Here is a 41,742-nt window from a genome sequence, read left to right on the forward strand (position 1 = left end):
AAAGTAAGAAGTAAACTACCTCGGGGCAAGCCTTCAAGGAAATGGTTAGAAACAAAATTTCAAATTCACAACAAGCCTCAGGACATTTCACCCTACGGCGGCGCCAATAAAAACGTCCTGAAATTTCAGGACGTTTTTAAAATGTATTGCAAACGGTTATTACTCCCAGTCTGGCATAGATGCGTTTGTGAATAATAATTGTACAGGGTTTGTACTTGAGGAGGCAAATTCCACCCTATGTACTTCGGGAATAGCTGTTGTATTATTTGAAACTCTTGTAAAAATAACACTACCTTCAGAAGGCGAAAAACTAGGATCCAGGTCATTCTTACCGGCAGGCGTATTAGTAACTACCTGAGTGGTGCCTTTGGTGTTTAAATCGTAAACATATATCCTGCTACTAAAAATCCTATAACTATCGTTTTCTGATCCTGATGTATCTCTGGTAAAAATCACCCTGCTCGCATTAGCATCAATATCAAGTCCTCCCGCAGCACCAGATTGATTTTGCAGGATAATATCTCCCACGGTTTGCGAACTAAGATTCACTGTAAATATTTTAGCATCATAACCCCGGTTATCATTTGTTTTCAAAACAATCAGGTTGTCATCGAAGTCTGTAGCCGCTACCTCACTAATAAAGGAACCATCTTCGGTTTTATATATCTGCGTTCTTCCGGAACCATCAAAATTGATACTGTACAATTTGTCAAAATGAGGATAATATAGTTTACTGCCGTTCTGGGCCCAGGTAAAATCAAGGTCACTTATTCTAAATCCATTTACAGGTACATCCTGAGTTAATTGCCGTTGGCCTGAACCATCTAGATTCATTGTAAAAAGATGCGTGTTCCCTCCTACTGTTCTTAGAAATGCAATTTTCCCAATTTCTGAATTCTTTCTGGGTCTAAAACTATTTTGACTGGATGCCGTAAGTGGTATTTGCTCTGAACCATTTTCATTAGAAGAAATGATTTGTGCATTCGAATTAACAATACGCGTAAAATGAAAATCTTTTGAACTATACCCAAGAGTTGAAAATTGAAAGTTCTCACTTCTCACCGGTTGGTTAATCGCATCAGAAACGGTGATCTGCCAAACATATGAGGTTCCTCTAGAAAGGTCTGAAATGGTAAAGGTTGTATCTGTTATATTCTCGTAGCGCTCCAGGGTATTCTCATTAACGTTACGCAATTCTAAAATGTAATTAAGATCATCGTCATCATTGGCCCCGGAGGTCCACAGAAAAGTAACCTCAGTCGCCACGTCTTTACTAGTATCTGCCGGACTTATCAATTCTGGAGCCAGAGGGGATTGATTATTAACAGTACTTACTTCAAGCTCAAATACAATATTATTAACCCTGCCCTCTTCGACCTGAGATGCCTCAAATGCAGTTATATAACCGTCTAATTCTGCCTGAACTGAATATTGACCTTCTTCAACATCAGTAATAGTAAAATTACCATCGCTATCTGTAAAAACCGTATTGGAAACCGGGTTTGAACTAATCTTTACATTTTCAAGTGGCAGATTTTCTCCTTCAGTTACCACCTTACCCGTGATCGTACCCGTGCCAAACTCACTAATTGGATCTTCATTACAGGAGATAACCAAAAGCAACATACAATAAAAAACAGCGTATTTAATTTTCATCCCCATTATTTTCTAAAGGTTTATCTGTGGTTTTTGATTTCGAACTAAAATTGAAATGGTACTGCAAGCCCAGTCCAAAATTGTAATAAAAATCGGTGTATTTACCGCTTTCCACACCATCTATCAGGTCTGTAAAAGGAATATTGTGCTCACCCCATAATCTTAAACTTATTTTTGGACTAACATTATAATTTATCCCGAAACCGTATTGAAATTTTCCATCTGTTTGTTCTTCATCCAAACCTAAATTAGCGCCATCACCGAAGCCTATAATTATACCGCCTCCTGCATATACAAATGGTGCAAAACGGTCATTCTTCAGTAAGTTGAATTCCAGATTTAAATCCAAATGCCCAAAAGTATCTTCAAAAGAAGATTCACTTTCAAGTTTAAAGAGTCCGCCTTTTAAGCCTAAAGACATAAAATCAGTCAGTGAGGTATTATACCCTAAGCGTATGAGCGGGGCAAAATTTCCGGCACCATAGTCTCCCTTATAAAGAGCCCCTCCTAAATCAATACTCATTGCATTTTTAAAGGTTTGATCGAAAAATTCGCGCTCATAAAGACGGGTTGATTCTTCTTGTTTTTTTTCCTCTAAATACTCCTGTACCAATTTATCGTTAAGGTCGTTACCCGATTTTGTCGACCATAATCTATCTTTTATTCCTTCTATGATTAGGGCGTGTACCGCCTTCTCAATTGCCTCTTTCATTGCCAGTTGAACCGGTTCATTTTTAGTGTACCCGGTTTCAACTTCCAGTAATCGCTGAAAGTTTACGTATCTAAATAAACTGGCATCAATTGCCTGAGATAGTATGGTTTTAGAAATATATACGGTTTTAAGAATCTTCCCGCTTGAGGTAGATACTGCCCTTAAATAAACCGTGATCCTGTCTTGACGGTATTGCGTAGAACCACCAACTCCAAAATATCTGGCTCCCAAACCGCCTGTTATAATATTAGAATCATAACTTATGATACCCCCTTCCAGTAATACTCCGGCATACAATAAGGGTGGAAGGTTGGGTTGGTTAGGGTTACTGTTTTTTCTATACTCATCCCGGGTAGATCTAATGATATTTCGCTCGTTTAGAAGATTCCCAAGATTTTCGCGCTCAATAGGCGTAAACCATTTTGAATCTTCCAAAGCCTTGATAAGCATTGTAGTTGCACCCTGAGAAACTGCTGTGCTAAATGTGCTACCATTCTCTACATTTTTGTACTGCCCGGTCTGATCTTTAAAGTTGTAAACACCCGCAACTATAGGCTCTGCCGGCTCTGGAAATTCAACAAGTTTTGTGCTAAAACCCGATGTTTCTCCTATGCGCGCTTGCTCATTTACTACCGGCTGGTTAAAGTAAGCTCCGCAGGAAGCAAACAAAAGCCCACATGCAATATGTGTAACGACTCTTTTTAAATTCATCATATTATTGATTTGGTACAATGATTTGGGTTTGCTCCCCGGTATTGGTATCTAAAATATTAATCACCAGTCCTTCCTGAGACTCATATACCTCAAGAGCAAGAGAACCAAAATTGTAGGTGCCCGCTTCGAGCCCTTCTCCTATTTGAGAGGCAAATAAACCGCGGGAAATTTGACTTAAAAGCTGTCTGTTGAGGTTGCTTGCAAATTGTTCAAGTTCTGATTGTCTGCCAAAGCGATCGCTATCGTCATTGGGATCGGTAAACGAATTTTGGGCATTAGCAGAGCTTAAAAGCCATTGGTAGTTGAAGGTTTCACCACCAAAATTAGGGTTCTTTGGTTGATAGGTAAGTTGCTGACTATAACCCAAAGTACCGGCTAATAGAATAAAGGCTAAAAGTATTAGTTGTTTCATAGGATCAATAACGTTGTACTGTATTTTGGTTTTTGTTGTTAAACTCGAGTTGTCTCATAACCTGCAGGATTGAATACTGAGCCATTTGTTTCAGGTATTCTGCAGCAGGTCTTATAAAAAATTCGAAAACCTTTTTTTCTGCGACAAATACTTCCATTTTTGTATTACGTCCTAAAGCAAGGACTTCTTTAATGGTAACTATTTCTTCTCCATTTATATTCTTGGAGAGGTAATTAGAATAAAACTCTTTATAAAAATCACTTCCGGGTTTTGTTTTGGTATCCTCAACAACAATACCCCGCAAAACAAGACCGTCTTCCTTTGATTTGGCAACATCTGCATTAGCATTGGGCTGAATTACAGTAACAGTTGTATCATCTTCGGCAATCACCCCATTTTTAATAACCTTACGATCTTTCCCAACCAGATTACCGTCTGTATCATAAATTAAAAAAAGTATGATTGTATTTAGGTCTTCCCCGCCCTGTATTGTTTCTGAAAGGACTTCTAATCGTTCGTTGGGGTCTAAAACCAGCCGACCTTCTGTTTCTTCTTTTTCCAATTCATCATTTCCGCTTTGCGGATAGATAATTGAAAATTTGTACTGTATGCTTGTATTGATTGGTGTTTTATTTGAAATTAAGCCCTTAAAAATAAACATTCCGTTTTCCTCAGTTATATCAATTTCAGCAGAAATCTCTTTATTATAAAACTGCCCGTTGACAACGGCTGTGGTAAAAAAAAGGAAAAGCAATATTAGCTGCCTGGGACTCATCTGGTCGAAAATAATTAATTGAAATTTCGAACTATTATACTTTGCCCATCTCCGGTCATAGTGATTTTCATAGCTTCTGAAATGGAATTTCCTCCAAAAATATTGATGTCCTGATTATTACCATTTTGTATAAAAGTGCTGTTAACCACAGTATTATTGAAGAAGTTGTATTTGGCAAATGTATTTTGATTGCCGTTTTGAATAACGGAAATATTTATTTCGTTTGCCCTATCGATCATCGATATGGTATTGTTTAAACCATTCTGATTAAATGCGAGATCAACATTAGAAGACTCTACAGATGTTTCTATAAGATTAGAAAGTCCCACCTGTACTATAAAAATGTTTGAATTTTCAGTTTGTTCAGCAGGCAGTGGAAGTTGTTTTGCTGAAGGAGTGTTGAGTTGGTAAATAACAGCCTGATCCAGTTCTTGTCCAAAACTAAAAAAGGATATTAAAAAAAGGGATAGTGCTACTATACTTTTAAAGGCTGTTTTCATAATTGCTAGTTTTTCGTTTCAATATAAAATCAACATTCACGGGAATATTGAAAAATGATTAGGGTGTCAAAGATTTAATTCTACTCTAAATTTAAAGAATTAAAGCAGTACGAATTTCGATCTGATAATTAAGACGTCATTCGTACTGCCTTTAAAAATTTATACTATAAAATTAATTACTTTGTGTAACTGTTGCTGAATTCATATCACCTGCCTGAGTAATAGTGCTCATTTGCATATTTCCTGACTGAAATACATCTGTCATATTACCGTCACCTAATTGATTAATTGTGCTTAAGGAGCCGTAACTTCTAACATTCAACGGGCTTTGATTACCCTGAGCTACTGTATTTATATTACCGTCACCGGTGCTCACAATAGTTGACTCATTATCACTACCAAACTGATCTACACTTGAATTATTAGAATTTCCTGTTTGATCAACATCAGACGTATTTACGTTTCCTCCAAATTGTCTTACGTCTGCACGGTTTAAATCTCCGATTTGAGTAATTAAACTTTCGTTAAGATCGCTTAGTTGTCTTGTTCTTGCTGAGTTGTTATCACCTTCTTGGTCTGTTTCAGCAAGGTTATCATCACCTCTTTGTATTAAAGTAGATGCGTTATCTGAACCCATTTGATATGCATCGGCTATATTGTTGTTGGCTCCACTAGCTAACGAACTGGTTTGATCAATAACTGAACCGTTACCATTACCATTTTGAGAGGTAATGGCAGTATTCTCATCACCTTCCTGATTTACATCAGAAGTATTATAATCCCCAATTTGACTAACATTACTATTGTTGAGATCACCTACCTGCTCAACACTAGATTCATTATACTCACTAGGGTCTGAAGAAAAAGCTTGCTGAGCAACTATAGATCTATTTCTAAAACCATCCTGAGAAACCTCACTGCTATTGAAATTACCAACACGAGATACAGTACCTCCACTATTTACAAAACCCTGTAACACTCTGGAATTATTCTGAGATCCCATTTGAATAACTTCACTGTCATTGCCATCGTATACCTGCTGAACCTGAGAGGCGTTAAGTCTACCTGTAGAACTTACGGCACTAGTATTACCATCTCCTAGCTGATTTACAGATGATCGGTTAATTGTACCATCTTGCATAACATCTGAGTCGTTCCCATCGCCAGTTTGGGTTACACCAGAAAGATTGTCTGCGCCCACCTGTGAGACCGCAGAAAGATTTGAATTTCCGGATTGAGATACATCACTTTCGTTTGATTGTGCGAATGCAACTGCTCCTAACATTAGAGCACTAGCGCATAAAATAACTTTCTTCATAGTTGAAAAGTTTAATTAATAATATATAGAATGGTTAATAAATTCTTTTAGACATACCTCGAAATAGATTTTCGCAGGTATCAATTTAAGGGGAGAAAATGTCAGCATTTCCTATTTATAGGAGTGAAATAACCAACAGAATAAAAATAAGTAAAAACTTATAAGGCCAGGCCATTCAAAGGCTCTTATTCGTTTAAATACAAATATCTTCGAAGTAAGTTTAATTGATTTTAAAAAAATCTTTTTCATTTATTTGACTGCAAAATTTATTCAGTAGAAATCGCTTTCAAAATTGTTTTAAAGTCCTCAAAAAGGGACTATTGAGACTTATAGATTTTCCAAAATTTAAGATATTCTCAATCAAATCGAAATAAAAAAGGCTTACGTTACCGCAAGCCTTTTTTACTCTTAGTTTAGAGAAAGCTTAATTAGTTTGTGTAACTGTTGCTGAATTCATATTACCCATTTGAGTTACGGTACTCATTTGCATATTACCAGATTGCATAACCGAGCTGTCATTTGAATTACCACTTTGAATCACATAAGACTCAGAGGCACCACCAGTTTGATTAACAGTACTAAAGTTAGAAATACCGGTTTGTGTTACTTCTGAAATATGACCAAAACCGTTTTGTACTGTATAACTTTCGTTACTATCACCTACCTGCATAACTGTTGAAGTCTGAGAAGCACCTTTTTGCAGATCATCAGCAATATTAGAATCACCTAGCTGTGTTTGTGTCGCGGTATGGTTGCTGTTTGCCTGCGTGATTGTTGCAGTGTTAAAGTCACCTTGCTGCATTTGTGTAGCAATAGAATTTAGCGTTCCTTGACCAGCTCCGTTAGCGAATGGTGAATCTTGTAATATGTCAGCAGTATTGTTATTCCCTATTTGCGTCTGATAAGCTTGATTAGTGGCAACTACATCACCGCTTCGGTTTTGCAAAATACTGGCAGTGTTAAGATTTCCGTTTTGGGTAATTTCAGCAATATTTGTCGCAGCAAATTGATCTACGTCTGCATCGTTATCGCTACCAGTTTGTGATACAATAGAAAGATGGTTAACACCTGCTTGATCAACATCAGAGACATTATAATCTCCAATTTGGTCAACAGTACTATTATTAAGGTCACCAATTTGATCCACGCTAGATACATTGTATTCACCTGGATCTGATGATAACGCTTGTTGTCTAACTAAAGATGAGTTTCTAAAACCATCCTGAGATACAGTACTTGTATTAAAATTTCCTACACGCGATACAGTACCTCCACTGTTTACAAATCCCTGTAAAACTCTAGACCCGTTTTGAGATCCGTTTTGAGTTACCTCACTCTCGTTGCCGTTATACACTTGTTGAACTTGAGAAGAATTAAGTCTTCCTGTTGAACTTACAACACTTGTATTGGCATCTCCTAATTGATTGACCGAAGATCTGTTAATTGTACCGTCCTGCCTAACGTCAGAGTCGTTGTCGTCACCAGTTTGAGTTACACCGGAAAGGTTGTCTGCTCCAACCTGAGAGACAGCTGATAAGTTAGCATTACCAGTTTGCATCACATCACTTTCGTTTGACTGTGCGAATGCTATTGCTCCAAACATAAGAGCACCAGCACATAAAATAACTTTTTTCATAATAGAAAAGTTTTAGAATTAATAATATATAGAATGGTTAATAAATACATAATGAGAAAGTTAAAATATAAAATACCTAAAGTTTATATCTCAGATCAGTTTGGCGAAGTTGGGATAAGCTCAATGTGATCTTAAAACTTACACTCGTTAAGAGGAGTCGCTAAATTAAAACAAAAGAAACCCTGCTGTTGTAGCATAATTGTATTATTCGACGAAATCGATTTTTAATTGGCTATGATAAACTCTTTCATTTACTACCATCATAGAACCGGTAAAGGCAGAGGCTTAAATACTTGTTTTAAAATCAAAATCAATAATGAAGCTTTTTTCCTACAAAATTATACTGAATATACTCATTATCAATAAATTCCATATACAAAAAACACCCATTTGGCGGTACTTTAAATAAAAAAACCATTCTATTTAGAATGGTTTTCAGAATTAGTTTTGCTTACATTTAGTTACTCTGGGTAACACTTGAAACATTCATACTGCCCATTTGCATTACAGTACTTGTATGTGCATTTCCAGATTGCATTACAGTACTGGTATTGTTACTGCCTGATTGCATAACAGAGCTCCAATGATCCATTCCGTTTTGCATAACTGTTGAGGTATTAGCTGTTCCAGCTTGCGTTGACATAGACATATTCATACTTCCTATTTGATCAACATCTGCCACGTTGGCTGCGCCATCCTGAGAGATTTCTGAAGTATTATTTGCTCCCCTCTGGTTGGTATCACCTACATTACCCGTTCCTATTTGCATTATTGTGGCATCATTTTCTGATCCCCACTGATAATTGAGAGCAAAATTACCGTCACCATCCTGATCGATATCAGACATGTTGAAATTGCCCCCTCCCTGAGTCACTGTTGCTCTATTACCGTTACCTTCAGTGTCAATGTCGCTTTCGTTATCACTACTTAATTGCGTAACAAAAGCACGGTTGTCATTACCTAATTGTGTGGTAGTGGCAAGGTTTCTGTTTCGTCTTTGTCGAATTGTGGAGTTGTTGTTAACTCCGGTTTGTTCTACAACTGCTTCATTATCTACAGCACCGGGAGAAACGCTACCGGACTGATCTACATCAGATTTGTTAATAGAACCCATTTGTGTCACCATCGCATCGTTACCGTTACCGGCTTGATTTACGATACTTTCGTTAGATTGAGCAAATGAAATTGCCCCAATGAATAACGCTGCTGCGCTTAAAACAATTTTTTTCATAATAGAAAAGTTTTAAATTAATAATATATAGAATGGTTAATAAATACATTTTAACATATTTGCGTAGTAAACAATTTACTTTTTGGAACCTCATACAATTCCAGCGCAAACATTTTCACCTAAGGGGTAAAACCGAAAGCATTTACAAGGGGAAGAATATATCTTTCGGTTAGCTAATGTAAGAAAAACAATACTGCTCAAAACTGGAAAATAGAATTTTTCGACAAAAATCAACCTTACGAAATCCTTGTAGTTCTACAACATCGATCTTCATTGACCTTAGTGTAGATAAGGGGAAAACACCCTTTTTAAGATCGACAGACCAATTGTAAGAATTAGACTACCCGCTTTGTAAGCATTAAAAACATCTCCATAATGTTTCAATAACCTAAAGTTAACTTACGGCTCTTTTTAATGGAGGTTTAAAAGCTCTCTGTTCTTGGTAAGCGGCCAGAGCTTATCTTCAACCAGTAATTCCAACTTATCAGAAGCGTAACGAATCTTATCAAAAAAGGGCAGCACGTTTTGGGTATAGGACACAGCGCGTTTGGCAACTTCTTCCTGATTGGCCACTTTACGAGCTTCTATCATTTCAAAAGTTAAGGTATTAATGGTTTTAATATATTCTGAGATTTTCTCAATAAGTACCAGCTGCTCCTGACCCAGCTTTTTGTGATCTGCTCCAAAAATCTCTTTGAGCCCTTTTACATTCTTGATGAGTAAATTTTGATAGCGTATGGCGGTTGGAATGATATGGTTTTGCGCAATATTGCCAAGCACTCTGCTCTCAATTTGAATGCGCTTTACATATTCTTCTAACTCAATTTCGTAGCGCGCTTTTAACTCGATCTCATTCATCACGCCGGTTTGTTCAAAAAGTTCAATAACCGGCCTGGTGATTTGTATATTTAATGCTTCAGGGGTGGTCTTGTTGTTACTCAATTTTCGCTTTTTGGCTTCAGCCTCCCAACTCGCGCTGTAGCCATCTCCTTCAAAACGTATTTTTTTCGAAGCTTTTATGTATTCCCGCAACACATTGAAAATGGCATCATCCTTTTTCATGTTTTTGGAATCGATAAGCGCATCAACCTCATTCTTGAAGTCTGAAAGCTGTCGTGCAACGATCGTGTTTAAAACTACCATAGGCCGCGAACAATTGGTCGTGGACCCCACAGCCCTGAACTCAAATTTATTTCCTGTAAACGCAAAAGGAGAGGTACGGTTGCGGTCTGTATTATCCAATAAAATTTCCGGGATTTTACCTACTACATTGAGTTTAAGATCGGTTTTTTCCTGAGGTGAAAGCTTACCGTCTGTCACCTTTTCCAGTTCGTCTAATACTTTGGTCAGTTGTTTTCCTATAAAAACCGACATAATTGCCGGCGGGGCTTCACTCGAACCTAAACGATGATCATTAGCCGCTGAAGCTACTGATGCTCTTAGTAATTCTTCGTTATCCTGAACCGCCTTTATGGTATTGACAAAAAAGGTTAGAAACTGAAGGTTTTTTGTTGGCGTGGTTCCGGGACTTAACAAATTGATCCCGTTATCGGTCATCAACGACCAGTTGTTATGCTTTCCGCTTCCGTTTACTCCCGCAAATGGTTTCTCGTGAAAAAGTACTTTAAGATGATGCCGCTCTGCGATACGATCCATCAAATCCATGATTAAGGAGTTGTGATCTACCGCGAGATTGGCTTCCTCAAAAACCGGAGCCAACTCAAACTGATTTGGGGCCACCTCATTATGCCGGGTCTTAACCGGAATACCGAGTAACATACACTGCTGCTCCAGATCTTTCATAAAATTAAGCGCACGAGTGGGGATCGAACCAAAATAGTGGTCATCTAATTGCTGACCTTTTGCAGGAGCGTGACCCAGCATTGCGCGACCGGTTTGCATAATATCGGGTCTTGACGCCGCCAAAGCCGCATCAATTAAAAAATACTCCTGCTCCCAGCCCAAAGTGGCCGTTACTTTATTTACACTTTTATTGAAATATTGTGCAACGGCAGTAGCCGAACTGTCAATTGCACCCAATGCACGCAATAGCGGAGTTTTATTGTCAAGGGCCTCTCCCGTGTAGGAAACAAAAACGGTTGGAATACACAGTGTAGTGTCTAATATGAAGGCCGGTGAAGAAGGATCCCAGGCCGTGTAACCCCGCGCCTCAAAGGTGTTTCGAATTCCCCCATGAGGAAATGATGAAGCATCTGGTTCCTGCTGAACGAGTTGGGCACCATCAAATTTCTCCATGGCGTTACCGTCCATATCGGTTTCAAAAAAGGCATCGTGCTTTTCAGCAGTTGCGCCTGTAAGCGGCTGAAACCAGTGCGTATAATGGGTTGCTCCAAGCTCTAATGCCCACTGTTTCATACCTGCCGCAATGCTATCGGCCATAGCGCGCTCTATTTTTGAACCGGTGTTGATCGCATCTTCAACAGCTTTAAAAGCTTCGGCAGAAAGCACCTGTCGCATAGCCTTTTTGCCAAACACGTGATTCCCAAAAACAGCAGATCTACGCTGATTTTCAGTTATTTGCATGCTTTTACGATTGTAACTTTCCTTTAGAGCAAAAAAACGTAATGAGTTCATAACAGGCTTATTTTTATGAATTACTAAATTCAACCCTGCAAAAATATATGATTTCGCAATATACCCCCAAACTTAAGGGGGGTTATTAAATTTTTTCCGTTAATAAGACGACCCCACCCCCCTTTTGAAAAATACCAGGTATTAAAGAAATGTTATATTTGCATTCGTTTAATTCAAAAAATTTTAAAAACCAATTTATTATGGGCAAATCAAAATTAGAGTATATCTGGCTTGACGGCTATACGCCAACTGCCAACTTACGAAGTAAAACCAAGATGGAGGAAGACTTCAGCGGTAAGCTGGAAGACTGCTCTACCTGGTCTTTTGACGGTTCTTCTACCCAACAGGCTGAAGGTGGTTCTTCAGATTGCTTACTTAAGCCCGTTGCTATATATCCAGATCCTGCTCGTAGAGATGGGTATCTTGTAATGTGTGAAGTTCTTAATCCTGACGGAACTCCTCACCCGTCTAATGCTCGCGCACAGATTGATGATGAAGATGATGATTTCTGGTTCGGTTTTGAGCAGGAATATTTCATTATGGACAAAGCTACCCAATTGCCTCTTGGTTTCCCTGTAGGCGGATATCCTGGTCCTCAAGGTATGTACTACTGCTCTGTAGGTGGAAAAAACACCCACGGGAGACAATTTGTTGAAGAACATGCAGATCTTTGTATCGATGCAGGTCTTAACTTCGAAGGTATTAACCAGGAAGTTGCAAGCGGCCAGTGGGAATTCCAACTTTTCGCGAAAGGAGCTAAAAAAGCAGGTGATGAAATCTGGATAGCTCGTTATCTGTTACAACGTCTTACTGAAGATTATGGATGGTATATTGAGTATCACCCTAAACCAATCAAAGGAGACTGGAACGGTTCTGGTATGCACGCAAACTTCTCAAACACCACATTGAGAACTGCCGGTTCTAAAGATGTATACGACACGATTTGTGAGGCTTTCCGTCCTGTAACTGCAGAGCATATCGCAGTTTACGGTGAGTTTAACGATCAGCGTCTAACCGGTAAGCACGAGACAGCATCTATTCACGATTTCTCTTACGGAATTTCTGACCGTGGTGCTTCTATACGTATCCCAATTATTACTGTAGAGCGCGGATGGAAAGGATGGTTAGAAGATCGTCGTCCTGCTTCAAACGCTGACCCATACAAAGTTGCAGGTCGTATCGTTAAGACCGTTAAAAATGCAGAGAAAAAAATCTAAGGATTTTTAAGACTGATAAAATTAAAGCCCGCAACTTGCGGGCTTTTTTATTTTTGAGCTTCATCACTGTAGAAAATGAAAATCAGCGCCAAAGCTTCAAGCCAACTCTTTCTATGCAAATGTGTTGATGTTAGCTGAACGCCAAACCTATAAAAACACAATACGCGGCAAAAAGAATGAGCCCCTTCCAACGGTTGAGTTCCATTCTAAGCGGTAAAAAGCCTAATGGAAGCAATACAATAGCAAATCCTAAGAGCCAAAACATATTGGTATCCAGAATACGATCATCTACGACCTGAATAGGTGTAATAAGCGCTGTAAGTCCCAAAACTGAAGCAATATTAAAAATATTTGAACCTATAAGATTACCCAAGGATATAGCTTTTTCCTTCTTAAGCGCAGCTATCAAGGAAGCTGCTAGTTCAGGAACACTGGTTCCTATGGCTATTACGGTTACTGAAATTGCATAATCACTTACCCCAAGAGAAGTGGCCAGATCAGTTGCTCCCAGAACCAGCCATTCAGAACCAAAATAAAGAGCAGTCGCCCCTATTAGTAACCAAACAACGATTTTAAAATAGGAGGTTTTAGACAAGCCCGCATCAATCTCATCATTCTGCCCTTCTTCGGTAGGACGGGATTTCCTGGCGCGGCGAATTAATAGAATAAGATAAACTACCAGCGAAAACAGCATTATAAAACCTTCGAGCTTTGATAGCACTCCGTCGTTGACCAAAGCTAAATACAATCCCAGCGAAAACAGCACCATCACCGGCCAGTTAAACCGGAAAAAGTCAGAATCGATACCCAGAGTTGAAATGATGGCTGTTAACCCGAGGACTAAAGCAATATTAGCAATATTGCTGCCTATTACATTCCCCAGGGCAATGTCTGAAAAGCCATTAAGCGCAGCCTGCAAACTCACCAAAAGTTCAGGCGCCGAAGTCGCAAAAGACACCACGGTAAGACCTATTACCATTTTGGAAAGATTCAGCTTAAACGATAATCCTACAGAAGATCGTACTAAAAACTCCCCTCCCACAACCAGCAAGGTCAAACCAATTAATATGTAAAAAACACTCATTTAAAAAGTCAATTAGGGTGATTCGCCAAAACCTTTAATAATTTAGCTTGCGCGAAGATACTAACTGCGCTTAGATTGTAGCCGTTCCATTTTCGCTTTGCGAAAGCGCCTGCAGTAATCTTACCGCTTCAACAGCCGGCTTTACATCGTGCACCCGAAGAATAGAAGCGCCTTTTTGTAAAGCCACGACATTCAAAACCGTAGTCCCATTTAAAGCTTCGGCAGCCGAAACATCGAGCGTTTTGTAAATCATGGATTTACGGGAAACTCCCATTAAGACCGGCACATCGAGCATCTGTAACTGTTCAGACTTATTTAAAAGTTCAAAATTATGAGCTATAGTTTTCGCGAAGCCAAAACCGGGATCAACAATAACGTCATTTATCCCCAGAGCACGGGCAGCAGCAATGCGTTCACTCAAATAATAAATCACTTCTTTAACAAGGTCATTATACTGCGCCAGATTATTCATCGTCTGCGGGTTGCCTTTCATATGCATCATAATATAGGGAACCTGAAGCGCTGCAATGGTGGTAAGCATATTTTCGTCAAGATGTCCTGCTGAAATATCGTTGATCAGTGCCGCCCCTGCCTGCACGGCCTGTTTTGCCACTTTACTGCGAAAGGTATCTACAGAAATCAAAAGATTGGGGAAATTCTTTATTAAAACCTCAACCACCGGAAGCAACCGTGATAGTTCTTCATCTACCGAAATATCAGCTGCTCCGGGCCGCGAACTATAGGCTCCCACATCAATAAAATCGGCACCTTCAGTCAGCATTTTCTCCGTCTGAGCTAAAACCGCATCCGCATGTGTAAACCGACTGCCTTCATAAAAAGAGTCGGGCGTCAGGTTAAGAATTCCCATAACCCGGGGCGTAGATAAATCAATTAAATTTCCTTTGCAGTTAATGCTTGCCATATAATGCCTTTCGGTTTTTACAGATTGCGTATTTTTAGGCGAAATTTACAGAAATTCGCCCAGCCTGACTGTAAAATCAGTCTTTAAGAGCGAAAAGAGCAGCAACAACCCATTCATGAAGCAGACTTCAGCACAATACGACGCAGTGATTACCACCTGCCGCGATTTGTTTTCCAAAAAAATGAGCGACTACGGCAGTGCCTGGCGTATATTGAGATTACCCTCATTAACCGATCAGATTTTTATTAAAGCACAGCGCATACGCGGGCTGCAGGAAAATGCGGTTCACAAGATTGATGAGGACGAAAGCTCAGAGTTTATAGGTATTATTAATTATTCGGTAATGGCGCTTATTCAACTGGAAAAAGGCGTGGCAGAACAACCCGACCTCAATCTGGACGAAGCCCTTGAAGCCTATGACAGGCACGTAAAGATCACCAAAGAACTCATGCTAAATAAAAATCATGACTACGGTGAGGCCTGGCGTGATATGCGCATCAGCTCCCTAACCGACTTAATTCTGCAAAAACTGCTGCGCGTAAAACAGATTGAAAACAACAAAGGCAAAACGCTGGTTTCTGAAGGTATCGACGCGAATTATCAGGATATGATTAATTATGCGGTGTTTGCCTTAATTCATATTGAAGAATCTAAAACGGAATAAATTTGAAAGCATTAATAGGTTTTATTCGTGTATTTGTAGGTATCCTGTTTATCATTTCGGGTTTTATAAAGCTCAACGATCCCGTTGGTTTTTCATTTAAACTGCAGGAATATTTTGGGCCCGATGTACTCAATCTTGAATTTTTGAGTCCGTTTGCCCTGGGTCTCGCGATCATTTCGGTGATTGTAGAACTGGTGCTTGGGGTTGCACTCATCATTGGGTATTACAAAAGACTCACCTTATGGCTGCTGTTGCTGATGATTCTCTTTTTCACCTTCCTTACCTTCTACTCGGCCTATTTCAATAAAGTGACCGATTGTGGTTGCTTTGGAGATGCCCTGCCACTTACGCCCTGGCAATCCTTTACCAAAGATGTGATCCTGCTTATTTTGATTGTCTTTCTATTCATCAATATCAAATACATTCAGCCGTTTTTCACCAATTTCGGCCGGTCTATCATCATCTTCGCGACCTTTATTGCGTGCCTGAGCTTTGGATATTACGTCTTAATGCATCTTCCGCTTATTGATTTCAGAGCTTATAAAGTGGGCTCCAACATCGCCGAGGGAATGGAAATCCCGGAAGGCGCTCCCGTTGATATTTTTGACTACAACTGGAAATTTAAGGTAAATGGTGAAGAAAAAGTGTTCACCACCCAGGGTGAATATCCCACTGTTGAAGGTGAATTCATCGGCGTTGATACCGAACTGGTAACCAAAGGCTACGTTCCGCCTGTACACGATTTTACCATTGAAAAAGACGGCGAGGATTATGCGGAAGAGTTTTTAAATACACCCAACCTCATCGTCATCGTTGCTTATGACCTGAGCAAAACCGAATGGAACGGCTGGCCCGCCATTAAATCCCTTACCAATGATGCGATACGAAGAGGTTATCAGGTAATAGGTCTTACGGCTTCAGGCGTTGATGAAGTCAATTCGTTAAAGCTAAAACAGGAAATCAATTTTGACTTCTATTTTACCGATGCCACAACCTTAAAAACCATTGTACGCAGCAATCCGGGGATTTTGAAGCTGAATAATGGAACCATCATTCAGAAAAAACACTGGAATGATGCAGAAGAAATCGAACTCGAAAAATTGCCTACTGCAAATCTCGACCTGGATTTCAACCTTAAATTTCAGCTGGATAGTATCACCAGGCTCGATAAGCTCTACAGACCCCTTATTCAGGAAAGTGATCCCGCAAAGCGGAAAGCCCTCGCCGAAGAATTAGGCATCCCTGAAGAAGACTATACCGGTGACCTGTGGAAAAAGCAGCGCCTGATAGACACGACAAATCTTAAACGTATAAAGAGACTCATAGAGCGCTATGGTTACCCCGGTAAATCACTGGTGGGAGAACCCACCAATCTGGTAGCTTTAGAAGTCATTGCCCATAATCCCGGTGAGATTGAAGCATATCTGGATATTCTCAAAAAAGCTGCTGAAAAGGGTGAAATCCCAATGACTCAGGTAGCCACTCTTGAAGATAAGCATCTGATGATGCAGGATAAGGAACAGATTTATGGCACCCAGGCGCAGATTACTGCCGAAAATGGCTTTTTTATATGGCCGGTTACAGAACCTGAAACCCTAAACGAGCGCCGTAAAGCCGCCGGTTTTAAACGCACCATCGAAGAATATGTAGCCGATTTAATGGGTAAAGATGTTCAATTTAAAGCCCTTAAACTTTCTGAAATCAAACGACTCTGATCTATTACATCTTAAATAAACTTTTTTATGCCCTGCTCACCCTTTTTGGGGTCGTGACAGTGGTATTCCTGCTATTTACTGTTTTACCGGGAGACCCGGCGCGTATGATGCTTGATCAAAATGAAGATCCCGAGCAGTTGGCGATAATCAAACACAAATACGGATTTGACAAGCCTGTTTTCACACAATACGCCTATTACCTGAATGACCTTTCGCCCTTATCCCTACACAAAAGCGAAGGTGAAAATTATACCAGTTTATCATCAGGAAAATACCGGTATACGCGACTTTTTGATATGGGCAGCTATAGCCTGGTTTTGAAAAAACCGTATCTCCGAGAATCTTTTCAAAAAACAGGAAAAACCGTTGCTGAAGTCATTGGCGAAACGCTTCCCAACACTATTGTGCTCGCAGTAAGCGCCATTAGCCTGGCGATGCTTTTAGGAATTTTTCTCGGGGTCGTTTCTGCAAATGCCCGGGATACCTGGGTTGATAAAGCAATACAGGTTGTGAGTACTCTGGGTATGAGTGTGCCCAGCTTTTTTAGCGCCATTCTGTTTGCCTGGTTTTTTGGGTATGTATTGCACAACTACACAAAGCTAAACATGACCGGCAGCCTGTATGCGATGGATGATTTTGGCGAAGCCATCACCATTCAATGGAAAAACATCATGTTGCCTGCAATTGTGCTCGGAATACGGCCGCTGGCTGTGGTGATTCAGCTGATGCGCAATTCCATTCTCGAAGTGTATAATCAGGAATACATTCGTACCGCTCAGGCAAAAGGCCTCAACAAAACACAAATAGTCTGGAGACACGCGCTTAAAAACGCGCTCAATCCGGTTATTACCGCAGTTTCAGGCTGGTTTGCCTCTATGCTTGCAGGAGCTGTTTTCGTAGAATATATTTTTGGCTGGAATGGCCTTGGAAAAGAAATCGTAGACGCCCTGAATACCCTCGATTTACCCATCATAATGGGTTCGGTTTTAATCATAGCCACGATGTTTATTTTGATCAATATACTGGTGGACATTATTTATGGCTTTTTGGACCCCAAAGTGCGTATTAGATAAGCATATTGTTGTGTAATCAGTTTGATGTCGCTATTTTTAGAAATTATCATTTTTATGCAGAAAATATTCCTCCCATTTTGCTTAATTAGCAGTCCTGTACTTTTTTCGCCAGAGATAAATTTTACAGCGGAAGCTCTTCAGAATAAATTTATAAGGAGATAAAAACTAAAATCAGTTTTACACAAGCTCTTGAAATCACTGATTTTCGAGAGCTAAAATGAAAGCTCAGCATTCAAAAAAAAATCAACAACCACTACAGATAATCAACTAAAAAACAATAACAATGAGAAAACATATTGTAGCCGGAAACTGGAAAATGAATACCGATCTTGCCGAAACGCAGGAATTGATTGACGGCTTAAAAAAAATAAACAAGACATCTGACGCAGAGGTAATTATCGCCCCTCCTTTTACCAACCTATATACTGCCTTTGAAAGTTTAAAAGGTTCTGATATAGAGGTTGCTGCCCAAAATATGCATCAATCAAGCTCAGGAGCATTTACCGGTGAGATCAGTGCAGCTATGCTTAAAGGAGTAGGTATTAAAACCGTGATTCTGGGACATAGTGAGCGTCGTGCTTATTTTGGCGAAAAGGAAGATCTTTTAGCTGAAAAAGTAAATACGGCACTTGAAAATTCCATGAAAGTAATTTATTGCTTTGGTGAAGAATTAAAAGACCGAAACTTTGGTGAGCATTTTGAAGTCGTAAACAAGCAAATCAGTCAGGCTTTATTCCATCTGGATGCAGATGCCTGGAAACATATTGTACTGGCATACGAACCGGTTTGGGCCATTGGTACGGGCGAAACGGCAAGCCCCGATCAGGCTCAGGAAATGCATGCATTTATACGTAAGACCATCGCCGAAGAATATTCTAAAGAACTTGCAGACAGCATTACAATTCTTTATGGAGGAAGTGTAAAACCCAATAACGCCGAAGAAATATTTTCAAAACCCGATGTTGACGGTGGTCTTATTGGTGGCGCTTCACTTAAAGCCGAAGACTTTATGGCTATCGTAAACGCCTTTTAAAGAATGGCTGAAGCATATACCGAATACCATTTTAAAATCGCGCCGGTAAACCCCGGCGCAGAAATTTTAATCGCGCAACTGGCGGAACTCGATTTTGAAAGTTTTGACGAGACTGAAGATGGCGTAAAAGCCTACATTCAGTCTGCATTAAATCACGATGAGATTCTTGAATCGGTTTCCATTCTCAACAATCCCGATTTTGAGACGTCCTATACGATTAGTCTCATAGAACCGGTAAACTGGAACGAAGAATGGGAAAAAAACTTTGAACCTATAGAGGTTGATGGCTTGTGTACGGTACGCGCGCCCTTTCACCCAAAACCATATACTGCGTTTGATATTGTGATTGAACCCAAAATGTCATTTGGCACCGGGCATCACGAGACCACGCATTTAATGATCAAGCATTTGCTAAAGCTGGATGTAAAGGGTCTAAAAACCCTTGATATGGGTTGCGGTACGGGAATACTGGCAATTCTTGCTGCCATGAAAGGTGCTGTTCCGGTTGATGCGATAGATATTGATCCCTGGTGTTATGAAAACACCGTAGAAAACGCAGAACGCAACGAGGTAAGCCACATAAAGACTTATGAGGGCGATGTGGCGCTTTTAGAAGAAAAGCACTACGAACTCATCATCGCAAATATCAACAGAAACATCCTGATGGCAGATATACCGGCCTACGCCAAATGTTTGAATCACGAGGGTATTTTACTGTTGAGCGGCTTTTACACACAGGATATTCCGGCAATTACAGAGGTTTGTAATCAACACGGACTAAATTTTATCATGAATTTTGAAAAAAATAATTGGGTAGCTTGTAAATTTGTAAAAAACTGATACTGATGCATCCACGATTTTTCAATATGAGCACCAAGGAGAAAATTCAGGAAGAATTAGATGTCCTGGTTGCAGAAGACCGCAACAATGAAATTGTAGTTTACAATGACGATGTAAACACTTTTGATCACGTTATCGAAACCCTGATTCAGGTTTGCGATCATACCCCCATTCAGGCAGAGCAATGTTCCTTGATTGTTCACTACAAAGGAAAGTGCACTGTTAAAACGGGAAGCTACGAAGATTTATTGCCGCGTTGTTCAGCCCTGTTAGATGCAGGTTTAAGTGCTGAAATCATTTAAATAATACTTTTTCGACATACCATAAACTAAGAGCCCTTGTTATAAGGGCTTTTTTTTGCTCTCAACTTTTAAAGTGTACTCATCCTCAGAAATCGATATGAAAACACACTATAATTTTCTGAAATCTCATTTTGTAAGTAAAATCCTTTATTTGCTGTAAATATTAGATTAAATGCAAACATTTAACGTTTAAACTATTTGGTAATTAAAATATTTCAATAAATTGCTTTATCACTAATCATTAATTATTATTTTATGATATCAAATTCAGTTAAACGATTTTCGTTTTTAGCTCTTACCTGCTCATTAGTACTGGCGTCCTGTTCTAATGACGAAGAAGAAGTAATGAGTTCAGAAACTTTAGAAGAGACCGCTAATCTCGAAGTTTCACAAGAAATCTTAGATCAGGTAGAAGCCCTGGGCATGAATACCGGCTATGTAAAATGGGATACCTTCCATTTTCCTGACGGAACTTCAGAACCCCGACTCTATTTAGAAGAAGATGTTGTGATAACACCAGATCAGTTAAATGCGCTTACTGCTTTAAATGCTCAGGAAAAAGGAGACAAAACCAGTAAGCAGTATCGCACTTCTGCTTTGGTAAGTCAGGGTCGCGTTATTTCTATTATAGGATTTACCGGAGGCAATCAGGCGCTTACTTCAAAGGAACGCACTGCATTACAGTGGGCAGTTGATAATTACAATCGCCTAAGCGGGGTTTCCATAAGCTTTAACCTCACTTTTGGTACCGATTATCAAAACAAGGATATGGTTGTTTACAACAACACCGTAAACAATCCTTCAGGTGCAGGTGGTAGTGCAGGTTTCCCCAGTAATGGATTTCCCTACAAATTTGTTCAGATTTATGGCTTATCAAATTATGACACCAATGTTATTGAACACGTAATTACCCACGAGATTGGGCACTCGGTTGGTTTTAGACATACAGACTGGTTCAGCAGACAGAGCTGTGGTCAAAACGTAAATGAAGGTGGTGATGTAAACTACATCCCGGGTACACCAAGTGGTTTTGATCCTACTTCGGTTATGCTTGCCTGCTTCAGCTCAAGTGAAGACGGAGAGTTTAACACAAATGATATCACAGCATTACGCAATATGTACTAAACGATTAACCTATTCAGGAAAAAGGTCATTTAACACTAAATGACCTTTTTTTATTTTAAAGCTTGTACTTTTTAAAAAAAGACCTATATTTGCACCCGCAAAAACAGATAAGTTCTAGTTCTGTTCAAGCAAGAATAAAGGCCTCGTGGCGCAACTGAATAGCGCATCTGATTACGGCTCAGAAGGTTCCAGGTTTGAATCCTGGCGAGGTCACAGCTAGTCTTAATAAAGACACACAAAAACCACGTATTTTTATTAAATACGTGGTTTTCAAGTTTTTAGGGCATCATTAAATTTGAAGTGATTTCAGCTTAAATGGTAGCTATTTGGTAGCTCAAAACGAAAATGGTAGCGATTGCTACCACGCATAGAACCGGTACTCTACCCCGTTTTGATAAAATTGGATTTGACTTTCGTAACAATCAAGTTTAATTTAAATCAAATGTTATGCGAACCACAAAAACATTCTCTATTCAGTTTTGGGCTGATACCCGAAAGGCTTCACAAGGTGAGGCACTCGTGTATGCCCGAATCACCATGGATCAAAAGAGACTCAGTGTTAGTCTGAAACGAAAAGTGCCCATTGAACTCTGGGATAGCCAAAATAAACGGGTCTTGGGGAACTCACTTATGGCTAAACAACTGAATCAATACCTCGATCTGGCCAAATCTCAATTGTACCAAAGTTATCTGGAGTTGAAAGCAGCAGATAAGATGCTTACCACTCAAATGATCAAGGATTATTTTATGGGAGAAGACACCAGCAGTAAAACACTTATTTACCTGCTGGATTATCACAACCAAAAAATCAACGGTACACTTGCCCGGGGAACGATCAAAAATTTCAAAATCACTGAGGGCTATGTTCGAAAATTCTTAAAAGCGAACAAGCATAAGGATATTTACCTTTCCCGATTGAATTACAAATTTATTTGTGATTTTGAGAGCTTCCTATTCCAGTACTATCCAGAAGGTCATCCCAGAGCGATGAGCCATAATACGGTGATGAAACACATTCAACGCCTGCGAAAAATAATACGCCTGGCGTATCAGTTAGAGTGGCTTGATAAAGATCCCTTTAGACGCTGGAAGACTACTTTTGAAAAAACCGAGCGCGAATTTCTTTCTGAAAATGAATTAGCCAATGTAGCCAGTTATGAGTTTACCAATGAGCGCCTGGAACGCGTGCGCGATCTGTTCCTGTTTAGTTGCTATACCGGAATCAGTTATGCTGATCTGGTCAATTTAACGCCCAAAAACATTTGGTTGGGTGACGACTCCAAAAAGTGGATTGTAACCAACAGACAAAAAACAAACACCCGCGTAAAGGTTCCCTTAATGCCTGCTGCATCAGATCTTCTTGAAAAGTATGAAGATCATCCCATGTCTCAGGTTTCAGGAACCTTGTTTCCTCCTATTACCAATGAGCGGGCTAACCTATATCTAAAGGATATTGCAGAGGCCTGTGGGCTAACCAAAAACCTGACCTTTCATATGGCCCGGCATACCTTTGCCACTACAGTGACACTAAGTAATGGGATGCCCATAGAGACCGTATCTAAACTACTGGGTCATACCAAAATTGCAACGACACAGATTTACGCACGGATTTTAGACAAAAAAGTAGAAGAAGATATGTACAAACTTCAGGAAGTTTTGCAATCTAAAAATACAGTACCAAAACGACCTAGCCCTAATTTGAAAATCATAAGATAATTAGCGGTGCAATCGTATCACTCCAAAAGAAGACAGATACTTTTTTAGATATTTATCCCATATATGAATTGTAAAACTTAAAAGAGGCCGCCTGATTACTCAGGACAGCCTCTTTATTTTTCAGGATACTTATCCAGGCGCTGTCCGAGGCAGCCGTTACAGCCACTTCCTAAAGAATGGCTCTTCCTTACCGTCTGGAGAAGCATTGATCGCAGGCTAATATCAAATAGCGCCGTCCTTATCAGCCGAAAGCCAACCCCATCACCTGCCAGGGTTGGCTGCTCCTTAACCGCTATCTTCAACTTATTGCAAATTTAATGAAGGTTGACTATCTAAACGTGGATTATTTTACTTTGTAATCTTAATTTTAGGGATGATTCGCAGGGTTGTCATACTGCATCCGATGTAGCCTGAGGTTGTGAATTGCTTTAGCTGCGCTGAACCTCAGAGTTTGGCCGCAGTATATTTTTGGGGTAGATTGCGAGCAATGTGTTTTTTAAAACTGAAGGCTGTTATTTAAGGTTGCAGAATCCTATTTTAGAGGATGATTTACAGGGTTGTGACAACAAAAAAACCACGCTTCCGGTTTGTGAATTGCTTTCAGAATCCTATTTTAGAGGATGATTCACAGGTCAATCTCATTAAAACCTTACTCTAATGGCGTTGTGAATTGCTTTCAGAATACTAATTTTAGTGAGGATTCACAGGATGCATTATGTGTTGTGGAAGGTCTCCCGGGTTGTGAATTGCTTTCAGAATCCTAATTTTAGGGATGATTCACAGGGGTAGTTTTTTAAAGGCCCGGACCAGTTTAGTTGTGAATTGCTTTCAGAATCCTAATTTTAGGGATGATTCACAGGATCTTTAGTTGAAGGGGATTTGGTCACTTTGTTGTGAATTGCTTTCAGAATCCTAATTTTAGGGATGATTCACAGGTTGTCCTGATCTTTTTTAATCTCAATATGCGTTGTGAATTGCTTTCAGAATCCTAATTTTAGGGATGATTCACAGGCAGAAATGCTCTACCCCTTTTTGCTCATCAGTTGTGAATTGCTTTCAGAATCCTAATTTTAGGGATGATTCACAGGGAGTGACACAGATGGATGAAGAGGAGTATGGTTGTGAATTGCTTTCAGAATCCTAATTTTAGGGATGATTCACAGGACTTAGACAGTCGGTCATATAGGGTACAAAGTTGTGAATTGCTTTCAGAATCCTAATTTTAGGGATGATTCACAGGGCGATGATCGTGCAAAAGCCATCATCAAAGGTTGTGAATTGCTTTCAGAATCCTAATTTTAGGGATGATTCACAGGATTGCATTGTCAATATGGTAGCTATAATCAGTTGTGAATTGCTTTCAGAATCCTAATTTTAGGGATGATTCACAGGAAGAAAACGCCGCCGGTCTTAAGGCTGCCGGTTGTGAATTGCTTTCAGAATCCTAATTTTAGGGATGATTCACAGGAAAGCTGCGCGGTAGATGACTACAACGCGGTTGTGAATTGCTTTCAGAATCCTAATTTTAGGGATGATTCACAGGATTCGGTTATATCGCCGCCGTGACGGTCTGTTGTGAATTGCTTTCAGAATCCTAATTTTAGGGATGATTCACAGGAAACGATTGTATGCAATGTGTGGCAGTGATGTTGTGAATTGCTTTCAGAATCCTAATTTTAGGGATGATTCACAGGAAATAGCTATTACAGGGCGTATTGATTATAGTTGTGAATTGCTTTCAGAATCCTAATTTTAGGGATGATTCACAGGACAAAGTTCAATCACTACTATAAACGTAGGGTTGTGAATTGCTTTCAGAATCCTAATTTTAGGGATGATTCACAGGGGCAATCAGTTTATTTACAAATTGCTTTCTGTTGTGAATTGCTTTCAGAATCCTAATTTTAGGGATGATTCACAGGCTGTGTGCTGCACGTATGCCGTAAACTATAGTTGTGAATTGCTTTCAGAATCCTAATTTTAGGGATGATTCACAGGCTATTTAAAAATGTGGGCCTTTTGCCCTAAGTTGTGAATTGCTTTCAGAATCCTAATTTTAGGGATGATTCAAAGGGTATGTATCTTTTTTCTACCGGAACCTGCTGTTGTGAATTGCTTTCAGAATCCTAATTTTAGGGATGATTCACAGGGTACCAGTAACAGTTACCTGTTAGTTTAAAGTTGTGAATTGCTTTCAGAATCCTAATTTTAGGGATGATTCACAGGGCTGTACTCATTTTTAATAGTTTTGGTTAGTTGTGAATTGCTTTCAGAATCCTAATTTTAGGGATGATTCACAGGATACCCGGCGTAAAAACCTGGTATCCTGTTTTTTATGGTATTTTTTAGAAATAAAAAAATAGTCTTTATCAAAAGGTCTCGACTGCGCTCGACCTGACATTTTCATTTTTAAAAAAGTTCGAGTTGTTGACTAGGAGCTTCCGGTTCCACTTCTTTTTGACCGTGAAAAAGCTCCATCATACCAAATTGCTTATCGGTAATTTGCATAATACAGATTTTTCCTTTTTTAGGGAGGCTGTTTTTAGTACGCCTGATGTGTACATTGGCATTTTCACGGCTGGCACAAAAGCGCATATAAATACTGAACTGAAACATGGCAAAGCCGTCATCGAGCAGATTTTTACGAAAACGCGATGCCGTTTTTCGCTCGGTCCGGGTTTCGGTTGGCAAATCAAAAAATACGAGTACCCACATACTTCGGTATTGATTAAGTCGTGATAAATGCGCATGTTCCAAAATAGTTTGGATTTTAGAGTTTATTTATCGACCACCTGATTATATGCTACAGCCATCAGCTAAAATCAGGATATAAAATCTTTCGGCTATTGCCAAGAAAACAGTCATATAAGCTGCTGGTGGTACGGCTCATCGCCACCATTAGCGGACTTTGCTTACCATCAATAACAACATCCATGGCCGGTATGGTGAGCAATACGGCTTTTAAATCCATCGTCAATTCTTCCAGGTCTTCACCGGCTCGAACCATTTCATAAACCAGGCTATCTACATAAGGCCTGTAGGGTTCCATCACATCATCGGCCAGGCAAAAGGCATTGTATTTGTTTTTATGAAAAATACCTACCGAAGGAAGCATCCCGCTACTCACCAAAGCCCGGGCGGTTACAGCCCGTAAAATGGCATACCCGTAATTCAACAGATTATTTGGAGGGACCCCTTTTTGATTCCGGCTAAAACCGGGGACTTCTTCAAACAGGTTTTGGAAATAATAAGCAGCAGCTATAGCCTCATGATTTATTGTATCCCCACTTTTGACCTCCGTGGCCCATCGCTCCAGTTTTAGGCTATTTTTGCGGTGCAAACGCAAATGAGCGGCCTGGTTGCCGATTTTGGTCTGTACCGTCTGTTGCCATAGGTTTTTCTTAAGCGGTACACTGGCATTGAGCTGATGCTTGATACGTTCGGTCTGTTCGCTATGGCCCACCAGCGGTTGTAAAAAAGAGCAGGGTAGGTGCTGTTTGTCGCAGGTAATTACGGCAGTTTTATTTTGAACCAGCTTCATCAAGAGTCCGTTTGTGATGGTGATCTGGGAATCCTCAAGCACGATATAGCCTAAATCTTCGATGGGGATGGTCGCCTCCTTCTTGTCTTCCTGCGGAAAGTTTACCACCAATTGTTCATTGCGGGTACTTAAATAGGCCGGGTTGCCGAAAAAGAGGGTGCGTTTAATCATTCTTTAAATTTATTTTGCCTAAAATAGAAACCTCAAAGTCTATCCCTTCATAAAGAAAATTCCAGCTTTCTGAGGTATTCAATTTGAGTAAAGGGGTTTCGCCTTCTACTTCTATAGTTGATGCGACTTTTTTGAATTTGTCCATTTCAGTTTTTATTTCTACAGCTTTTTCTTTACCTACAGTTCTGACAAGTCTTTCCATTCTGAAATCATCCCAGCTATTCATTTTGAATTTCCGTCTTTGAAAATCTTCATTTCGACTTTTGATATCATCGATAGACAAATCCTCAACGACTTTAGGTAAACCTAAATCCTTTTCATAGCTCCAAAGTAATTCGTCCTTTTTCTCCTTAACCAAATCATCTAAATCGTTGTCAGCAGTAGCTGTCAAATGATATTTGAGCCAAAGGCTCCCATTATCAATTTTAGAGATTTTATATAGTCTGTTTTTTTGAAATTTTAAGTCGTGTCGTTTTTCGTATTCTGAATCATTATTTAGCACGATAAGATTTTGTCCTACTTTCAATAAGAGTTTTTTGTATTCCGATTTTTCAGGATAATATTTAGAAACAAAGAAATCGATATCAAACTTCCTTTTTTCCCTAAAAACTTCCGCAATTTGGTAGGCGTGAACTTGAAGTAATTGTCTTTGATTACTATTTGGTTCAAACAGCATTATACCATAAGGAATAGAGCCACTTTCTGCATAATAAAAGTTCTTGTAGTCTTTATCGCTTCGAAAGTCTATTCTTTCTTTTACCTGCTTGCCTGCTTTTTTCTTTATACGAACGTGCCTTATGGCATTTCCCTGCCAATCCTTGATAGTTTTGCTGCCAAGTTGCTTTTCAATTAGTTTAGCCAGTGCAGGATCGACGATATCGTTTAGATTGGATTTATTGATCTTTTCGATGGGCTCGCGCTTTACATAAATAAATTCTTCATCTCCCTCTTTGTAAAGCCAGTCGGAATTATCCTCGTTTCGCTTTGGCCCGCCATCTTCATAACGCTCTACATCCCTGATTTTCCCCAAGAAAGAATCTTTAAATAGGGTAGCCCGGATGGTATCGCCTTGTGCTATTTTGGCATCATACACAATATTTTGACCATTACGCTTCAAAATCTTCTTATTGCCATCTTCATCGACCTTAGGTTGAATCTTACCTGCCTTCCGCACTTTTTTAAATGTCTGTGTGGTCACATTATCTTTTGTGTAGTTATACACCAATGTCTCATTTTCAACCGCCCTTTTTACTTTTTGGACATCGAAATCTGAATGGGGTGTATAGCTCAATTGTTTTCCTGATTCATCCTTGAATTTGTACATTTTCTTGACCAGCTTGTCCCTTCTTGACGCATTGGATGGGATATATGTGAGTACTGCGGCGTCAATGGTGTGATGTGTATGCTTTGCTCTATCCTTTGGGTTGTCTTTATCTTCAAGACCGAGCATTTTTCGGAATTCTGCGGTCACGCGACCTTTTTGGACGCTTACTCTATTAAAATAGGTTTTGAGGAACTCTCTTGCATATTTGCTGATGTTTTGCGTATCGGTTAGCTGGCGTTTTGCTCTTTTATCACTTACATCTTCCCAAGTGAACCTCTCTGCCTTTTCTTTCCAATAGTCAAAGTGCATTTTAAAGAAATGTTTATCCTGTATTCGTGTATTTTTTGTTTTTTCATCTTCTACACCTTTTGGCTTTTGTCTTGATTCAAATGCAATTTTAAACCCGTCCCTTATATTTTCCCATTGTTTCAATCTAGGCGCAATGGCGGTTCCTATTCCCTCAACATCCTTTTCAAAATTGGGCAGGTGCAACGGAAATTCAGTTTTCTTGATATTAGTGTTGTAATGCTGAAAAGCAACGGTTTGGTTTGCCAATGTGTTATCGGGTAGGATTTTTCTAGGTATGGTATGCTCAATATTGATTGCGGTTGAAAAAAGCTGACTTATGGCGATCATCTTACCAGTGTACATACATTGCCCCTTTTGCTCCATCCAGAGTTCATAGCGTTTGATCGCATTGTTTTCTTTCAGTATGTCCTTTCGGTCGAGATTTTTTTGGGAATTGCCTTTTTCGTCTTTGGTTTCTTGAAAAACCTGCTCGTCCCATAATTCAAACTGATGGATGCTTTCTTCCACATTTAATGTTGGCTTTTCCTTGGTTTTATAATCCTGTAGAAACTCACGGATTTTATTTCGCTTTGACTCCCGCTGTTTTTGAAATTTCTCAATGGCAATGCGTTTATTGTTATCGTTCAAATCACGGGCGATTTCAACCACGACTTCCGTATCCTTATCAATTTTTCCTTCGATGATGAGCTGGTTCACTAATTTTCGAAGCACACTCATTGCCTTATTGAACATTGGGTTTTTGATGGAATTGGTTTGCGACAACGGCAATATCTCCATATCGGTATCTCTATACTTTATCGGTGAACCATAAATATTCTCTCGGTTGGAATGATGGTATAGGGGCTTATTGAGGTGTATCTCATTTTCAACAAGTTTGTTTTCAAAAATATCCTGAAGGTTTTCCAATTTTCTAAAGGCTCTATGGGAATCATAGAAGAATTCTTGGTACTCAAGGCCCACTTGATTGATTAATTCTTCTTTATTCTCAAATCTCTTCCATTTCTGCTCACCAAAATGATTGCTGCAAGCCTGTTCAACAGCATTTTTATCGGAATCCTTAAGTGTGTAGCTGAAATCTTTATGAGCAAAAAGATGATTTTCTTCACCATTGTTAAAAGCCTCTACTTCGCCTTTGTATTTTTCTATGAGACTGTTTACAATGGTAATAATCCTCTTTCTTTCTCTGTAAACTTTATTGGCCTCATCTAAAAAGGAAACTATCTTATCCTTGTTTTTTTCAAATTCATCACCTAGAGCTTCAGGAATATTTGCTAAAAGAACCGCATCATTGTATAAATAGCCATCCTTTAAAAGCGGAATGATTTTCCTTAATACGTACTGACTCAGATTACCGTAACCTTGGGGTAAGTTATTCTTTATGATAACCAATGGCGAAACTTCGGAGGATTCACCTTTACTTTTTTTGATGATGGGCTGTAGTTGAAGCTTTTCACTTCCAAATTTCGCAAGAGCGTCCTCATCAAACTCAGTTGTATTATGCCAAATATCCAACACGGAGTATCCAAAATAATTTTTTGGCATTGTACTGATGGTGTATTGCTCGATCTGGGTCAAATCTTGTTTTGCCGTGTCACCAAAAAGTTTTATAATGCTTTTGCAAAAAGGCATACCGGCAATAGTGGTTTCATACGTTTGCTTCTTGCTGTCTAAAGGATAGTTGTAAATTTTCTTTTTTCCATAAAAGCGGTCTACCGTTTTTCTTACGTCTTCAAATTTGAAATTTTTGTCTTTTTTAAGGAATACAGTCTCATATAATTTATTCCGATAAGTTTGTGGCAAAAATTCAAATTCATCATCCTCGCCTTTCTTTACTTTAATAGTATTGATGAATTGCCATGCGCGTGATATTTCGAATAAGGGATGGGATATTGCACAACGTCTCTTTTTTGGCTCCAGAGTACATTTTCCAATTGTTCCTTTTTGCGTTTTCAAAGGTTGCTGCCAGATGATAGCTTTGTGTAAACCCCTTACAAATTCGTCTTCAAATTCTTTTTTTGTATTTTGCTTTAAAGAAAATCCCTGCTTCCTCAGAATATTTAGCAGCTCTTCTTCATATTCATCCCTGTATGGATAATTGTCTCTGGCCCTAATGTTTTTTTCTAGATATTCTTTTTGAAGTGCTTCTGCAATTGTTCTATGACTGGCAAGTGCCTCTTGAAAACCACTTTCCTTTCTCCTTTCAATCTGTTTTTTGGTCTCTTTATTGGTTTCGCCAATATCCTTAAAACCTCGTCGTTGGACAAGGTGATATAATGCCCTGCCCAATTCCATTGGTGTCAACTTCTCATCCAAAGCTTTTACTCGTAATTCGTATGGATTTTTATAATTACTTCCATTGTTAAAACTAAAATTACAAGCGAGCCACTTTTTAAAATCTAGATTATCAGGAAAATTCTTTGACTTACCTTTTTTGTATTCTGACCAATTTTTGATTTCCTTTTCATCTAATGGAACCATTGAATGCCTTTTTAATTCATTAAGCAACAAAGTTTTACGATATTTTCTAGCTTTGATAGGATTTCTTTTTAATCTTGCTTCACGCCTATCTTTAGTTGGAGAAGAATAGCCAGATGTTCCTTTAACCATCCCTGAATTAAAAATTATGGAACCAAAATCTATAATTTCTTCTTGTTCTCGTAAGAACCACCCCAAAGAGGAAGAGCCTAAATCCAACCCTAGTTTTTTCATATCATATTATTTTTTATATTTACAATCTGAAAGACAATTCACAATAAGGCCATAGAGCCACAGAGAAAATCTTAACCACTGCTTCGGTAGTGGTTTCTTTTTTTTAAATATAAATGATAAACGCTATATCATTTTACAGAATCCCGTAAAAAACAGTTATTTAGGAGGATTTGTTTTTGAAAATGATTCTCTTTTCCATATTTAAACACTAAAAATCCCTAAAACAAATGATTTAGGTAAGGGGAATAAACCCCATTTCCCTCCATTCCGCCAAAAGCTTCATTTCAGGAAAAGAGGTTTATCCCAAAATCTTGAACCCAATCCTGAAAAAGGATTGCGTTCGCCTGATCCTGCTGACTTCAAGTTTGCGTTTTTCCTTGAAACCTTTTTACCAACTTCAAACCGGTAGTTCAACATCCTGCACAGCACCCGTTTCCTTTTCGTTTAAGAACTAAAATTTAGCCGGAGCCGCTTTGCATAATCAGGCTCACTTCGGCCCTGCTCCCTGCAGGCCCTTGTCGCACTTTTTATAAAAGCTCTTTCTTGCTAAATTTTAAAAAGTGGTAGGGTCGAAAAGGAAACGCGATGGCGCTATGGGAAGTAAATGGAATTGCATTTGGGATTGTATTTTTCGTTGGCCTGATACTAAAATACCCGGTAGTTGATGCGTTCTGCGCTGATATGTACAGTAAGAAAAACGCTCCGGATATAATAAGTAAATGGGTTTGCTTCTCATTTAATTTGCAGGCATTTGCAATCAAAATTAATGGGAATTTTTTATCTAAATTGGAGTGGAAAAAGTAGCATTTTGGGGAGCGAAGCGAAGGAAAATGTATAGCAAGAGGGTAACACGCTGCGCGATGTTATGGGATACATTTTCTGGGTCAAGTTGCTGATAATCATATTATTACGATTTATCGTAGTTGATTGATCTTCAGAGTTTTGCGACAAAAGCGATGCGAGCCCTTAGTTTTAGTGAAGATTTTGCGACAAATCGATCTAATCTGCTAGCGTTGCAAGGCTGAAGACTTGTTTTAAAAACCAAAGTATTCTCAAATTTTGATGATTAATTTCAAACGATACCTAGGGTTATAATGAACTGGATAAAAGCAGACTTGAAAACCGGGATGGAAGGGATTTCTAAGTATTTGCGTTTACCATTCACTCGTGTACGTTTTACAAGCTTTTGCATGTTTATGTCGTTTATCTGTTCCTAACAATTCCTTTTTACTTAATCTTTAAGGGAAGGGTTGTATATGCTGCGTGCATTTAGTGAGTGCAATTAAGATACCTCACCTTACGGGTGTACAAGCACCCTCTATTTACGTTTAAAATTCAAAAGTTTTCAGTTCAACGTTATCTTCCAGATTATGTACAAAAACCTAACCTATCACTAGCTCAATTCCTGCTTTTTTGGCTTTGTATTCTATTTTCTTAGTTAATTCATAATAATTCCAGTTTCTAAGCACAAAACCTTCTTGCTGAGCAGCCTCGATCCAGGCTTCCTGATTGAGCAGAATCAAGGTACCGGCCTGTTGTTTAATACAAAAATCAATAAGCTTTCGGCTGTATACATGCAAGCGGTTACTTACATAGTTTTTTTCCAGTTCGTAAAATGTTTTGACTGCTTTTGTTTTGCGTTTAAAGCCTTTTCCGGGTCTGCAGTAGGTTGCCCCGCTTTGAGCCCTTTTCTGGGAGGCCTGCAGCGCCAGCCTTCTATATAGAAATTCTTCCCTGTTGCCAATAGAAAGTGTAGCTTTCCCTGATTTCACAGTAATTGGGTATTCCAGAGATAAAGAAGCTTCCGCAATTACTTCCGGTTTTAGACAATGCTTTTCTTTTTGAAATTCAAAGGTGGCTAACCAATAAATTTTTTGTTTCTTCAATTGGATTCTGGAAGTACATAGTTTGATTTTTCCTGCGACTAACTGTTCCAGCAATTTTCGTTTATCGGTATAATCTTTCCCTAGATAGGTTTTTAAAGGAATGGAAAACAAACGAAAACAAAATGCTTTTTGCTCTTCATTATAGGACAAGCCATGAATGGCTACCGGACCAAAAGGGAAGGCAATATTCTTCTTGAAATTGGCAAGGGAGCGTTCTCCCTTAGTATATTCAGGCAGGTTGTTTCGAAAGTTATTGATAATGGTATTGTTCAGGTTGGCTAAAATATTAGTAGGGATTTCCCCTTTAAAACGATCAGATACCACCCGGTACGTGCAGTTTGTCCTAGACCGATTGAGGATGCCCTCTTCTGTTTTTTTTTCATCCGCTAACGTATAGCGTATTCCATCAGATAAATACAAGAATTCTTTGATTCGTTCCTGAATGTACAGATGTGAAATAATGAGATTGGCCGCTCTAAAGCTTCGGTTCTGCCAGCGGTAGAGCGTGTCGTAGACCGCTGTTTTTTCTGCTTTGGTAGGGGCATCTACCTTGAGCTGGATCTTTCGGGTGAGTTTTATGGTTTCTTTTCCCATCACTAAGCTGATTGTTGCTCACCGTTTTTAAGCTGTACCCATTTATAGGCAGTCATAAATTCCTGATGCACTTCCTTTAGTGAACGGTTCAGTTCTGTAGCGATGGCATCAAAAGAATAGTGCTTTTCCATACGCAGTTGTAAGACTTTTTCCTGTTCCGGGGTCATAATACCCTGAGTCTTTAGTGCCCGGATCGGTTTGGCCTTAGTATCGGACGTACATCCAGTACCAAGAATATTTTTAATATCTTCAATAGCCCCTTTTACTTCGATACTGGTTTTGGCGGTGCTGGTTCCCATTGCCTGAGCAATTTCTTTATACTGAAAGCCGTATTTTAAGCAGAGTTCTACCAGAAGCTTTCTTTTACTTTCCAGTAGAGGAAGTACCTTTTGAATCTGGTCTAAAGCCTTCTGATCTGCTTCCTGCTTTTGTAGGTGAGCATCTTCTACATCACTTTCATAGCCGCGTAAATAATCCTGATAATTCTCGAAATAATCCAGTCTGCTTAGGTTTCGCTGAAACGCATTCCGGGGCTTGCTATACTGGTAAATACACTCGCTTTTCATTACAAAGTGAACGAACGCATGGAGATGTTCCGGGGATTGGATCCGCTCTCTTTTTTGCCATAAAATGAGAAAGGTATCCTGCAGGATATTTTCAACTGTATAGACATCCTTAAGTATGCTCCTGCCCATCCAGTAAACACTACGATGATACTTCCTGTAAATCGCTTCAAACGCGAGCGGACAGCCTTGTTTGAAGGCATCATAGTTGGTATTAGGTTGAAATCGTTTCATAGACCAAGTCTTTTCTATTTCGTTTACATTCTATTCTTTTAAAGGTGTTTCGGTTTAGGCCGTTATTCTAGACTCTATACCGGGCGAGGTATCGTTTTTTTAATACTTGACAGCTGTATTAAGTAACCAATCGTTTTAGTTAAGCTCATCCCTTCCCGCCGGATTCCAATCACAACCGGGAAGGTTTATGAACTTAACAGCTTCTCTTTTTCGCAGACCCTAAGGTCTACAGCTCTTTTTTTATGGCTAATTCACCGGTGTGCTTAAACCTACCCGGTATAAGCCCAGGCCGCTGTTAAAGCGGCGTTTCCCACCCAACTACAGGCTACCTTGTAGAGAGATACCCCATAACCCACGGGTGACTTAGCGGATTATGACGTGTACCCGTAAACACGTGCTTTTTATCCTCATCCCCCCGCCCTTCTCCCTAGGAGAAGGGAGCCTATCCCTAACTGGGAAGTTGCTTTTAGATTAAGGATATGATTCTTTAGCTTTCTTTTTCTTCAGTATAGCAAGAAGTTCCCGTTGTCCTCATCCCCAACCCTTCTCCCAAGGAAGGGTAAGCTTGTTCCTAACTCAACTTGAAACTTAACTACCGTCTATCCAACCCGAAGGGTTAAACGAATGCTCTCCCTCGGTTCAGAATAGTCCCGGAGCTCTACAAATCCCTTAATGAGATTTGCGGGTTCCGAACTTTAGAAGCAAGGTTCTTACCTTCTATGCTTGTATCTGTTCTTTTGTCTTGATACAAAAAGAACCAACCCGTCTAGTCAGCCGGGCAAGAAGATCAAGGCTGATTTTTACATCCTTGAAAACTACGCAAGCGCCTTATCGTGCGGATGGCAAACCGCTGCGCTAAGCCATCCTCCACTGCCCATCGCTTCGGCGTTTGCTTGTTTTACTACAGATGTAAAAAATAGGCCGTTTCCAGAATTGGAACAAAGAATATCATTCTTTAGCTTTCTTTTTCTTCAGTATAGCGAGAAGTTCCCGTTAAAAATTTTCGAAGCCTTGGAGAAAATTTAGGGGACTTATTGCGGTTTTGCCCCTTAGGGCAAAAATACCTAAGAAAAAGGCTCCTTTCTTTTGGTTCGTTTTCTTTGGAGAAGCAAAGAAAATGAACAGAAAGCCCTTTAGAACCTAAAGTCATCATTAGACCAAACCAATTCTTTCGTTAGCTCAAGAAATTAAGAATATCACCTCGTGTAACTCATAGGCAAAATCACTTTAAAAAATTAAACTTTTCACCCCGTGTGGGATGACGGCCATTATTGCCTTAATGATTGTGTAGGGGATTAAAAGGGGTGCGAAGCTTTATTAAGAAGAATACAAAGGCTTTGAAAGCTGAAGTAAAGGCCAAATACAAAAAGGCGCAGGTCTCAACTTATTGAACAGAGGTACTGGTATACCGTACAGCAATAAGCGAGAGCCCACGCCCGGGTCGTGAGCATCCCTGCTTATCCTCTCGCTGTTCAAAAATTACCAGTTTTCTGTTCGAGATTCAAAGCGAATGCTTCTAATATGTTATGCTAAGAAGTTTCGCAAATATATAATTATGAGGTAAATATAATAATAAAAACCAAATGGTATGATATATCATGCCATTTTTATTTAAATTATATGTCAACTTAGTCAAATACTGTTAGATTAAGCATTGACTGAGAAAGAGAAAATAGGGAAACGAGTTGTGGAGCTAAGAAATAAAGTTCCAAGTGAGGAATACAGCAAAAAACAGGTCTCACAACAGGAGTTGGCAGATAACAATATTGGGTTAACAAAGCAATTAATTGGCTCAATAGAAAGAGGAGATGCAAACCCTACTTTAGAAAAGCTTGTTTTACTTGCCAAAGCATTAAATCAAAAAAAGATAGATGTGTTAGGAATAGAAATCGATATTGACAAGTTTATCAAAGAAATGAATTCTATTTCCTAAAATTACCCTCTTAACTGATTACTCTACATCAGTACTTTTTTTAGAGCAAATAGTTAAACGTTAAGGAAATCTTAATTTTCTACTTTTCCAAAGGCGTTTTCATACACTCTTCATACTCTATCCTAGGCTTTGAGTAGGCTTTGCCTGGGGGATGCCCTGCTTAAGGCTTGATTTTCGGATCTTTTTGCTCTAAAACTAAGGTCTTAATCCGGCTAGGGCTATACGTTAGGGGTTCTTAATCCTGAAAGGGCTATACCCATTTAAAGGGATACGGGATTCTGTAAAGTACTTTTAAAACGATTAGCTATTTTTATAAACATAACTGTATAGTGTTGATATCCCGTAAATTTTAAGGGGGTATGTGTATATTTAGTTTTGATATAACAAGTTAGCGGCAAGCTTGAAAAGTAGAACAGCAAAATAAACTAATCGGAAAAATGAAAAAACTATCTCTTTTAATCACGTTCACAATCGCATTCACTTTAAGTTCTTGTGGCCAAACCATAGAATGGGAAAATCAAGAACTTGAAATATCAAACGTAAGAGCTTCAATCACAAAATTGGACGGTGAAGAAGTCCTACGAATTGAACGGGATTTGGAAGCTCTACCTTTTGACAAGGACAATTTATTTGCGACCGTAGATGAACCAACATTTGTCAAAGTCAAGGATTTAAACCTTAAAAATGGAATTGTAGAAGTAAAAGTATTGGGCCGACTTTTGGACAATGCACCGCCATTTGCAAGGGGATTCATTGGAATTGCATTTCGGATTAATGAAAATAATTCCTCTTATGAATCGATATATTTAAGGCCAACAAATGGTCGGGCGGATAACCAGTTAAGAAGAAATCACACTGTACAATATTACGCCTATCCTGATTATAAATTTAATGTGCTCAGAGAAAACTCAAATGGAGAATTTGAAACCTATGCGGACATCGGATTAGATGAATGGATAACGATGCGAATTGAAATAAAGGATAAAAAAGCCACCTTGTTTTTAAATGACAAAGAATATCCATCATTCATAGTAAACGAAATGAAAGGGAGTTCTGAAACGGGTAGCATAGGACTTTGGGTAGAAATAGGAACGGAAGGTTACTTCAAAGACTTGAAAATCATTAAGAACAACTGAAAATATAGCCAGCCGCTAACATTGGCTAAAAGCAAGCGGGCGGATTGTGCTAATTTGAAAGTGATTACTGTTGAAAAACTTTAGTCTTGACGGAATGTGAATTGAGTTATACTGCCCGCCAGCTTTTAGCCTAAGCGTTATATAGCATTATAAAAAACCAATCTAACCAGATAAAAGATGAAAAAATGCCCATACTGTGCGGAATTGATACAGGAAGATGCATTAAAGTGCAAACATTGTGGAGAGTGGATTAAAAAGGAAAAAACAAACTTTTTAAATAAAGCAAAAGGTGTATTAGAAGAAAGAAAGCAACGAAAGCAGGAGAAAAAAACCGCGCATTTGTTCATCCCTACGGAAGAAAAACCTCTAGTTATTGAATCGTTAACTTTCTATCCCAACAGATTTACAACAGCCGACAAAGAAATATTTTATAAAAACATTACCACAGTGGAATTTTATGCCTCAAGTACCACAATCAATTTTGCCACTACAATCACAATGAATTTTGCCGTATTTACCAAAAACTCTGAAAACGGAGAAGAACGAACTCTAATTATAGGAGAAATCGAGAACGGTATTATAAAATCTGATTGTTCGACAAAAATCAAAGAACAATTAAACCTCATGCATAATTTTATTTCAAAACTTACATTTGAAAGACGGACTTTAAGCTATGCTCTGAGTTTGGCGGAGAATGGATATTTTTGGTATAAACATAAGTTTTTTAAGAAAAACACATATAAGTTTCACGACAATGGAGATTTAGAGTATAAAGATGTAATTATAGCAAACATCAAAGAAGAACAAGAAAAAGACGAACTAGTTTGGATGCCATCACATTCCGGTTACCGTTCATCATCATTTAAGCCATATGAGTTTTCCATTAAAAATAATAAAGCGAAATGGTATCAATTATTGAGCAAAACTGAAAATATTAATACAATTTTCGACAAGGACGTTTTCGACGCAATGATGATGACATTTTTAAAAACAGGGTCGTATCTTCCTGCCCCGAAAAATAACGCTATATAACACCGGTAACCGTTGCACAAGCTTCTAATTCTTATAAATCTTACTTATTTAAACCGCTTTAAAGCGGTTTTCTAGTTTTATATAATCTATAAGTTAGCTAGATAATATCCCTTTAAAATGAACTTATACTGCTGATTTAACCTCTTTTTGGTCTTTAAATACAAGCCGAGTATTCCTGCTCCGCTTTTAGTACGTTTTTCATAAACTTCAGGTATTTTTTAACGTTGTAGGCAATAGCGGAGAGCTGCATACACTTGTTGGCCTGCTTTAGGATTCTAGTAATTGGACTCTGAATTCACTATACATTTTATTAGTGTATGGAATTCTGTAAAATAGTTCTAAGACAAATGTCTATTTTTATAAACCTCACTCTAAAGTGTTGATATCTGGTATATTTTAGAGGGATATTGGTGTATTTAGTTTTGATATAACGAGTTACCACTAACTAGAGAATATGTACGAAAACCGAATAACATTTTTTATTGACATTTTAGGATTTAGGAATATAATCTCTCAAACTGAAAACGATAATAAATTAGCCCAAGGAATATTCTCTGTTTTAGATTCTATGAAAGGAGAAAATATTACGAATGAGGTGTTTTTAGAAATTAATGAAACTGAAGACGCAAAAAAAGAGATTGAAGAAATTAAAAAAGTACAAGCATTATTCTCTAAAGCTTTAATTGGAGAATCATCTATTCAAATAACTCATTTTTCGGACAGTATAGTTCTATCGATTGGACTTGAGAATGATATGAATGCTATGTCACTTATTGAATATGTTGGTAGATTAATATATCGTTTGTGGAAAGATTTTAAAATATTAATTAGAGGTGGTGTTTCAGTTGACAAATTGGTACATATAGAAAATGGACCTCTTTTCGGACCAGCTATGGTTAATGCTTATGATTTTGAAACGCATCTATCAGTTTATCCGCGTATTGTTTTAGATGATACTGTTTTCAATATAGTTCATAATAGTCCATCTTTTAAATCAGTGAAAGATTTATTTATTGCCTTTTCAGGCACTAAAGAAGTAAACGGAAAAGAAATATCAATTAAAAGAGGACTCGAAATAAATCTAGCAACTTCCTTTAAGCACTATATGAATAGTCATTTCACTTTCCATCCTGAAAAACAAAAAGAAGTTCAAGAAGTTATAAATAGTTCTGTAGAACATTTGGAAGAGAAAAAGTCGGAAATTTCAAGCGAGCGAATAAAAGAAAAATATCAATACCTAATTGACCAAATTAGAGGTCAAAAATTAGAAAAATAACTGGTAGTCTATGGTAACCGCTGCACAACCCAATAATTCTAATGAAATGCATTCATTTAAACTGCTTTAGAGCGGTTTTCTAGTTTTAAGGCATTAGTAAACGATCTTCGTAAGTCAATTAAATTGAATCCTGTAGAATGATAGAATGGTAAACATTTCTGTTTACTATATTTAGTATCTTTACAAAAACAATTTGCCATGTTACCCGATCTGGAGAAAATAAAAGGTGTTCATCCCGGAGCAGTTTTAAAACGAGCTCTTAAAAAAAAGGACCTAAACGCAAGTGATCTGGCTCGGGCTATTGATGAGCACAAGCAAACACTGAGTGCGATTTTGAACGGACGACGAGCGGTAAATCCTAAGCTTTCTATTAAGCTGGCTCAACTATTCGACATACCTGCAGATTACTTTTCATTACTACAAGCCAGTTATGATGTACAACAGGCACTAGAATTAAAGACGAAGCACACGCCGGATTTAAAACGTTTCAGAAAAGCTCTTTTTTGGGATACCCAATTGGATAAAATTGATTGGAATAAAAATAAACGCGCTGTTATTAAGCGGGTTTTGGAACGTGGTAATCACCAGGAAATCGAGGAGCTGATCAAATACTATGGGAAACAGACTATTTCAAAGGTTGTTCAATCTATCAAAACCAGTTATCTGCCTTCTTTTGAAGAAAATGTAAAGCACTATAGCCTGGCTGAATAGCAATGAAATTATACTTAAATACCGTTTCTCCGTTGCTTTGGAGTTCGCTTAAAGCCTTGATGGAGATCCCGGAACTGGAAGCGTTTAGACTCGTAGGAGGAACTTCACTAAGCCTTCAATTGGGGCATCGGGAATCTGTAGATATCGATCTATTTACAGATGCTGCATATGGCAGCATAGATTTTGCAAAAATTGAATCTATTTTAAAAAGTGTTTTTCCTTATATGAGCAGCTCTTCTGAACTCATAGGAATGGGGAAGTCTTATTTTATGGGAACTAATGAAGGTGAATTAGTAAAACTCGATTTATTCTATACAGATGCTTTCGCGTTTCCGCTAATCACCGAACAACATATTCGATTTGCCAGTATTCCCGAAATAGCAGCTATGAAGTTTGAAGTCCTGGCTCAGGGAGGTAGAAAGAAGGATTTTTGGGATATTCATGAACTTCTTGAACATTACACGTTAAACGATCTAATCGATTTCTACCTGAAGCGAAATCCTTATGGTTTTTCTAAGGAAGAATTGATGGAAATGTAAGCTTCCCCTAAAACCGAACTGTTTAGAAGTATAATAATTCTTAATTTTAAACAGTATGAGACGCAGTAAATTCACACCTACACAGATTGCAAAAATTTTAAAGGAGTTCGACAACGGTAAGAGTGTTGAAGAAATAAGCCGGGAATACGGTGTCAGCACCTCTGCCTTTTACAAATGGCGTACTAAATATGCTGGCATGAGCAGTAAAGAGCTCAAGCGTATCAAGGAGCTTGAGGCTGAAAATGCCCGCCTCAAGCAGATGTATGCTTCTTTGGCATTAGACCATCAAATGGCTAAAGAGGTCATTGAAAAAAAGCTTTAAAGCCCTGTCAAAAACGTATGATCGCCAAGGATCTCATTCACTATGGCATTAGCAGGGCGTGCCGTGTGCTTGATATGAGCAAGAGCGTTTACTATTATAAACCCTTACCTAAGGATGATACCCCTATAGAGAAAGCTCTCAGGAAAAAGGCGCAACAGCATTCAGAGGAAGGGTTTTGGAAAGCCTATTGGCGAATCCGTAATGAGGGAAAGCCTTGGAACC

At 38.8% G+C, this 41,742-nt stretch carries 31 protein-coding genes, 1 tRNA gene, 2 pseudogenes and 1 CRISPR repeat array; of the genes and pseudogenes, 17 read left to right on the forward strand and 17 right to left on the reverse strand.

All coding sequences use genetic code 11. The features are described 5' to 3' along the window. Positions 1 to 159: 159 nt before the first annotated feature. The 10 genes and pseudogenes from LLW17_RS08795 to LLW17_RS08835 form a co-directional block, all read right to left on the reverse strand. Entirely contained in the window at positions 160 to 1,656 is a 1,497-nt protein-coding gene (locus tag LLW17_RS08795) for a carboxypeptidase regulatory-like domain-containing protein (protein ID WP_228229885.1), read from the reverse strand. Further along, entirely contained in the window at positions 1,646 to 3,082 is a 1,437-nt protein-coding gene (locus tag LLW17_RS08800) for a CsgG/HfaB family protein (RefSeq protein ID WP_350355203.1), read from the reverse strand. The genes LLW17_RS08795 and LLW17_RS08800 overlap by 11 nt, the downstream gene beginning before the upstream one ends. Position 3,083: 1 nt before the next feature. After that, entirely contained in the window at positions 3,084 to 3,494 is a 411-nt protein-coding gene (locus LLW17_RS08805; RefSeq protein ID WP_228229886.1) for a curli assembly protein CsgF, read from the reverse strand. Positions 3,495 to 3,498: 4 nt separating this feature from the next. Beyond that, on the reverse strand, positions 3,499 to 4,155 hold the full coding sequence (locus tag LLW17_RS08810; RefSeq protein ID WP_228229887.1) for a curli production assembly/transport protein CsgE: 657 nt from the start codon (positions 4,153 to 4,155) through the stop codon (positions 3,499 to 3,501). Positions 4,156 to 4,283: 128 nt separating this feature from the next. Further along, complete coding sequence (locus LLW17_RS08815; RefSeq protein WP_228229888.1) at positions 4,284 to 4,769, reverse strand: hypothetical protein; 486 nt, start codon at positions 4,767 to 4,769, stop codon at positions 4,284 to 4,286. A 172-nt stretch (positions 4,770 to 4,941) separates the two neighbouring features. Next, positions 4,942 to 6,087 carry a hypothetical protein gene (locus LLW17_RS08820; protein WP_228229889.1) on the reverse strand — a complete coding sequence of 382 codons (1,146 nt, stop codon included), beginning with the start codon at positions 6,085 to 6,087 and terminating at the stop codon, positions 4,942 to 4,944. A 424-nt stretch (positions 6,088 to 6,511) separates the two neighbouring features. Continuing rightward, positions 6,512 to 7,441: a hypothetical protein gene (locus tag LLW17_RS08825; protein WP_434084776.1), complete on the reverse strand. Its 930-nt coding sequence runs from the start codon at positions 7,439 to 7,441 to the stop codon at positions 6,512 to 6,514. A gap of 105 nt (positions 7,442 to 7,546) precedes the next feature. Beyond that, a pseudogene (locus LLW17_RS19070) lies at positions 7,547 to 7,690 on the reverse strand (curlin repeat-containing protein); the annotation flags it as partial. A gap of 490 nt (positions 7,691 to 8,180) precedes the next feature. Next, a complete protein-coding gene (locus tag LLW17_RS08830) occupies positions 8,181 to 8,954 on the reverse strand; it encodes a hypothetical protein (protein WP_228229891.1) in 774 nt (257 codons plus the stop codon). 411 nt (positions 8,955 to 9,365) lie between these two features. Next, entirely contained in the window at positions 9,366 to 11,549 is a 2,184-nt protein-coding gene (locus LLW17_RS08835; RefSeq protein ID WP_228229892.1) for a glutamine synthetase III family protein, read from the reverse strand. A gap of 200 nt (positions 11,550 to 11,749) precedes the next feature. Between LLW17_RS08835 and LLW17_RS08840 the strand changes: the two genes are divergently transcribed. Continuing rightward, positions 11,750 to 12,766, forward strand: coding sequence for a glutamine synthetase beta-grasp domain-containing protein (locus LLW17_RS08840; RefSeq protein ID WP_228229893.1), 1,017 nt, complete (start codon positions 11,750 to 11,752; stop codon positions 12,764 to 12,766). Between the two features lie 130 nt (positions 12,767 to 12,896). On the opposite strand, the gene LLW17_RS08845 is transcribed toward LLW17_RS08840, so the two are convergent. Together LLW17_RS08845 and folP are read right to left on the reverse strand one after the other, a co-directional pair. Continuing rightward, the gene (locus LLW17_RS08845) at positions 12,897 to 13,850 is read right to left on the reverse strand and encodes a calcium/sodium antiporter (RefSeq protein ID WP_228229894.1); all 954 of its coding nucleotides are present in this window, start codon (positions 13,848 to 13,850) and stop codon (positions 12,897 to 12,899) included. Between the two features lie 70 nt (positions 13,851 to 13,920). Then, a complete protein-coding gene (gene folP / locus LLW17_RS08850; protein WP_228229895.1) occupies positions 13,921 to 14,772 on the reverse strand; it encodes a dihydropteroate synthase in 852 nt (283 codons plus the stop codon). Positions 14,773 to 14,887: 115 nt separating this feature from the next. On the opposite strand from folP, the gene LLW17_RS08855 reads away from it, so the two are divergent. From LLW17_RS08855 to LLW17_RS08895, 9 genes are all read left to right on the forward strand, one after another. Then, positions 14,888 to 15,436, forward strand: coding sequence for a DUF1599 domain-containing protein (locus LLW17_RS08855; RefSeq protein WP_228229896.1), 549 nt, complete (start codon positions 14,888 to 14,890; stop codon positions 15,434 to 15,436). A gap of 2 nt (positions 15,437 to 15,438) precedes the next feature. Beyond that, positions 15,439 to 17,151 (forward strand): BT_3928 family protein, encoded by a 1,713-nt coding sequence (locus LLW17_RS08860; protein ID WP_228229897.1) that lies wholly within the window; start codon positions 15,439 to 15,441, stop codon positions 17,149 to 17,151. Continuing rightward, positions 17,148 to 18,224, forward strand: coding sequence for an ABC transporter permease (locus LLW17_RS08865; protein WP_228229915.1), 1,077 nt, complete (start codon positions 17,148 to 17,150; stop codon positions 18,222 to 18,224). The genes LLW17_RS08860 and LLW17_RS08865 overlap by 4 nt, the downstream gene beginning before the upstream one ends. Before the next feature lie 283 nt (positions 18,225 to 18,507). After that, positions 18,508 to 19,257, forward strand: coding sequence for a triose-phosphate isomerase (gene tpiA, locus LLW17_RS08870; RefSeq protein ID WP_228229898.1), 750 nt, complete (start codon positions 18,508 to 18,510; stop codon positions 19,255 to 19,257). A gap of 3 nt (positions 19,258 to 19,260) precedes the next feature. After that, entirely contained in the window at positions 19,261 to 20,097 is an 837-nt protein-coding gene (gene prmA / locus LLW17_RS08875; RefSeq protein ID WP_228229899.1) for a 50S ribosomal protein L11 methyltransferase, read from the forward strand. A 26-nt stretch (positions 20,098 to 20,123) separates the two neighbouring features. Continuing rightward, on the forward strand, positions 20,124 to 20,399 hold the full coding sequence (locus LLW17_RS08880; protein WP_228229916.1) for an ATP-dependent Clp protease adaptor ClpS: 276 nt from the start codon (positions 20,124 to 20,126) through the stop codon (positions 20,397 to 20,399). 255 nt (positions 20,400 to 20,654) lie between these two features. Beyond that, a complete protein-coding gene (locus tag LLW17_RS08885; protein ID WP_228229900.1) occupies positions 20,655 to 21,524 on the forward strand; it encodes a M57 family metalloprotease in 870 nt (289 codons plus the stop codon). A 139-nt stretch (positions 21,525 to 21,663) separates the two neighbouring features. Next, positions 21,664 to 21,737, forward strand: a tRNA-Arg gene (locus tag LLW17_RS08890). A 234-nt stretch (positions 21,738 to 21,971) separates the two neighbouring features. Then, positions 21,972 to 23,240 carry a site-specific integrase gene (locus LLW17_RS08895; protein ID WP_228229901.1) on the forward strand — a complete coding sequence of 423 codons (1,269 nt, stop codon included), beginning with the start codon at positions 21,972 to 21,974 and terminating at the stop codon, positions 23,238 to 23,240. 586 nt (positions 23,241 to 23,826) lie between these two features. Beyond that, positions 23,827 to 25,541: a CRISPR direct-repeat array (repeat unit 46 nt; unit sequence GTTGTGAATTGCTTTCAGAATCCTAATTTTAGGGATGATTCACAGG). Positions 25,542 to 25,649: 108 nt separating this feature from the next. Here the strand turns inward: LLW17_RS08895 and cas2 are convergent. From cas2 to LLW17_RS08920, 5 genes are all read right to left on the reverse strand, one after another. Next, a complete protein-coding gene (cas2, locus tag LLW17_RS08900; RefSeq protein ID WP_228229917.1) occupies positions 25,650 to 25,955 on the reverse strand; it encodes a CRISPR-associated endonuclease Cas2 in 306 nt (101 codons plus the stop codon). Positions 25,956 to 26,052: 97 nt separating this feature from the next. Beyond that, positions 26,053 to 26,952 (reverse strand): type II CRISPR-associated endonuclease Cas1, encoded by a 900-nt coding sequence (gene cas1, locus LLW17_RS08905; protein ID WP_228229902.1) that lies wholly within the window; start codon positions 26,950 to 26,952, stop codon positions 26,053 to 26,055. After that, entirely contained in the window at positions 26,945 to 31,294 is a 4,350-nt protein-coding gene (gene cas9 / locus LLW17_RS08910; RefSeq protein ID WP_228229903.1) for a type II CRISPR RNA-guided endonuclease Cas9, read from the reverse strand. The genes cas1 and cas9 overlap by 8 nt, the downstream gene beginning before the upstream one ends. A 1,382-nt stretch (positions 31,295 to 32,676) precedes the next feature. Then, positions 32,677 to 33,774 (reverse strand): hypothetical protein, encoded by a 1,098-nt coding sequence (locus LLW17_RS08915; RefSeq protein WP_228229904.1) that lies wholly within the window; start codon positions 33,772 to 33,774, stop codon positions 32,677 to 32,679. A gap of 2 nt (positions 33,775 to 33,776) precedes the next feature. Continuing rightward, the gene (locus LLW17_RS08920; RefSeq protein ID WP_228229905.1) at positions 33,777 to 34,571 is read right to left on the reverse strand and encodes an RNA polymerase sigma factor; all 795 of its coding nucleotides are present in this window, start codon (positions 34,569 to 34,571) and stop codon (positions 33,777 to 33,779) included. 1,654 nt (positions 34,572 to 36,225) lie between these two features. On the opposite strand from LLW17_RS08920, the gene LLW17_RS08925 reads away from it, so the two are divergent. The 7 genes and pseudogenes from LLW17_RS08925 to LLW17_RS08955 form a co-directional block, all read left to right on the forward strand. Beyond that, a complete protein-coding gene (locus tag LLW17_RS08925; protein WP_228229906.1) occupies positions 36,226 to 36,504 on the forward strand; it encodes a helix-turn-helix domain-containing protein in 279 nt (92 codons plus the stop codon). Positions 36,505 to 36,941: 437 nt separating this feature from the next. Then, positions 36,942 to 37,640: a DUF1080 domain-containing protein gene (locus LLW17_RS08930; RefSeq protein ID WP_228229907.1), complete on the forward strand. Its 699-nt coding sequence runs from the start codon at positions 36,942 to 36,944 to the stop codon at positions 37,638 to 37,640. A gap of 177 nt (positions 37,641 to 37,817) precedes the next feature. After that, the gene (locus tag LLW17_RS08935; RefSeq protein ID WP_228229908.1) at positions 37,818 to 38,672 is read left to right on the forward strand and encodes a zinc ribbon domain-containing protein; all 855 of its coding nucleotides are present in this window, start codon (positions 37,818 to 37,820) and stop codon (positions 38,670 to 38,672) included. A gap of 454 nt (positions 38,673 to 39,126) precedes the next feature. After that, positions 39,127 to 39,948: a hypothetical protein gene (locus LLW17_RS08940; protein WP_228229909.1), complete on the forward strand. Its 822-nt coding sequence runs from the start codon at positions 39,127 to 39,129 to the stop codon at positions 39,946 to 39,948. Between the two features lie 198 nt (positions 39,949 to 40,146). Further along, a complete protein-coding gene (locus tag LLW17_RS08945; RefSeq protein WP_228229910.1) occupies positions 40,147 to 40,659 on the forward strand; it encodes a HigA family addiction module antitoxin in 513 nt (170 codons plus the stop codon). Positions 40,660 to 40,661: 2 nt separating this feature from the next. Beyond that, on the forward strand, positions 40,662 to 41,198 hold the full coding sequence (locus LLW17_RS08950; protein WP_228229911.1) for a nucleotidyl transferase AbiEii/AbiGii toxin family protein: 537 nt from the start codon (positions 40,662 to 40,664) through the stop codon (positions 41,196 to 41,198). A 55-nt stretch (positions 41,199 to 41,253) separates the two neighbouring features. Continuing rightward, positions 41,254 to 41,742, forward strand: a pseudogene (locus LLW17_RS08955) (transposase); the annotation flags it as partial.

The sequence above is a fragment of the Leeuwenhoekiella parthenopeia genome, assembly GCF_020782115.1.
Taxonomy (GTDB): Bacteria; Bacteroidota; Bacteroidia; order Flavobacteriales; family Flavobacteriaceae; genus Leeuwenhoekiella; species Leeuwenhoekiella parthenopeia.

Bases quoted from the DNA above. Each gene is read 5' to 3' on its own strand.
- LLW17_RS08795 (WP_228229885.1), bottom strand. From the start codon at position 1,656: ATGAAAATTAAATACGCTGTTTTTTATTGTATGTTGCTTTTGGTTATC.
- LLW17_RS08800 (WP_350355203.1), bottom strand. From the start codon at position 3,082: ATGATGAATTTAAAAAGAGTCGTTACACATATTGCATGTGGGCTTTTG.
- LLW17_RS08805 (WP_228229886.1), bottom strand. From the start codon at position 3,494: ATGAAACAACTAATACTTTTAGCCTTTATTCTATTAGCCGGTACTTTG.
- LLW17_RS08810 (WP_228229887.1), bottom strand. From the start codon at position 4,155: ATGTTTATTTTTAAGGGCTTAATTTCAAATAAAACACCAATCAATACA.
- LLW17_RS08815 (WP_228229888.1), bottom strand. From the start codon at position 4,769: ATGAAAACAGCCTTTAAAAGTATAGTAGCACTATCCCTTTTTTTAATA.
- LLW17_RS08820 (WP_228229889.1), bottom strand. From the start codon at position 6,087: ATGAAGAAAGTTATTTTATGCGCTAGTGCTCTAATGTTAGGAGCAGTT.
- LLW17_RS08830 (WP_228229891.1), bottom strand. From the start codon at position 8,954: ATGAAAAAAATTGTTTTAAGCGCAGCAGCGTTATTCATTGGGGCAATT.
- LLW17_RS08835 (WP_228229892.1), bottom strand. From the start codon at position 11,549: ATGAACTCATTACGTTTTTTTGCTCTAAAGGAAAGTTACAATCGTAAA.
- LLW17_RS08840 (WP_228229893.1), top strand. From the start codon at position 11,750: ATGGGCAAATCAAAATTAGAGTATATCTGGCTTGACGGCTATACGCCA.
- LLW17_RS08845 (WP_228229894.1), bottom strand. From the start codon at position 13,850: ATGAGTGTTTTTTACATATTAATTGGTTTGACCTTGCTGGTTGTGGGA.
- folP (WP_228229895.1), bottom strand. From the start codon at position 14,772: ATGGCAAGCATTAACTGCAAAGGAAATTTAATTGATTTATCTACGCCC.
- LLW17_RS08855 (WP_228229896.1), top strand. From the start codon at position 14,888: ATGAAGCAGACTTCAGCACAATACGACGCAGTGATTACCACCTGCCGC.
- tpiA (WP_228229898.1), top strand. From the start codon at position 18,508: ATGAGAAAACATATTGTAGCCGGAAACTGGAAAATGAATACCGATCTT.
- prmA (WP_228229899.1), top strand. From the start codon at position 19,261: ATGGCTGAAGCATATACCGAATACCATTTTAAAATCGCGCCGGTAAAC.
- LLW17_RS08880 (WP_228229916.1), top strand. From the start codon at position 20,124: ATGAGCACCAAGGAGAAAATTCAGGAAGAATTAGATGTCCTGGTTGCA.
- LLW17_RS08885 (WP_228229900.1), top strand. From the start codon at position 20,655: ATGATATCAAATTCAGTTAAACGATTTTCGTTTTTAGCTCTTACCTGC.
- LLW17_RS08895 (WP_228229901.1), top strand. From the start codon at position 21,972: ATGCGAACCACAAAAACATTCTCTATTCAGTTTTGGGCTGATACCCGA.
- cas2 (WP_228229917.1), bottom strand. From the start codon at position 25,955: ATGTGGGTACTCGTATTTTTTGATTTGCCAACCGAAACCCGGACCGAG.
- cas1 (WP_228229902.1), bottom strand. From the start codon at position 26,952: ATGATTAAACGCACCCTCTTTTTCGGCAACCCGGCCTATTTAAGTACC.
- cas9 (WP_228229903.1), bottom strand. From the start codon at position 31,294: ATGAAAAAACTAGGGTTGGATTTAGGCTCTTCCTCTTTGGGGTGGTTC.
- LLW17_RS08915 (WP_228229904.1), bottom strand. From the start codon at position 33,774: ATGGGAAAAGAAACCATAAAACTCACCCGAAAGATCCAGCTCAAGGTA.
- LLW17_RS08920 (WP_228229905.1), bottom strand. From the start codon at position 34,571: ATGAAACGATTTCAACCTAATACCAACTATGATGCCTTCAAACAAGGC.
- LLW17_RS08930 (WP_228229907.1), top strand. From the start codon at position 36,942: ATGAAAAAACTATCTCTTTTAATCACGTTCACAATCGCATTCACTTTA.
- LLW17_RS08935 (WP_228229908.1), top strand. From the start codon at position 37,818: ATGAAAAAATGCCCATACTGTGCGGAATTGATACAGGAAGATGCATTA.
- LLW17_RS08940 (WP_228229909.1), top strand. From the start codon at position 39,127: ATGTACGAAAACCGAATAACATTTTTTATTGACATTTTAGGATTTAGG.
- LLW17_RS08945 (WP_228229910.1), top strand. From the start codon at position 40,147: ATGTTACCCGATCTGGAGAAAATAAAAGGTGTTCATCCCGGAGCAGTT.
- LLW17_RS08950 (WP_228229911.1), top strand. From the start codon at position 40,662: ATGAAATTATACTTAAATACCGTTTCTCCGTTGCTTTGGAGTTCGCTT.